The sequence below is a fragment of the Aeromonas sp. EU05-FHT14A05 genome, assembly GCF_058791175.1.
The window spans coordinates 1-54,724 of the sequence record NZ_JBYTDH010000006.1 but is presented as its reverse complement, the minus strand read 5'-3'; the positions used below and the strand labels follow the sequence as shown (position 1 = coordinate 54,724).

The window sequence follows — 54,724 nt, the reverse complement described above, 5'->3', positions numbered from 1 at the left end:
ACGGCATCCGCCCCGGCGGTTTGCAGGGTCTTGAGGGACGCTTGCAAGGAAGCCTCCCTGGTGCCGGGACAGGGGGTGAAGACAAGGCGGGCGCCGTTGTCCAGGTTCAGGATGTCAAAGGGGTGCATGATAAGCAGTGGCTCCATGTCTCGTCAGGATGGGAGGGGGAATGTGGGGCTCGGCATGCGGCGATGCCGGGCGGGCGTCAGCACGACTCGTCGCAACAGGGCGAACGCGGCTGACCATTGGCGCCCTGGGGATGGATCTCCGCCAGACCGCAGGCCTCCGGATGACCGGCGCAGCACTCCTCGGTGAGGTAGCCGATAAGGCTCAGCATCAGGGGAATGTTGGCGCGATAGCGCAAGAAACGTCCCTCCTGCTCCACCGAGAGCAGGCCCGCGTGCAGCATGGCCTTGAGGTGAAACGACAGGGTGTTGGGAGCTATGTCGAGCTCGCTGGCCAGCTGGCCGGCAACCTGCCCCTCCAGCCCGGCCTTGACCAGCAGGCGCCACACATCGAGGCGAATGCCGGATGCGAGAGACTCGAATACCTTGGTGGCTATCTCTTTGTTCATGGGACTTTCCCTTAATTCATTTCATAGATTCAACTATACAAGACACATTGAAATGATCAATGCAACCAGTCCCTTCAACGTCCCCCATGATCTGCCGCTCGCAGGGGACGGACGAGTGCGATACCAACCTTCCATCCAGATTGAGCACGCGCTCTTACGGCTCTGCCGCCCATCGATGCCTATCGGCAGTAGGGTGCTAGCCCGGCCCAGGCGATCCGCTCGGGTCATGTGCAATACACCGACACAATGGTGCTTCTGACGGGGAACTTGATAGGTGGCCTGAGATCGGCCGCGCCGACGCGGTGAAATGTAAGAAGAGAATGGCGTGGACGAAGGGATGGGAAATGAAAACTCGCAGATACAAAAAAGCCCATCTCATTCAATGAGATGGGCCGTATAGATGGCGGAGGAGGTGGGATTTGAACCCACGGATGGTCGCCCATCGCCGGTTTTCAAGACCGGTGCATTCAGCCGCTCTGCCACCCCTCCGCAGCAGTGCGACGCATATTACCCATGACGATCCCCCTTGTAAATCCCCGCCCCGTTCGTTTGCCGATTTATTGGGCTAAATGGCCAACAAACCCCGCAAATGCCACCCCAACCGTGCTTTATTCCACCGGATGGCTTGACTTGAAAACAGACTCACCCACTATAGTGACCACTACGGTATTCCCAGCAAGATGGACTTATGAGAATCACACATGCCCTGTTCGCCGCCCTGACCGGCGCGACCCTGCTTGCGGCGCCTGTGCAAGCGAGCGAGCTGACCAAGAGCGATGTCGAGCAGATAGTGCGCGACTATCTGGTCAAGAATCCGGAATTATTGGTCGAGATGTCCAATGCCCTGCGTGCCAAACAGGAGAGCCAGCAGGCCGAGAATGACAAGACGCTGATCGAGGCCCATGCCAAGCAACTCTTCGCCAACCAGGATCCCGAGAGTGGCAACCCCAAGGGCAGCCTGACTGTGGTCGAGTTCTTCGACTACAACTGCGGCTACTGCAAGCGGGCCCATCCCCTCGTCCAACAGTTGCTCGATGAAGACAAGGACATCCGCTACATCTACAAGCAGTTCCCCATCCTGAGCGAGACCTCCTACTACGCCGCCCGCGCGGCGTTGGCGGTGCAGCTCGGCCAGCCCGACAAGTTCCAGGCCTTCCACGACAAGCTGTACGCCCATCAAGGGTCGCTGGCCGACGAGGCCCAGGTGCAAGCCATCGCCAAGTCCGCCGGGGTGGACTGGAGCAAGGTCGAGGCGAAGATCAAGGATGGCAGCATAGATCAGAACCTGGGTACCAACCGGGCGCTGGCCGAAGCCATGAGCATCTCCGGCACCCCGGGGTTCATCATCGGCGACCAGATCCTGCGCGGTGCGCCACGGGATCTGGCGAGCCTCAAGGCCATCGTCAAGGACGTGCGAGCCGGCAAGAGCATTCAGTAACCCGCTCTTCTCTCGTAAAAAAACGCCCCGGCATCGCGATGCCGGGGCGTTTTGCCATTCAGGTTCCAGCCCCTCAGGCCTGATAGCCGTTCGGGTTGTTGCTTTGCCAGCGCCAGGTGTCGACCATCATCTGCGCCAGACCCCGCTCGGCCTGCCAGCCCAGCTCGTCCCGTGCCAGGGTAGGCTCGGCCCAGCACTCGGCGATGTCGCCGGGGCGACGGGGCTTGATCTGGTAGGGAATGGGGCGACCGCTGGCGGTTTCGAATGCCTTGACCATCTCCAGCACGGAATAGCCCTGACCCGTTCCCAGGTTGTAGGTGAAGACCCCGGTGTCGCCCTCGATGCGGGCCAGCGCCTTGAGGTGGCCGATGGCGAGATCCACCACGTGGATGTAGTCACGCACGCCGGTGCCGTCCGGCGTCGGGTAGTCGTTGCCAAAGACCCCCAGCTCCTTGAGCTTGCCGACGCCGACCTGGCTGATGTAGGGCAGCAGGTTGTTGGGAATGCCGTTGGGATCTTCCCCGATGAGGCCGCTCTCGTGGGCACCGACCGGGTTGAAGTAGCGCAGCAGCACTATGGCCCAGCGGGGATCGGATTTGGAGAGATCCCGCAATATCTCTTCCACCATCAGCTTGGAGCGGCCATAGGGGTTGGTGGCGCTGGTGGGGAAGTCTTCCCTCAGGGGCACCGAAGCGGGATCGCCGTAGACGGTGGCCGAGGAGCTGAACACCAGCCGGAACACGCCGGCCCTGGCCATCTCCTCGCACAGCACCAGGGTGCCGGTCACGTTGTTCTGGTAGTAGGTGAGCGGGATCTGGCTGGACTCCCCGACCGCCTTGAGGCCGGCGAAGTGGATCACAGACTCGATCTTGTGGGCGGCGAACAGCCGTTGCAGGCAGCTCCTGTCCAGAATGTCCCCCTCGACGAAGGTGACCGGCTTGCCGGTGATCCGCTCGACCCGCCTGAGGGACTCGGGGGAGGAGTTGGAGAGGTTGTCCAGTACCACCACCTGCTGGCCGGCGCCCAGCAGCTCAACCAGTGTATGGGAGCCGATGTAGCCGGCGCCGCCCGTGACCAATATTGTCATTTTTTATCCCGTGCTTTGCTGAAACTGGGTCAGAGTCTACTCGCCCTGCCCGCGCGGGAAAAGCTCGGGATACCTATGACCCCCTCAGTAGTCGAGGCCGACATCCCCCCTGGCGGTGCAGGAGCAGGCGAGCGCCACCCCGCTCTCCAGATCCTGCGCACTCAATGTCATCACGCTCTGCCGCTCTATCTCCCCCGTGGTGGTACAGCGACAGGCCCCGCACACCCCGGCGCGGCAGGCGGCCACCATGGTCTCACCCGCCCCCTCCAGCGCCGCCAGCAGGGTCTGGCCCGGCAGTATCTTCACCTTCTTGCCGCTCTTTTTCAGGGTCAGCCAGAAGTGGTCGCTGTCGGCCGCAACTGGCGCCGCACTCGATGCCGCAGCAGGCAGACCGAAGGACTCCTGATGCAGCTGCGCTGCTGGCAGTCCCAGCTCTGCCAGCATGGCGCAGACTGCCGCCATGTAGGGGGCGGGTCCGCACAGGTAGACGTGGCGGCTCAAGAGATCCGGCGCCAGTTCCCTCAGCATCTCCGGACTGAGTCGGCCCACCCAGGGATGAGCCGTCGGCGCCTGTTCCAGTATCAGTGCGTGGCGCACGCCGGCATGGGCCTCGGCCAGCGCGGCCAGCTCATCTGCGAAGATCACATCCTCTGGGGAGCGGGCGCTGTGAATAAAGCGGATATCCGCGTCCGGCCTCTTGGCCAGCTCGCCGCGCAGCATGGCCCACATGGGGGTGATGCCGGAGCCCGCGCTCAGCAGCAGCGGCCGCTCGCAGGGCAGTGCCGTCAGGTTGAAGTCACCGAAGGGGCCGTCGGCCCGGATCTGGTCCCCCAGCTGCAAGGTTTGGTGCAGGTGATGAGAGACCAGCCCCACATCCTTGATGGTGACCTGCCAGCTAGGATCCTGCGGGCTGGAGGAGAGGGTGTAGGCGCGGCACTGGGGCTCGCCGCCTATCTCGGTGTGCAGGGTCACGCACTGACCGGCCAGCACGGGGGGCAGCGTGCCCTCGGCGGCGACAAACTGCCAGCTGGTCACGTCGTGGGTCTCCGCACGACGGCCGATGCAGCGCAGGGTGAGAGAGGTGGAGGTCATCGCAAGGCTCCTCTTGTCTTGAAGCGATCGTCTTGAAAAAAAGGCGAGCCATCAGGCTCGCCAAAGGCTTACAACATGCTGAATGCATCAGGCCGCCAGGATCTCGGCAATATCCGCCTCTGCGGTCGTGGTGCCCTTGAGGCCGGACTATGTCTCCAGCACCTTGATCAGGCCGCCAGTATCTCGGCCAAGTCGGCCTCGGCCGTGGTGGTCCCTTTCAGGCCGAACTGCTCCTCCAGCACCTTGAGCAGGGCCGGGGTGAGGAAGGCCGGAGCGGTCGGGCCGGTGCGGATGTCCTTCACCCCGAGCGCCAGCAGGGTGAGCAGGATGACGATGGCTTTTTGCTCGAACCAGGAGAGCACCAGGGTCAGCGGCAGATCGTTGACGCCGCACTCGAATGCCTCGGAGAGCGCCAGGGCGAGCTGGATGGCGGAGTAGGCGTCGTTGCACTGGCCCACGTCCAGCAGGCGCGGAATGCCGCCGATGTCGCCAAAGTCGAGCTTGTTGAACTTGTACTTGCCGCAGCCCAGGGTGAGCAGCAGGCTGTCCTGCGGTATCCCCTTGGCGAACTCGGTGTAGTAGGCGCGCTCGGCACGGTCGCCATCACAGCCCCCCACCAGGAAGAAGTGGCTGATCTCGCCGGCCTTGACCTTCTCGATCACCGCGGGGGCCGCCTGCATCAGGGCGTTGCGGGCGAAGCCTATGGTGATGAAGTGCTCCAGCTCAACGTGCTTGAACCCTTCCAGCGCCTGCGCCTTGGCGATCACGGCGGAGAAATCTTCTCCTTCCAGGTGGGTCACGCCCGGCCAGCCGACGATGGAGCGGGTGAAGATGCGGTCGCTGTAGTTGCCGACGTTAGGGTCGATGATGCAGTTGGAGGTCATCACCACGACGCCGGGGAAGTTCGCAAACTCCTTCTGCTGGTTCTGCCAGGCGGAGCCGTAGTTGCCCACCAGGTGCGGGTACTGCTTGAAGAAGGGGTAGGCCAGGGCCGGCAGCATCTCGCCATGGGTGTAGACCTTGATGCCGGTGCCTTTGGTCTGCTCCAGGATGAGCTTGAGATCCACCATGTCGTGGCCGGAGACCAGGATGCACTTGCCCGGCACCGGAGTGACGCGCACCTGGGTCGGCTCGGGGTGGCCAAACGCCGTGGTTTCGCCGAGATCCAGCATCTCCATGATGCGGAAGTTGAGCAGGCCTATCTCCATGGCGCACTTGAACAGGGGATCCAGATCGCTGGGATCCGTACCGAGCCAACTCATGATGCGGTGGAATTCGGCGGCTACCCCGGCATCCTGCTGATCCAGCACCCGGGCGTGCTCCATATAGGCGGCGGCACCCTTGAGGCCGTAGAGGCAGAGCAGACGCAGCCCCATGATGTCTTCGTTGACCTCGCTCTTGCCGCGATTGACCGCGGTCTGGGGCGCATGGGCCAGCTGTTCCAGCAGCTCGCTGCCCGGCTCGAAGCGGGCGGCGGCGGGCAGATCGCTTACCTGCACCGCCAGCGGTGCCAGCTTGGCGACCAGCTGCTTGCGATAGGCCATCGCCTGATTCACATAGCCGACGATCCGCGCCGAGTCGAAGTTGACGTTGGTGAGGGTGGCGAAGAAGGCCTTGGGCACGAAGGCGTCGATCTCGTCATCGATCATGCCGTGCTCGCGGGCGGCCAGCGCCCAGGCGCTGAGACCCTGCAACGCATAGATCAGCACATCCTGCAGATCCGAGGTTTCCGCCGTCTTGCCGCACATACCTTGTGCGTAAGCGCAGCCATTGCCTGCGGGGGTACGAATTGTCTGTTCACATTGCACACAAAACATCATGCCTCTCCTAATTGGACATTTCAGTTGTTTGTTTTGTGGCGATTCTATTCCCCTCGGGAAAAACTTAATAGGCATTCAATTTACCAATTAAGTTTTCATTGATGCAGATCAAAAACAAAAAAGCCGCCCAGAGAGGGCGGCAAGCGGGTGGATAACATCAAAGACAATTCAGGATTGCAGCAACAGGGGATGGCGGAACGATCGGGCCGGCACCACTCGTGGCATCCGGCCCTGACTTCATCAGGCCAGATAGGCCCGCAGCATCCAGACCAGTTTCTCCTGCTGCTGCACATAGTCGGAGAGGATGGAGGCGGTACCCTCGTCACCGGCCTCGGCGGCCTGCCCCAGGATGCGGCGCTGGGCCACCAGCAACTCGCGGAAGCTCTCCAGCAGGGATTCGACGCAGGCACGGCCGTCGTGCAGCCCCTTCTGCTCGGGGATGGCGGAGATCTTGATGTAGTCGCTGAAGCTGTGCAGGGGCACCCCATCCAGGGTGAGGATGCGCTCGGCCAGAGCATCTACTTTCAACAGCAGATCGTTGTAGATCTCTTCGAATTTCAGGTGCAGCTCGAAGAACTGGTTGCCGCGGATGTTCCAGTGGAAACCACGGACGTTCATGTAGAGGATCTGGTAGCTGGCCAGCAACTTGTTCAGCTCGGCGGCCAGGGCTTGTGATTGAACGGTATCAAGACCAATGGGGCTCTTCATCATTCACCTCCAGGTGGTAAACATTATTGGGAACGGAGTCAGCATATCCCCGCACAGACTCAAAGGACAATTGCTTGTACCTTGCCCATTGATAGCGACTGGCTATCGTCAGAAGGAAAAACACCCGATCTCATCGCTCAAGCCGCTCGATATAGAGGATCACCTCCCCCAGATGAATGCCGAACTTGCTGATCTTCGCGCGATTGATCAGGCGATCTTCATCTAGCAGATACATCCAGTCATCGAAGCTCACCCGCACCACCTCCCCCTCCGGCAGGGCCAGATCGAGTTGATAGCGCCAGTTGAGGGCAAACCCTTGGGTTTTACCCACCGCCTCCCCCACCACGTCCGAGGCGGTGCCGCGCCAGTGACCATCCACCCCCTTGCTCAGAAACCAGGTGCGGGTCTGCTGGCGGCCATCATCGAAATAGAACTGCTCGAACAGCTCCCCCTTGCCTTCTCGCCAGCGCCCCTGCATCTCGACCCGAAAGCGACTGGTCACTTCGCCGCTACGGTCTGTCACCAGGCCATGGGCCACCAGCTTGCCATTGAAGAAACGGGCGAGATCCCAGTTCGGGCCCTGCCCTCTATAGTCATCGAGGCTGGCGCCACAAGCTGCCAGCAGCAGAAGTGGCCACAGCAGCAGCAGGCGCCATGTGCGGTAGAGAGGCATGCGGGACTCCAGTATCAGGGTTGGCCGCGCAGGCGGCGGGTAAGGGCGGGATCGCGACTGTTGTCGGCGAGCCAGATGGCCAGAAAGGCGGCAGAAAACTGGGGATCGGCAAGGGAACCCAGGGGCTTGTCCTGCCACCAGAAGTGACCGGCTCCCGCACTGTCCACATAGAAGGTGAGTCTGTCCCCCGCCCCGACATCGGGCCAGAGGGCGGCGAGCCGGCCGAGCCAGCGCTCGCGATCCGTCTCGCTGCCAAGGCCAAGCCGCTGCCACTCGGCGGCGGTGGCGCTCAGCAGATCTTCCCGCTCTATGGCTCTGGCATAGGTGAGGGTCAGGGCCTGCGGATAGCGACCCGGCTCGTAGCGTCCACTCGCGCTGTAGAGGGTGGCGTCATAGAGCTTGAACCAGAGCCAGCTCATCTCCCCCTGCCCGACCGGGCGCAGTTGTTGCCAGGGGGCGGCAGAGGCCTGCACGGCAGTGGCAAACAGCAGCGTCAGCGCCGCCAGCAAGGTGCTAGCTCCACCCCATGTGCCAGTGGGCGGGATCTTCCAGTTCATGCCAGTCCATCTCCTGTTCCTGCAGGGTATTGATATCCTGCATCACCACGCTCGCCAGTTGACCTCGCGCATCCCGCTGGCAGGCCACCACCAGGTAGAAGCGGTCGGCCAGCTCGTACTGGCTCTCCTTGGTCCATTTGGAAAATAACAAGGCGTCGGTCGAAAAGGTGTTCATCTCGGCTCACCCTCCAGCGTCACCGTTACCCACAGCAGTACGGGTAACCACCCCATCCAGATCACCGCCAGCAGCGCCGTGCTGATCCAGATGCCCCAGGGTAAGTGTACGGCCCCCATGGCAGCCCCCGCCACATAGGAGCTCGCCCCTCCCACCATGCCAAACAGCGCCTGCTGCCAGCGCGGCAAGGGCCTAAGCCAGCGCAGACCGTGGGAGAGGGTCAGGGCAAAACCGCACCAGAGCAGCAACAGCCAGAGCGGGAAACCGGCCGGAAACTGGAACAGGCCGAGCCGCCAGAGCAGGATGTCGAGCAGACAGCCTGCCAGGGCGACGGGTATGAGCCGCCAGTCATACCGACGGCGGGGGGAGAAGAGAAAATGGAGCAACAACATCAGCAGCAGCGGGCCAGGTTGCTGCCATTTCACCGCCAGCAACCAGTAGAGGTTGAATCCCAGCAGGTGGGCCCACTGCCACATGGTCAGTGACCGCTCACTGGCAGATCACCGGACCAGCCAAGCGGGCCCGGCTTGGCCGCCTCCAGCTGCACCAGGCTGATGGCCCGCTCCCAGAAGCCCCCCTCGCAATAGGCAAAATAGAAGTGCCACAGCCGGATGAAGTCCTGGCTGTAGCCGAGCCTCGGCAGCTCGGGGGCCAGCGCCAGGAAGCGCTCGCACCAGTGGGCCAGGGTGCGGGCGTAGTGGTGGCCGTGATCGTGCAGCCGCACCAGCTGCATGTCGGTCTCCCGGGCGAGCAGCCCCGCCATCTGGGAGACGCTCGGCAGGCAGCCGCCGGGGAAGATGTAGCGCTGGATGAAGTCGACCCCGCGCAGATACTGGGCATGGCGCTGATCGGCTATGGTGATGGCCTGGATCAGCAGGCGGCCGCCGGGTCTGAGCAGGCGCGACAGCTGACGGAAGTAGTCCGGCAGGAAGGCGTGCCCCACCGCCTCTATCATCTCGATGGAGACCAGCTTGTCGAAGCGACCCTCCAGCTTGCGGTAATCCTCCAGCAGCAAGGTGATGCGATCCCCCAGCCCCTCCCGGGCAATCCACTCTTTTGCGTAATCATGCTGGGCCTGGGAGATAGTCGTAGTGGTCACCCGGCAGCCGTAATGGCGGGCGGCATAGACAGCCAGGCCGCCCCAGCCGGTGCCTATCTCCAGCAGGTGATCCTCCGGTCCCAGCTCGAGCCGCTCGCAGATGGTGCGCAGCTTGGCCTGCTGCCCCTGCTCCAGGGTGGCCTCGGCGCTCGGGTAGATGGCGCTCGAATACTGCATGTGGCTGTCGAGGAAGCCCTGATAGAGGGCGTTGCCGAGATCATAGTGGGCGGCAATATTGGATCTCGACCCGGTCAGGGTGTTGCGGCTGCGCCAATGACGCACCTTGTTGAAGGGGAAGCTGAGCCAGCCGAGTCGCCGCTCCAGGGTGTCGAGCAGCGGTAGGTTGCGCGCCAGCAGCCGCACCAGGGCCACCGGATCCGGGCTGGTCCAGAGCCCCTCCACCCAGGTTTCACCGGCGGCTATGCTGCCCCCCAGCAGCAGGCGGCGATAGAAGGCGGGATCCTGCACCACCACCTCGGCGTGCAGGTCAGTGCCCGCCACCCCGAAGCTGTGGCGCTCGTTGCCGTCCCGCAGCAGCAGTTGCCCCTGTTCGAGGCGTCCCAGCAGAGTGAGCAGCAGTTGCCTGGCCCCCTTGTCGATGAAAGAGGCAGAGAGGGTTGATTGAGCAAGTTCCATTAGCGGCTCTCCGGATGGCTAAAAATGGGAGTTCGTTTGATAAAAAGACGCAGGGCCTGCCAGTAGATCCCGAGCAGCACCTTGAGGGTCATCCAGGGCCAGCGGACGAGCAGGGCCGCGAGCCCAGGGCGCGACAGCGGCTCGCGGCGCAGCGCCAGGGTGGCGTCGAACAGCTTGGCCTCGCCGGATCTGGGATGACTCTCGATATGGATCAGCGTCTCCTCTTCGGGCGGGCGGATGCGCCAGTGATAGCGCATGGCCAGCCCCATGAAGGGGGAGACGTGAAAGTCCTTGTCGTGGGGCGCCAGGGCCGCCAGATCCAGCAGATAGTAGTGGCGCTCGTTCCAGGGGGTGTTCGACACCTCCGCCAGCAGATAGCGCGCCTCCCCCTCCCGGTAGCAGAAGTAGAAGTTGACCGGGCTGAAGTAGAAACCCAGGCAGCGCACGTTGCCGAGCAGCAGCACCCGGCCGTCCGGCTCGGCGTCGCCGCCAAGGTCGCTCACCTTGTCCCACACCGCCTGCTTGAGGCTGCCCTCGCCGCCACCCAGATAGTCGCTGCGGCGAAAGGAGAGCAGCCCCGCCCGCTCCACGCCGAACCAGCGTCCCTGGCTGAGCTCCGGCAGCTCGTCCAGATCCAGCCCCAACATGAAGAGGCCATAAGAGAAGGCGTGGCTGCGCGGCGCGAAGCGACGGTGGCGCACCGAGCCCTGCCAGATGGCGCTGATGGTGTCCATGGTGTCGCCGGCGGCCTTCACAGGCTGGCTCCGAAGCGACTGGCCACGTCCAGGGCGCTGCGCACCCCGTCCTCGTGAAAGCCGTTGTACCAGTAGGCGCCGCAGAAGTGGGTGTGCTGCCGGCCGCAGATCTCGGCCCGCCGCTGCTGGGCGGCGATGGAGGCCTGATTGAAGACCGGATGATGATAGACGAATCGGCGCAGCACCTTGCTCTCGTCCACCCGGCCCTGGGGATTGAGGCTGACGCAGAAGGGGTGCGGCGAGCTTATCCCCTGCAGGATGTTCATGTTGTAGCTCACCAGGGGGCGCGCCTCGTCGTCGTCCCCGAGCTGATAGTTCCAGCTGGCCCAGGCCTTTGGTCGGAGCGGCAGGCAGCTCGCATCGGTGTGAAGCCAGACGTCGTTGGCCTGATAGGCCATGGCACCGAGAATGGCCTGCTCCCCTTCGCTCGCATCCGTCAGCAGGGCCAGGGCCTGATCGCTGTGACAGGCGAGGATCACCTCGTCAAAGTGCTCCTCCCCGTAGCCGCTTCGGACCAGCACCCCCTCGGCCGTGCGCCTTATCCCCTGCACCGGGCAGGCCAGCCGGATCCGCGGCAGCCAGCCTGCGGTGAGCGGGCCTATGTATTCCCGCGAGCCGCCCGGAATGACGTACCACTGGGGACGATTGGCCACATCCAGCAGGCCGTGGTTGGCAAAGAAACGCAGGAAGAAGCCCAGCGGAAAGGCGCGCATGTCCGCCAGGGTGGAGGACCAGATGGCCGCCCCCATGGGCAGTATGTAGTGGCGGGCGAAGTAGTCGCTGAACTCCCCCAGTTGCAGGAAGTCCCCCAGGGTAGGTTCGCTGCCACCGCCGTGGCGCCCAAGCTCCGCCAGCCAGGCGCGGGCCTCCCGGTTGAAGCGCAGTATCTCGGCGACGAAGCGGTAGAAGCGCGGGCTCAGCAGGTTGCTGCGCTGGGCAAACAGGGTATCCAGATTGTGGCCGTTGTACTCCAGCCCCTGGGGGCTCTTGACCGAGAAGCTCATCTCGGTGGGCTGGCGCGCCACCCCGATCCGCTCCAGCAGTTTCAGGAAATTCGGGTAGGTGCGATCGTTGAAGACGATAAAGCCGGTGTCGATGGCATAGCTGCGACCGGCCAGGCTGACATCCACGGTGGCGGTATGTCCGCCGAGCAGGGGGGCCGCCTCGAACAAGGTGATGTCGTGCCGCTTGTGGAGCAGAAAACCGGCGCTGAGACCCGAGATCCCGGAACCTATGATGGCGATCTTTTTCTTCATGAAGGGGATCCTTTCGAGATGAGGGTGCGCCCCAGCCGCAGCCAGAGCCCCGTCGGCAGAGCCCCCAGCAGGCGCAGCAGCCAGATGAAGCGACGGGGGAAGTGGATCTGGTGGCGACCGGCAGCCAGCCCGCCCATGATGGCGCGGGATGCCTCCTCCACCGTCACCAGACAGGGCATGGGAAAATCATTCTTCGCGGTGAGCGGCGTTTGCACGAAGCCCGGGCGGATCAGGGTGACCCCTATCCCCTTGCTGGCGAGATCGAGGCGCAGGGTATGGGCCAGATAATCGAGGGCCGCCTTGGAGGCGCCATAGGCCTCGGCCCTTGGCAGGGGCAGCCAGCTCACCGAGGAGCTGACGATGGCGAGCCGCGACCCGGACGCCAGCCGTGGCAGAAAGGCGGCCAGGGCGTGGCCGGTGGCGATGAGGTTGGTCTCGATCACCCGAGCAAACAGCGCGCTGTCAAATCCCTCGGCGACATCCATGTACTCGCAGTTGCCGGCGTTGAGGATCACCAGATCCAGCGTGGGCAGGCCGGCGGCGACCTCTGCCAGGGCGGCGCTGTCCGGTGCATCGAACTGCAGGGGAGTGATGCCGTGAAGCCCCAGCTCCTGCAGTCGCTCGCCGTCGCGGCCACAGCCCCACACCTGCCAGCCAGCGCGCCGATAATCGAGCGCCAACTGGCGACCTATGCCGGAGGTGGCCCCGGTGATCAGCACGCGTCCGCTCATGCTCCCAGCCTCCCCTTGATGGCGCGCACCACGGGCCCGAGCAGCGGCAACTGCTCGTAGAGCATGGCGCCGAGATCGAAGTAGTCCCGGTGCAGGCAGATCTTGCCCCAGGCATCGAACTGCAGCCGGGTGGCGCCCTCGACCCGCACGGGCCGACCACCGGCGATCCTGGGGTGGGCGAAGATCATGACCCAGCTGAGCCAGGCTTCATTGCCCTGCTGCTGCTGGCTGGTGATCTCGAAGCGGCACTCCTTGAGCCGCCCGTAGAGGGAGGAGAAATAGCGGGTGAGCGCGGCCAGCCCCTCGATGCGGTGGGCCGGATCGATGAACACCACCTGCTCGGCATAGATCTCCGGCAGGCGGTGCAGCTGGTGCTTGTCCAGTTGCAGATAGAGGACGATGAAATGAGCCAGCGCGTCGTTCATGTTATTGCTTCTCCAGGTCACGGAACATCTCGATGGCCCTCACCCGTGCAACGGCATGATCCACCATGGGCGCCGGGTAGTCCTGCCGCCCCTTGAGCCGCAACCAGTCGTGAGGCTGGTGCACATGGGTGGCAGGCAGATCGGCAAGCTCAGATACCCAGGTACGGATAAACTCCCCTTGTGGATCAAATCGTTGCCCCTGAGTCGTCGGGTTGAACACCCGAAAGTAGGGGGCCGCATCGGCGCCTGTGCCCGCCGCCCACTGCCAGCCGCCATTGTTGGCCGCCAGATCCCCGTCGATGAGCCTGCTCATGAAGTAATCCTCCCCGAGCCGCCAGTGGATATGCAGATCCTTGGTCAGGAAACTCGCCACTATCATCCGCAGCCGGTTGTGCATCCAGCCGGTGGCGTTGAGACAGCGCATGGCGGCGTCGACTATGGGGTAGCCGGTGCGCCCCTCGCACCAGGCGGTAAACGCATCCGGGTCCCAGCTCCAGGGCAGGGCCGCCGTCTCCGGCTTGAAAGGGCGATTCATCGAGAGGGTCGGGATCAGTACCAGCAGGTGGCGATAGAACTCGCGCCAGATGAGTTCATTGAGCCAGACGAAACCGGGCTGCGCCTTGGACTGGGGCCGGCCGCCGAGCCGCTGCTGCAAGGCCGCCACGCACTGACGGGGGCTGACGATGCCCGCAGCCAGATAGGGGGAGAGGATGGAGGTACCCGCCAGCGCCGGAAAATCCCGGGTCTCGCCGTAGTCCAGCACCCCCTGCTCCAGGAAGGCGTGCAGCCGCCGCAGGGCCTCGGCCTCCCCCACCGGCCAGCGGGGATCCGGGGTCAGCTCCCCGAGTCCCTCATCGACAAAGGCCTGCTCGGCGAGCGGCTGCCAGGGCAGGGAGTCGCCCCGGGGCGACGGGGCTCTGTGGATGACGAAGCCATCCTCATCCAGCGCCTTGAGCCAGGCGCGGCTGAAGGGGGTGAAGACCTTGAACATCTCCCTCCCGCCGGTCAGCACCCGCCCGGGGGGCAGCACGCAGCAGCCGTTGAGCCAGTGGCAACCCACCTCCTGCTCTGCCAGCGCGGCGGTGACGCCATGGTCCCTGCGCTGTTCGTCCAGCTCGATGGCCTGATTGGCGTAGAGCTGGCTCACCCCGAGCTCGCGGCAGAGGTCAGCCAGCGCCGCAGGCACCTCGGCAAAAGTCTCGACCCGCAGCAGATGAAGTTCTATGCCGAGGGCCGCCAGCTCACGGCCCAGCGCATCCACCTGGGCCAGGATGAAGCGCTGGCGGATGGGGGCCATCTTGTGCTGCCGCCACTGGGTGGGGGAGATGATGAAGAGTGCGGCGACCGGCTCATCGCTGGCGCAGCCATGACGCAAGGCCGGGTTGTCGGAAAGGCGCAAGTCATTGCGAAACCAGACCAGCCTCATGATCTCTTGCTCCCGCGCCCGCTCAAGCCACGGGCGGCAGGCTTGTCCGCCATCACCTCGGCCAGGGTCGCCCGCCAGCCGTGAGCGGCCAGCCAGTCAGCGTCATAGAGTCGCCCCAGCTCGCCAAAGAGCCGGGTACCGGCAGGCCAGTCGGCGGCCAGCGCAGGCTTGCCAAGGCCGGCCCCCAGCAGCACCCGCCAGGGGGTGAGGGCTCGCCCCTCCAGCAGGGCGACGTGGCGCGGCTCCACCGCCCCCAGCAACTGCACCTCATAGCCCTGACCTATCAGCTCGTAGGCCGCCCAGACCAGATCGAGAGGGCCCACCTGACCCCAGCTCGCCAGGGTGACCGGCAGCCCCTTCTCCTGCTCGATGAGGTGGCGGGCGAAGCGGGTATGGAGCCAGCCCAGCCACACCTGTTGCAGCAGCTCGCCATCCGGCCGCTCGCGCCACAGCCCCAGCAGCCGCTCCACCAGCGGTTGCAGCACCCGGCTGCGCACCAGCTCGAAGGGGTAGCTCGCCAGCAGGTCGTTAAGCTCGGCCTCCGCCTTGCGCTGATTGAAGGCGAGCAGCGCCTGGCTGAACTTCTCCAGGGTCTGCTGCCAGTGATCGCTCACCGGCTGGGACTGGGGCTCGCTCAGCAATCCCTTGACCTGGCCTATGCTCACCCCCCGCTCAAGCCAGCTCAGGATCTCGCCTATCTGGCGGATATCCTGCTCGCTGTAGAGGCGGTGCCCCTTGTCGGTGCGGGCGGGCTGCACCAGGCCGTAGCGGCGCTGCCAGGCGCGCAGGGTGACGGCATTGACGCCGGTGAGGCGGGAGACCTCGCGAATGGGGTAGATCCCCTCGTCCGGCTTGGCGGCATCATCTTGTGGTACATCAGACATGGTGACTTCCATTCAACAGGGTATGGGCGCCCCGAGCCCAGAGGCTGCGTCGGGGCACAAGCGAATTCAGAGCCCGTCACGCAGCTTGCGCGTATCGGGGTGCGGCTCTGGATAAGGCTGATCTCGCCATTCTCAAAGCCCGTAACGCAATTTCAGCGTATCGGGATGCGGGTTGAGATAGACCTGATCGGACAAGTAGGCATTGGGGTATTCCCGCAGGTAGTGGCGGATCAGGGTGAGGGGCACCAGCAGCGGGAAGATGCCGGTGCGGTACTTGTCTATGGTGTCGCAGAGCTCCTGCTTCTGGGCCGGGGTCAGCACCCGCTTGAAATAGCCCTGCAGGTGCATCAGCACATTGGTGTGGCTGCGACGGTTGGCACGCAGGGTCAGGGCCGCCATCAGGCCCTTGATGTAGCTCTGGGCCACCTCCTGCAGATTGGCCTTGCCGAGGTTGCCGAGCAACTTGCCGAGGGTGCGGTAGTGGGTGGTGGCGTGGGAGAGCACCAGGTACTTGTAGCGCGAATGAAAGCGGATGAGGGCGGCGGCGGTGATCCCGCTGGCGCAGAGCTGCTGCCAGTCGTGATAGGCGAAGACCCGCAGCACGAAGTTCTCCCGCAGTATGGGATCGCACAGGCGGCCGTCTTCCTCCACCGGCAGCAGGGGGTTGGCCTCCATCAAGGCCTTGGCAAAGAGACCAATTCCCTCCTTGGCGCTCCCCTCGTTGTTGGCGCCATAGATGCGCACCCGCTCCATGCCGCAGCTGGGTGACTTGGCACAGAGGATGTAGCCGGAGATGAAGTCGAGCTGGCGCGCCTTCTGCTCGCTGAAGGCGATGAGCCGCTCGGTGACGTCGAAGCTGCCGTTGCTCGCCTCGGCCCGCACCTCCCCATGGCGCTTGACCAGGCGGATGGCGGCGCGGGGAGCGCCGAGGCCGATGGCCATCTCGGGACAGACCGGGTGATAGTCGAAGTGGGCGCCAAGATCCCGTTCGCAGAAACTGGAGCGCTTGTGGCCCCCGTCGAACCGCACTTCCTGCCCCAGCAGACAGGCACTGATACCGACCTTGATCTTGTACATGATTGCGCCCCTTGTATAAGCATTGAACCAGTTATAGCAGTTATACAAAGAAATGAAAGTTGTATAACTATTACGGACCGATACGACACAAGGGGGAAAACAGGATCACCGGAAAATGAAAAAGCCCATGACCGGGGTCATGGGCAAAATGGACGTCACGACAGACAGGGAAATCAGAAGCTGTATTTCACACCCAGGCTGGTGATGGATCCTTTCTGCAGATCCCAGTTGCGGTAGGTGTAATCGGCGGTGAGGGCCAGGTTCTGGCTCACCTTGTAGGCGGCACCCGCCTTGAAGTCGTGCATGTCGTCGGTCATGTTGGCGTAGCGATAGCCGGTGGAGAGCTCGACGGCGCCGATGTCGTAGCGCAGGCCCACTTCACCGTAGAGGCTGCCGCTCTGCTTGCGGGTGATGTCGTCCCAGCCGCTGTCGTTGACGTTGGAGGCGAGCTCGCGCTCCATGCTGTAGCCCATCAGACCCGCTTCACCGTACAGGTTCAGGCCGGTGCTGAGGGGAGTGAACACCCCCATACCCAGATTGGAGATGGCCATGCTGTCATTGCCGCTGTTGCGGGAGCTGTATTCGGAGCCGAAACGGCCGTAGAAGTTGGAGCCGAAGCTCTTGGAGAGATCCAGGCTCAGACCACCGAAATCGCGGTTGTTGCTGTCCTTGCCACCGACGTAGTCGGACTTGGTGTGTGCCCAGGTGGCAGATCCCTTGGCGTAGCTGAACGCATCTTGCGCCAGGACGGAGGTGGAAGAGAGGCCGGCCAGAACCAGAACAGACAGTGCGAGTTTTTGCATTTTGTTGACTCCGATTGTTGAGTTAGGCGGAACCTAACTGGAATGGAGCCATTGTGACGGGCAAGGGGGGAGGTGCCGAGCGGCAAGCTGTTGCCAAACCATGTCAGATGTAAGCAGATATTGCTGGCGGTTACCGGAGCAACACTCCATGGGGGGACGGGCCTGCCCGTCCCCGCCGCTATCCTAGCGGAATTCCACTTCGTCGATCTGCACCCGCACCAGCGGCTTGCCGGTCAGATTGGCCGGACGGGCCAGCTCGATGGCCCGCGACGGACGCTGCTCGCCCTTGCGCAGATAGGATTCAGGTAGACGATTCTCCCCGACCCAGAAGCGCACCGGCTGGGTCGCCAGCTGCACCCCCTCGGCACTGAACAGGGTCAGGCTGCCATTGACCCGTACCACGTTGCGGCTGCCGGTGTTGCTCACCATGAATTGCAGGCGCAGCGGATCCTCTCCCTCCACCTGGTTCAGGGTCACCGTGATCCCGTCCCGGGTCGCCTGGGCGAGCAGGTCGGGATTGGCCAGGGCCTGTTCGGTCAGCACCGGCGCCGCCACGCTCGTCGTCACCGTCTTGCCGGCCACCGTCTCGGCGGGCTTCACCAGCAGGTATTCCCAGGTGAAGTCGTCGTTGAGCTGCACCTGACGGCCATCGGCCAGGGTGACCTGGGTCAGGGGCGCGGCCTGGGCCAGCATGGGAGAGAGGCAGAGGGCAAGCAGCAGTCTGGACAAGGGTTTCATGGGCAGATGACTCGATAGGGATGCAGAAGGAGCAGTATAAAGAGTCGGGCTGCCCTTGCCTATGACCCGACTCACGTTACGGCCCAGGGCCGGGATCAGATGACCAGCTGCTGGGGATCTTCCCCCGATATCATGTCCAGGGTCACCAGATCGAACTGGGCGCTCTTGAGTGCCTTCTGGATGCTCGGCTGCATGTCGAACACCAGGGCCCGCATGCGCTGGGGCACCCTGATCCTGGCCAGGGTGGTGACCCTGTCCGCTAGGGTATGGAAGAAGACCTGGGCCCCGTCCAGCCCCATGTCGAACAGCATCTGCTCGGCCATGTCCACCATGCGTAGGTGGCGCCGGTCCAGGGACTCGACGTCGGAGAAGCGCTGGCTCAGGCAAGCCTCTCCCCCCGCCCCCCACAGGGCCAGTTGGCGCTTGTGGAAGCCATAGCGAAAGTCTCGGTGGGTCATGCCCTGCTCGGCAAAGATCCAGAGGGTATTGGCCGGCACGCTGTCAAAACGCCGCAGATACTCCCGCATCTCCTCCACCGAGGCCGACATCAGGATAGGGGGGCCGTCATCGTGCTCGAGCTGCTGGCAGAGGTAGCGCACCGGATCCGTCACCTCCGCGAGGTGGCCGAGGTGCACGCTGAAGATCATCTCGTCGGTCCTGATCACCTGGTGGGCGATGCCGTAGTGCTTGCAGTAGCGCTTGGCCCGGGCCACCGCCTTGCGGCTCAGGGTCGGGTTGTCCAGGGTGATGGCCCGAAAGCGGACCCCGCTGGCCCGGCACAGATCCATGCTGTAGCAGGACTCCAGCCGGCCGGAGAAGGAGACAAGCAGTTCGCCGTAACCGGCCAGGGTATTGATGAGCCTCTGTTCCCTGGCCTGAAATAGCTGATCGTATCCCCGATTCAGCGCGACGACATTGGCATCCATAACAACGGCTCCGGATGATGAATAGGATGTTATTTTGCGATGACAAAGCTGAATAGACACTTAAAGAATGGGGACAAAGTTGTTCTTTATTCGCTCAAGAGGCAAATCAGCCCCCCTTTTCTCCGGGCCCGGCGAAGTGCCCCTCAGGCGGGCAACCATCCCTGCTCGACCAGCTGCCGACGGCATGCGGGGGCGTCGGTGAACACCATGCCCTGCAGGCCGAGCGCCCGGGCCGCCGCCACGTTGGCCGGGCTGTCGTCGATAAAGAGGCACTCCCCGGCCTTGAGGTCGAACGACACCAGCAGATAGCGGTAGATGTCGGGCTCGGGCTTGAGCATCCGCACCCGGGCCGACACCACCTTGCCGCTGAAGAAGCGCCAGAACTCCTGATGCTGCTCCAGCCAGTCGATACTGGCATGACCCATGTTGGAGAGGGCGTAGAGCCGGTGACCGGCACTGTGCAGCGCCTCGATAAGCGCCACCATGGCGGGGTCCGGCAGCAGGGAGGCGGGCACCGCCTGCAGGATGGCGAGGTTCTGTGCCATAGGCAGGCCGGTGCGTGCCTCGGCCTGGCGCGCCATGGCGTGCAGGGAGAGGGTGCCCCTGTCCACCTCCAGCCAGTCGGGGTGGTTGAACAGCAGCTCCGCCAGGGCCTCGGCGCCATCCGGTCCACGCACCGAGCGCACTATGCCGACCGGATCCCAGCTCACCACCACCCGTCCCAGATCGAAGATAATCGCCATCCTCTCGCCTCCCTCTCATTGACCAGCAACAACGGGACCAGTGTGACACTCATTCGTCCAGGGATCCCGACCATCTACCCTGCCCCGTTCAACGCACCGGGGCAAGTTTTACTTGCATCGGCGTGCCAAATCCCTTAATGGTTATGACGTTACATTCAGGACAACATCATGCACACACCATTCTTCTTTGCTTTCTCGTTTATCCGGCCCTCATGAGGGAAGGCCCTGTCGTCGCATCAACAGAAAGCAAAGACGAATCGAGCCTCCCCCAGCGGAGGCTTTTTTTTGCAGCAACCACCACAGAAGATTTGGATAGGGAACCACCATGGCAACGCTCGACGAGATCAGACAAGACATCACCCAGTTGGATCAGGAGCTGCTCGCCCTGCTGGCCAAACGCAAGACCCTCAGCATCGAGGTTGCCCGCGCCAAGCAGGCCAATCCCCGTCCCATCCGCGACACCCAGCGGGAGCAGGACCTGCTGGTTGCCCTGATCCAGAAAGGGCGTGCCCTCGGACTGGATGCCCAGTACATCACCCGCATCTACCACACCATCATCGAAGACTCCGTGCTCTCCCAGCAGGCCTACCTGCAGAGCCTGCTCAACCCCCAGCAGCAGGAGCCCATGACCAGCGTCGCCTACCTGGGCCCGCGCGGCTCTTACTCCAGCCTGGCCGCCCGCAAGTACCTGGCGCGCTACAAGGATCAGGTCATCGAGGTGAACTGCCAGAACTTCCGCGAGGTGCTGGACACGGTGGAGTCGGGCCGCGCCGCCTTCGGGGTGCTGCCCATCGAGAACACCAGCTCGGGCTCCATCAACGAGGTGTACGACGTGATGCAGCACACCACCCTCTCCATCGTGGGTGAGCTGACCTACCCCATAGAGCACTGCATCCTCACCGCCGTGCCCACCGAGCTGTCACGCATCAAGACCTTCTACGCCCACCCCCAGGTGTTCCAGCAGTGCTCCCATTACCTGAGCAAGCTGGAAGGGGCGCGCCACGAGATCTGCGACTCCTCCTCCAGCGCCATGATGAAGGTGAAGGAGCTGGGGAGCCCGGAGGCGGCGGCCATCGGCAGCGCCGCCGGTGGCGAGCTGTATGGCCTCGACGTGCTGGCCGAGCAGCTCGCGAACCAGAAGGAGAACTACAGCCGCTTCATCGTGGTGGCGCGCAAGCCCATCGACGTGGCGCCCCAGATCCCGGCCAAGACCACCCTCATCATGTCCACCTCCCAGAAGCCGGGCTCCCTGGTGGAGGCGCTGCTGGTGCTGCGCAGCCACGAGATCAACATGACCAAGCTGGAATCCCGTCCGGTGCAGGGCAACCCCTGGGAGGAGATGTTCTACCTGGATGTCTCCGCCAACCTGCAGACCCCCCAGATGCAGGCCGCCCTGCTGGAGCTGACCAAGATCACCCGCTACGTCAAGGTGCTGGGCTGCTACCCGAGCGAAGACGTCAAGCCGACCGCAGTGCCGCCGGTGCTGATGGGCAGCTAAGCCCCCGAACGGCAAGAGGCGAGCATCAGGCTCGCCTCTCTCTTTGCTGTCTCCCCACCCCCGCGGGCGGCGCCACAGCCCCCAGTCCCCCGATTTGGCGTTCGGAAAAACTGAACGACATATCCCCATCATTCACTCCAGGTATACGACCTGGGCCGCCAACCGGGCCCCAGACTCACGCCGGCGGGGCGCCAACCCCGCTCCTGCCCCCTGCCGACCCGACCCACCCCCGGACAACAAAAAGGCGAGCCTGCGCTCGCCTTTGTCTGTGTTGTGATGAGCGCCGGGCTCATGCCGGCGTCCGCTCGGACCCGCCCTAGAGCCCTAGAACTGGCCCGCCATCAGCTGATTGAGGTGATAGAGGTTGCGGGTGTCGAGCTCCAGCTCGGTGGCATAGGTGTTGCCGCGGGGATAGGTCGCCACCACACGGGCACCGCGCACCATGCCGGCCACAGACACATCCAGGGAGTTGGAGGTCTGGGTCAGGTCCTTGTAGCTGCTCTGGCCACGCACCTGCTGGCCGTTGAGCTGCTCCGCCAGCTCCCGGTAGGCATCCATCTTGGACGCCCGGATCGCCTGCAGCATCTTCTCCGACTGGGAGGGGCCGGGCTGGATGTCGATCACCGCGTAGCCCACCGCCTTGAGCACCGGGAAGTCATCCGGCTTCTCGGCCACGTCGTAGTTTACGACCCGGTTGCCACTGCACGCCGTCAGCAACATGGCCATCAGGCAACCCAACAAGATTTTCATCGCTTTCTACTCCTCAGAAATCAAGGGGTCAGGTTGACCAGATGGCCGGACGCGCTCTGGCCGCCCCGCATCAGGTAACCCCGGTTGACCGATGCCCGGCCAAACGAGTTGCTGGCGCCGGACAGATATTGTTGCGGGATCAGGCTCTGGGCCGTGGTCTCCACCATCTTGGTACGCAGATCGATGATCCTGGCATTGACCAGGATCCCCTGCGAATTGCGGCTGAAGGTGCCGGTCAGGATCCGGGAGATGGGCAGCCGGGCGGAGAGATCCTTGTAGTTGCGGCTCATCACGAAGTCGCCACTGGGGGTCACTTGAATGCTGCCCGTGGTCTTGAAGTCCACCACTACCTCACCGCGCCGGTTCAGCTCGTAGATGAAGCTCTCCTCGATCTGCAACCCCATCCAGTTGGTGTCTTTCAGGGTGTCGAGATCGACGAAGGAGGCGACGGCGATGGGCTCGCTCAGGGTGGTGAGGGACTTGCGCTCCATCAGCTGATCCGTCATGCGGGCCACCAGCCAGTTGAGCTCCATCCCCTTGGCCGCCTGCCGGGGATCCCCTTGATCCCGGTTGATGGGGTCGGCCGACCCGCAGCCGGCCAGCGCCAGCGCAATGGCCAGCGCCGTGATAATTCTGTTCATGGATACCTGTTCCTGTATCTACACCTGACTTGTTATCGGTCACAGCGGCCAACACTTGAGACGGGAATGCGCCAAGGATCGCCCGATGATCCGCCAGAGGGCCTTGGGCGGCGCCAATAAAGAGGCTGGAGCCGGGAAATGCGGCGAGCTGTACACCCTTTCGCCGGAACAAGGCATGGATCTTGCTTTTATTTGCGCACCCGGTGCAAACCAGGCCAGTGTCCATGAAGCCGCTCATCCGCCCCCCGGGGCGCAAGAGGGGTTCGTCTATTCAAGGTGTACGTTATGAAAGTTGTGCTGCTGTCAACCCTGTTGCTGGCCAGTCTGTCGGCCAACGCCGAGCTCATAGAGGCGCAAGGCAGTGCCGCCATCCTGGGGGGCGATGAGGTCTATGCCCGCGAGCAGGCGACCCGGGATGCGCTGCGTCAGGCCCTGCTGGCCAGCGGCGCGTCCGTCTCCAGCATCCAGCGCCTGGAGAACGGCAGCCTGCGCTCCGAGCAGATCCAGATCCGCTCCGGCGGCGACATCCGCCAGTACCGCCTCAAGCGCGAGGAGGTGCGCAACGGCCGCATGTACATCACCCTGGTGGCCGACATCCAGGCCGAGCGGCAGATCTGCCAGACCCAGCACTACGCCAAGGATTTGACGCTGGTACGCCTGCGCATGCGCTACCCGGACCAGGCGAGCACCGGCGCCCTCGACGACATGCCGGCGGATCTCTCCCGCCGCCTGTTCGAGACCCTGGCGGCGGCGCCCCAGGGGGTGGTCGCCCGCCAGTGGCTGGACGAGAACCTGCGCATCGATCCCCTCCACCTGCAGCAGGGGGATCGCAGCGCCCTCGAGGAGATCAAGGCCCTGAGCCTGCGCACCGACAGCCAGTATCTGGTGCTCGGCAGCATCGACGATCTCTCCCTCGAGCCCCAGGGCAACCAGCTGACCAGCTGGTATGAAGACCCGATCCGCAACTTCCGCATGCAGCTCTACCTGTTCGACGGCATCAACGGCAGCCTGCTCGGGCGCAAGGAGTATCAGGGCCGGGCCAACTGGACCTTCTCCAAGCGGGAGCAGGTGGGCAGCCACAGCGGCCAGTTCTGGCAGTCCAGCTACGGCCAGGAGGTGAGCTACCAGCTGAAGGAGGCGGCCCAGGACATCATCGCCGAGCTCGCCTGCGCCCCCGTCACCGCCCGCATCGTGGCCCAGCACGAACGGGGCCCCCACATCAGCCTGGGCCGTCGCAACGGGGTCAAGCTCGGGGATCAGTTCCGCGTCCAGCACAGCGCCGACTTCATCGACCCCTATGGCAAGTCCAGGGTGATGCGCAACCCCGCCGACGGCCTGTTCGAGGTGGTGCAGGTGTTCGAGGATGGCGCCATCATCAGCAGTCAGAACAAATATTCGCCGTTTAATGTCCAAATCGGTGATTTGGCCGTATTGGAATAGGAATCAAGGGTTTAAAAGCACAATGCTTCTTGTATAATGCCCGCCACAAGGTTCCCGTAGCTCAGCAGGATAGAGCGGTCCCCTCCTAAGGGACAGGCCACTGGTTCGACTCCAGTCGGGAACGCCATACAAAACAAGGGGTTGGCATCGCAAGATGCCAACCCCTTGTGCCTTTCTAGCCCAGGCCGCCAGCCCCGGCCCTCCCAGGCAAAGCCTCCCGGCGCCAAGCGACGCGCCAGATACGGATCCCCGCTCGCCTGATCCCTTCCTGACCGAAAGAACTGTCATCTACGCTTGAAGTGCGCCGTCCGGGATGACGGCCACTCCTCATTCGTTCGAGAAAAAAGAAGGACATCATGGCTAGCAAGAAAAAATCCAAAGCAGAACAGCCGGTACCGGTCACCGAGCCCAAGCCCCTTGGCAACAAGGCATACGAGAAGGAGCTGCGTCGCCTGCACGTGGAGCTGGTGAAGCTGCAGCAGTGGGTAGTGCACAAGGGGCTCAAGGTCTGCATCGTCTTCGAGGGGCGCGACGGCGCCGGCAAGGGGGGCACCATCAAGGCGATCACCGAGCGGGTCAGCCCCCGGATATTCAGGGTCATAGCGCTGCCGGCCCCCACTGAGCGGGAGAAGAGCCAGCTCTATTTCCAGCGCTATATTCCGCATCTGCCGGCGGCGGGCGAGATCGTCATCTTCGATCGCAGCTGGTACAACAGGGCCGGGGTGGAGCGCATCATGGGCTTTTGCAGCCAGGAGGCGAGCGACAAATTCCTGGCTGGCACCCCCATGGTGGAAAAAGCGCTGGTGGACTCTGGCATCATTTTGCTGAAGTACTGGCTGGAGGTGACGCCAGAGGAGCAGGAGCGACGGCTGCGGGATCGCATCGACGATGGGCGCAAGATCTGGAAGCTCTCCCCCATGGACATCAAGTCCTTCGATCGCTGGGATGACTACACCCGGGCGCGGGACGCCATGTTCATCGCCACCGACACCGCCTGGGCCCCCTGGTTCGTGGCCCGCTCCGAGGACAAGAAACGGGTGCGGCTCAACATCATCTCCCACCTGCTGAGCCACATTCCCTACGAGGAGCTGCCAGCCGAGCCGGTCAAGCTGCCAAAACGCAAGATTGGCAAGGTCAAGGCCTCTGAGCACCCGCTCCGGGTGATCCCGGAACTCTTCTGATCACCCTCAAGGGGCAGCCTCCGGCTCGCCCCTTGCTCTCTCACCCCCTGCTCTGCTGATACTGGCGGATGGCTGCCCTGGTATTGAACAGCATGCGGTCCTCCCCCAGCTGGTCGGCCAGCCCGCTGCGGCGCACGTTCTCGAGCACCCCGGGATTGAGCCCGGCCAGCCAGAGGGTGACCCCCCTGGCGCGGGCCTGCTGCTCACCCTCCATCAGCATCATCAGCGCCGAGTACTCCACGTCCTGCACCCGGCTCATGTCCAGCACCACCACCTCGGGCTGGTGAGTCTCGGTCAGCTCGCGGATCCGGGCCGCCACATGCTGCACATTGATGAAGAAGAGGCGCCCCTCAGGCCGCAGAATCAGCAGGCCAGGGATCGTCTCGTCATCGGGGTGCTGCTCACTGAGCGGACGCAGCACATCCTCCCCGGGCTTGCGGCCAATCACATAGACCCTGGGCTGCGCCGTCTGGCTGGCCAGCCCCAGCAGGGAGGCCAGGATGGCGACCACTATCCCCTCCAGGGTGCCGAACAGCAGCACCCCCAGGCAGGCGATGGCGGCCCAGCGAAACTCCATCATGCGAATCTGCCCTATCTTGCGAAACTCCCCCGGCTGGATGAGCCCCACCGAATAGACGATGACCACCACCGCCAGGGTGGCGCTCGGCAGCCAGGAGAGCAGCGGGGCGAGGAAGATCATGGTGGCCAGCGCCATGGCGGCGGTGACGGCGGAGGCCCACTGGCTCAGGCCCCCGACGGAGCGCACCACGGCAGTCTGGGAGGTGCCGCCCCCCGCCGGCATGCTGCCGCAGAAGGCGCCCCCCAGGTTGGCCAGCCCGGTGGCCACCAGCTCGCGGTTCGGGTTGATCTCGGGCTCTTCCTTGCCCACGAAGGCCCGCCCTGCGGCTATGGTCTCGGTGAAGCTCATCAGCGCTATGCCCGCCGCCCCCGGCAGCAGCTGCAACACCAGGGTCAGGTCCGGCATCGTTAGGGCGGGCAAGCCGGTGGGGATGGTCCCGACTATGGCCACCCCCGCCTCGTTCAGGCCAAAGCCCCACACCAGGGCGATGCCGATGCCCACCCCCAGCAAGGGGGCGGGGGAATGGGGGAAGCGCCACTCCATGAACACCAGCACCACCAGGGTGACCAGGGCGACGCCCAGGGTCAGCCAGGAGATCTGGGGCAGGGCCAGCCCCAGGTGGTAGAGATCCAGGAAGAAGTTCTCCTTCTGCAGGTGCACCCCGAACAGCTTGGGCAGCTGATCGAGGATGATCACCAGCCCTATGCCGCTCTTGAACCCCACCAGCACCGGCAGGGAGATGAAGTTGGCCACGAAGCCGAGCCGCAGCACCGCCGCCAGCATCAGCATGGCCCCCACCAGCAGGGTCAGGGTGGCGGTCACTATGAGCAGCCGACCGGGATCCCCGTCCGGCACCACCAGCCCGAGCTGGGTCGCGGTCAGGATAGCCAGGGTGCTGGTGGAGCTGACGCTGAGCACCCGGGAGGAGCCCAGCAGGGCGTAGAGCAGCATGGGCACGAAGGCGGTGTAGAGACCGACGGCCACCGGCAGACCGGCCACGCTGGCATAGGCCATGGCCTTGGGCAGCACGACGGCCGCCGCTGTGACGCCGGCCAGCAGATCGGACAGGGAGCGCCTTGGCGCCGACGCGGGTGATGACATCTTATCCTCCATGAACTCATGGCCCTAGGGCCCCGATGCTGCACCGGCGCTCGAGTGACCGCTGCCAGCCTATGACCATGGCCGCTCGCCCAGGCGTGCGAGCCATGTCTCATCGCACCATCAAGTGTACGCCTCCCGCCTTGCGTCGGGCTGAATGCCTTGAGCGTCGTGGTGGGGAAAGCCCGCAGACCGGGCCATCTGTTGGCAACCCCCTATACTTCAGCGACGTTGCGCCGCCGGCCAGCCCCCTTCCAAGAGGAGATCCCCCTTGCTGCGACTGCTTGCACTGCTGCTGATCTGCCTGGTGAGCCCGCTCCGGGCGCTGACACTTACTCCCCTGGTGGAGGGGCTCAACCATCCCTGGGGGCTGGTCCTGCTGCCGGAAGGCGGCTATCTGATTGGCGAGCGCCCGGGCCGCCTGCTGCGCATCGACGCCGGCGGCGAGCGCCATGTCATCTCGGGCCTGCCTCCCCTCGCCGCCACGGGTCAGGGGGGCCTGCTCGATCTCGCCCTGGACGACGAGGGCTGGCTCTATCTCAGCTACAGCGAGCCGGGGGACGGCGGAGCCGGCACCGCCGTGGCCCGGGCCCGGTTGCAAAAGGACGCCCTAGTCGACTGGCAACTGCTGTTTCGCCAGCAGCCCAAGGTGGCTGGCGGCGCCCACTTCGGCTCCCGCCTGGTGCTGACCGAGGATGGCTATCTCTTCATCACCCTAGGCGATCGCTACAGCGAGCGGGAGCGGGCCCAGACGCTGGACAACCACCTCGGCAAGACGGTGCGCCTGCACAAGGATGGCCGGGTGCCCGCCGACAATCCCTTCGTCAAGACGGCGGGGGCCCTGCCGGAGATCTGGAGCCTGGGTCATCGCAACATGCAGGGGGCGGCGCTGCGCCCAGGCAGCCAGCAGTTCTGGGCCCACGAGCACGGCCCCCAGGGCGGGGACGAGGTGAACCTCATCCTGCCGGGCCACAACTACGGCTGGCCCAGAGTGACCTTCGGCGAGGAGTACGGGGGCGGCAAGATTGGCCTGGGCCAGAGCGCGCCGGGTCTGACGCCGCCGCGCTGGATCTGGGTGCCCTCCATCGCCCCCTCGGGCATGGGCTTCTACCAAGGCGATCTGTTCAAGGAGTGGCGGGGGGATCTGCTGGTCGGTGCCCTGCGCGGTCAGGCCCTGCTGCGTCTTCGCCTCGCGGGGGACAAGATTGTCTCGGAGGAGCGGCTGCTGACCGATCTCGGGGAGCGGATCCGTACCCTGCAGGAGGGAACGGACGGCGCCCTCTATCTGCTGACGGACTCAGGCAAGGGGCGCCTGCTCAAACTGACCCCATGACATGGAGGCCGGCCCCGGAGCGGGCGCCGGCGAGGAGGAAGCATGAACAAGAATCGAACCCTGCTGCTGCTCTGCGCCAGCCTCTGGTTGCTGGGCTGCAACACCATCCACGGAGTGGGACGGGACATAGAGAAGGCGGGCGAGGTGATCCAGGGCTCCGCCAACCTGACAAGCGAGCCTCAGGCCGGCGAAGAGTGACAGGCTGACACAGTCACTCGACGCCGGAGGCCAGGCTGGCGAGCGGCGCCATGGTCACCCTGACCCCGTGCTGTGCCAGCGCCTCCCGGGCGCTCTGGGGCAGTTGCTCGTCGGTGATCACCTGATCGATCGCATCCCAGCCCACCACGTTGAAGGTGCCCACCTTGCCATATTTGGACGAGTCGCAGATGAGGATCCGGGTCGCCGCCGACTCCACCACGGCTCGCTTCACCGGCACCTTCTGCTCGCTCGGGGTGGAGATCCCCTGCCCGTCCCAGGAGGAGGAGGAGAGGAAGGCGACGTCCAGATGGAGGTTGCGCAGGAAGTGGGCGGTCGCCTCACCGGCGCAGGACTGGTTCTCGCGAATGACCAGGCCCCCGGTGTGATAGAGGCGGCAGCGACCGTGCTCGATGAGGTAGGCGCACACCATGAAGTCGTTGGTCACTATCATCAGATCTTCCCGCAGCGCCAGCTCCCGGGCCAGCTCCAGGGAGGTGGTGCCGGCATCCAGATAGACGGTGCTCCCCTCGCTCACCTGGGCGGCGGCGAGCCGGGCTATGGCCAGCTTGGCCCCCTGCATCAGACTGCGCTTGGTGGCGTGGGAGGGCTCGCTCTTGATCCGCTGGGAGAGGCTGACCCCGCCCGAGACGGAGAGCACCCGCCCCTGCTCCTCCAGCTTCTGGATGTCGCGCCTGATGGTCATGTGTGAGACCTGCAACCAGTCGGTCAGCTCCACTATGCTGACCACGCCGCGCTCTGCCAGCAGCTGCAGGATACGTTGCTGTCGCTCTACGGGAATCATCTTGCTTCGCACCTCGGGGAAGGGAAGGCGCCATTCTACCCCAGCGACTTGGGAAAAAATGATAAATAACCTGACATGGGCTCACAAATCACATTTTCTCACAAAAATGGCACCATTTATTGACTCGAAAGAATCTCAACCCTCATCAATAACAAAAATTAACACTTGCTAAGTTATTTTTTGTGACAGCTGCCTGATATTTCATCGCCGCAAGCCTCTACTATCGGCTCATCAGTCGTAATCGAGGAATCACGAGATGAGCACTCCCTATCATGTTGCGGTCATCGGCCTGGGCGCCATGGGCATGGGCGCCGCCCGCTCCTGCCTGCGGGCCGGGCTCACCACCTATGGCATCGACCTCAGCGAGCAGGCCCGCAGCCAGTTGCAGCAGGCCGGTGCCGCCGCCGTCATGGCCGATGCCAGACCCCTGGCCGAGACGCTCGATGCCGTGCTGTTGCTGGTGGTCAACGCCACCCAGGTGCGCCGCATCCTGCTAGGCGAAGAGGGGCTGGCCCGCCACCTCAAACCGGGCACCGCCATCATGGTCTCTTCCACCATAGCGGCCGAGGAGGCGAGCGCCCTGGCCGCCGAGCTGGCACAGCTGGGACTGCCGATGCTGGACGCCCCTGTCTCCGGTGGCGCCATCAAGGCCGATGCCGGCGAGATGACGGTGATGGCCGCAGGCTCAGAGGCCGCCTTCGACAAGCTGGCCCCGGTGCTGGATGCGGTGGCCGGCAAGCTCTACCGGGTCGGCAGCGAGCCGGGCCAGGGCAGCACGGTCAAGATCATCCACCAGCTGCTGGCCGGGGTGCACATCGCCGTTGCCGCCGAGGCCATGGCCCTGGCCAGCCGGGCCGGCGTCTCCCTGGATCTCATGTATGACGTGGTCACCCACGCCGCCGGCAACTCCTGGATGTTTGAAAACCGCATGCCCCGGGTGCTGGCCGGCGACTACCAGGCCCGCTCCGCGGTGGACATCTTCGTCAAGGATCTCACCCTGGTGGCGGACACCGCCAAGGCGCTGCGCTTCCCGCTGCCGCTCGCGAGCACTGCCCTCAACATGTTCCTCGACGCCAGCAACGCAGGGCACGGCCAGGAAGATGACAGCGCCGTCATCAAGACGTTCTCCGGCATCCAGCTGCCGGGTCAGGAGGAGCAAGCATGAAACTCGGTGTCATCGCAGACGACTTCACCGGCGCCACCGACATCGCCGGTTTCCTGGTGGAGAACGGCCTCTCCACCCTGCAACTCGCCGGCGTGCCGGAGCATGACGGGGATCTGCCCCAGGTCGATGCCGTGGTGATCAGCCTCAAGAGCCGCTCCTGCCCGGCGGGCGAAGCGGTGCGCGACTCCCTGGCGGCCCTCGACTGGCTCAAGGCCCGCGGCTGCCCGCGCATCTACCAGAAATACTGCTCCACCTTCGACAGCACGGCGGCGGGCAATATAGGCCCCGTCACCGACGCCCTGCTGGCGGCGCTTGGCCAGGACTTCACCCTGATCTGCCCGGCCCTGCCGGTGAACGGTCGCACCGTCTATCAGGGCAACCTCTTCGTCGGCGCCCAGCCGCTGGCCGAGTCCGGCATGCGCCACCACCCCATCACTCCCATGATCGACAGCAACCTGCTGCGGCTGATGGAGGGGCAGGCCCAGGGCCGCGCCGGTCTGGTGCCGTTCGCCACCATAGCTCAAGGCCCCGATGCCATTGCCAACGCCTTTGAGCAGCTGGCAGAGTGGGGCGTGCGCTACGCTGTGGTCGACACCCTGACCGAGCAGCACCTGCTGGACATCGCCACCGCCGCCCTCCACATGCCCCTGGTGACCGGCGGCTCCGGCCTCGCCATCGGCCTGGCCCGCCAGCTTGGCAGCGGCGATCTGCAGGGTGCCCGCGAGGCGGGCTGGCCCAGAGGCACCCGCGCCGCTGTGCTGTCGGGCTCCTGCTCCGAGATGACCAACCGCCAGGTGGCCCGCTATCGCCAGCACGCCCCTGCCCTGGCGCTGGACGTGGTGCGCTGCCTCGAAGAGGCCGACTACCCGGCCGAGCTGGCGCGCTGGGTGCTGGCCCAGCCCCTGTCCCCGGCGCCGCTGGTCTACGCCACCACCAGCCCGGTTGAGCTGGCCCGCATTCAGGAGACCCACGGCCAGCAGGCGGCCAGCGATGCGGTGGAGCACTGCTTTGCCCGCCTCGCCCAACTGCTGCAAGGCGCCGGTGTGGACCGCTTCATCATCGCCGGTGGCGAGACCTCGAGCCGGGTCACCCAGGCCCTCGGCGTCAAGGCGTTCCACATTGGCCCGCAGATCGCCCCCGGTGTGCCCTGGGTGCGGGCCATCGACGCCCCCCTGTCGCTGGCCCTCAAGTCCGGCAACTTTGGGAGCGACGACTTCTTCGACAAGGCTCAGGAGTACTTCCATGACTGAACAGGCACTGCGCGACACCATGGTGATGCTGGGGGCCTCCCTCTTCCAGCGCGGTTATGCCACCGGGGGCGCCGGCAACCTCTCCGCCCTGCTGCCGGACGGCACCCTGATTGCCACCCCCACCGGCTCCTGCCTGGGACGTCTGAGCGCCGACAGGCTCTCTCACGTCAACCTGCAGGGGGAGCACCTGGGGGGAGATCGCCCCTCCAAGGAGGTGGCCTTCCACCTCGCCATCTACCACAACAATCCGGACTGCCGGGCCGTGGTGCACCTGCACTGCACCCACCTGACCGCCCTCTCCTGCCTGGAGGGGCTGGATCCGGCCAACGTCATCCGCCCCTTCACCCCCTACTACGTGATGCGGGTCGGCCAGTTGCCGCTCATCCCCTACTACAAGCCGGGGGATGCCCGCATCGCCGAGGAGCTGGGGCGCCGCGCCCCCGAGGGCAACGCCTTCCTGCTGGCCAACCACGGCCCCGTGGTGACGGGCAAGGATCTGGTGGATGCGGTCAACAACATGGAGGAGCTGGAGGAGACGGCGCGCCTGGCACTGATGCTCCATGGCCACTCCATCCGCTACCTGAGCGAACCCGAAATCGATGAATTGAGGAGGATGAAACCATGAGCAAGTTTGCAGCCAATCTCACCATGCTGTTTACCGAGGTGCCGTTCCTGGAGCGCTTCGCCGCCGCCCGGGACGCAGGCTTCGCCGCGGTGGAGTTCCTCTTCCCCTACGAGTGGCCGGCCGCAGAGCTGGGTCGCCAACTGCAGCTGCACGGTCTCTCCCAGGCCCTGTTCAACATGCCGCCGGGCAACTGGGGCGCGGGGGAGCGCGGCATGGCCGCCATCCCGGGGCGGGAGGCGGAGTTTCGCGGCCACCTGCCAACCGTCCGTGACTACGCCCTGGCGCTGGGCTGCACCAAGGTGCACGCCATGAGCGGCATAGTCGACCCGGCACACAGCCTGGCGGCCCACCGCCAGACCCTGATCGACAACATCCGCTTCGCCGCCGACTTCCTGGCCGCAGACGGCATCAGGGTGCTGCTCGAGCCTCTCAACGATCGGGACGTGCCCGGCTACTTCCTGGCCCACCAGCTCGACGCCCTGGCCCTGGTGCAGGAGATAGACAGACCCAACGTGGGGGTGCAGCTCGACCTCTACCACGCCCAGATCATGGACGGGGATCTCACCCGTCTCATCGGCAAGCTGGGCCCGGCCATCGGCCACGTCCAGATCGCCTCGGTACCGGATCGCCACGAGCCGGACGAGGGGGAGATCGCCTACCCCCACCTGTTCAAGGTGCTGGCGCAGGCGGGCTACCACGACTGGATAGGCTGCGAGTACAACCCCAGAGCCGGCACCCGGGAGGGGCTGGGCTGGCTGACACAACAATAACGACCCTGAACATGAACGAGTCTGAGGATAACAAGATGCAGATCATCATCACCGGCGGCGGTGGCTTCCTGGGCCAGAAACTGGCCCGGGCCCTGCTGCAAGGCCCCCACCCCTTCACCGAGCTGCTGCTGGTGGACATCCAGCAACCACAATCCCCCCTGCCGGACCCCAGGGTTCGCTGTCTGCGGGCCGACCTCACCGAACCCGGTGTCGCCGACTCCCTCATCAGCGAGCGGACCGCCGTGGTCTACCACCTGGCGGCCATCGTCAGCAGCCACGCGGAGCAGGACTTCGATCTGGGCTGGCAGGTCAACCTGGACACCACCCGCACCCTGCTGGAGGCGTGCCGCCATGCCCGCCCCGGCATCCGCTTCGTCTTCACCAGTTCGCTCGCCGTCTATGGCGGCCCGCTGCCGGCGCTGGTGAATGACGGCACGGCGCTCACCCCCACCTCCTCCTACGGCGCCCAGAAGGCCATGGGGGAGCTGCTGGTCAACGACTACAGCCGCAAGGGCTTCGTGGATGGCCTGGTACTGCGCCTGCCCACCATCTGCGTGCGGCCGGGCAAGCCGAACCGCGCCGCCTCCTCCTTCGTCAGCAGCATCATCCGCGAGCCGCTGCAAGGGGAGAGCGCCCTCTGCCCGGTGAGCCCGGATCTGCGCCTCTGGCTCTCCAGCCCCGCCACCGTGGTCGCGAACTTCCTGCTGGCGGCCAGGCTCCCCGCCACAGGTGACGCCCGCAGCATCAACCTGCCCGGCATCAGCGTGACCGTCGGCGAGATGCTGGAGGCCCTCGCACAGGCCGGTGGCCAGGCGGCCCGGGATCGGGTGCAGTTTGCCGCCGATCCGGCCATCGAGCGCATAGTCGCGAGCTGGCCGGGACGCATCGACAACCAGCGGGCCAGCGCCCTCGGCTTCGCGGCAGACAGGACGTTTGCCGACATCATCGACAGTTTCATCACCCATGACATGCAGGAGGCATCATGAGCGACATCCCAACCCCCATCATAGGTCTCATCATCGCGGTCTTCGTGCTGGTGTTCCTGGTCATCCGTACCCGGGTGCACGCCCTGATCGCCATGCTGGCGGCGGCCTGCATCGCCGGGATCACCGGCGGCATGAGCATCGACAAGACCCTCACCGTCATCACCCAGGGCTTTGGCTCCACCCTCGGCAGCATCGGCATCGTCATTGGCCTCGGGGTCATGATGGGTCGCCTGCTTGAGGTCTCCGGCGCCGCCGAGCAGATCGCCTACAGCTTCATCAAGTGGCTCGGCAAGCGCCGCGAGGAGTGGGCCCTGGCCATCACCGGCTACATCGTCAGTATCCCCATCTTCGTGGATTCCGCCTTCGTCATCCTCTATCCGGTGGCCAAGGCGCTGGCGAAAAGCGGCAAGCGCTCCATCCTGACCCTGGGGGTCGCCCTGGCGGGCGGCCTGGTGGTGACCCACCATACGGTGCCACCGACCCCGGGCCCGCTCGGTGTCGCCGGCCTGTTTGGCGTGGACATCGGCGCCATGCTGCTGACCGGCATGGCCCTGGCCATCCCCTGCGTGCTCGGCATCGTCTTCTATGCCCAGTGGCTCGACAAGAAGTACCCCGAGTTCGGCGCCCAGGCAGCCCAGGCCCCGGACGAGCTGCAAGCCACCTACGAGCAGTACCTCAAGGAGAAGGAGGGCAAGACCCTGCCGAGCCTGACCCTGTCGCTGCTGCCGATCCTGGTGCCCATAGTGCTCATCTTCGTCAAGGCCATCTTCACCACCCTGGCCACCCTGGAGGGCATGGACGGCCTGATGGCGAATCCCCTGGTGCAGGGCATCAACTTCATCGGCACCCCCATCATAGCGCTCGCCATCAGCGTGCTGCTGGCGGTCTATACGCTAGTCCCGCACATGGACAGACATGCCACCGCCGCCCGTCTCGAAGAGGGGTTGCAATCGGCCGGCATCATACTGCTGGTGACCGGTGCCGGCGGAGCCCTGGGGGCCGTGCTGCGCGACAGCGGCGCGGGTCAGCAGCTCGCCGAGCAGATAGCCCAGCTGCCCATCTCCCCCATACTGATCCCCTTCATAGTGGCAACCCTGGTGCGCCTCATCCAGGGGTCCGGCACAGTGGCCATGGTGACGGCGGCCTCCATCTCCGCCCCCATACTGGCGCAGATCCCCGGGGTCAACATGCTGCTGGCCGCCCAGGCCGCCACCATGGGGTCGCTCTTCTTCGGCTACTTCAACGACAGCCTGTTCTGGGTGGTCAACCGCATGATGGGGATCTCCGACGTGAAGCAGCAGATGATCGTCTGGTCCATCCCGACCACCATCGCCTGGGCCATCGGCGGCACCGGCGTCGCCCTGCTGAACCTGATGTTCGGCTCCGGCGGCACCTGGTTCGACCCCGTGCTGCCGCTGCTGGTGCTGGCGCTCATCGTCTGGTACGTCAAGGGGCAGTCCCTGACCCCGGCGGCCGGCGCCGTCCCGAGCCGGGAGTCCTGACCCGCGCCGTCAAGGCAACGCTGTGTGACGAGGGCCAGTCTGCTAGACTGGCCCTCTTTTTTCTTCATCTTGCAAAGGAGTGTTGGATGTCTGCTTCTTCCTGGTGGGACAAGTCCACCGGTTTTGCGCTGCTCACCATCTTGCTGTGGGCCTCCCTCGCGGCGCTCACCTCCCGGATCACCAGCGTGTCTCCCCTGGTGCTGGTGGGGCTGGTGCTCTTCTTCTGCGGCGCGGGCACCCTGCCGTTCTGGCGCCAGTGGCGCGCCAGCCGTCTCACCTGGCTGGTGACCATCACGGCCCTGCTGCTCTATCACCTGCTGCTGTTCATGAGCTTTCGCCACGCCCCCGTGCTGGAGGCGAACCTCATCAACTACCTCTGGCCGCTTTGCATCATCTTGTTCACCCCATTGCTGCTGCCGGGCCACCCCCTGAGCCTGCACCATCTGCTGGCCGGGGCCCTGGGCCTGGCGGGCTCGGTGCTGGTGATGGTCGATGGCAAGCTGCAACTGCAACAGGCTCATCTGCCGGGCTACCTGCTGGCCCTCGGCGCCGCCATCGTCTGGGGCGCCTATTCGGTGCTCTCCCGCCGCCTGCCCCCCGCCCCCGCAGTGGTCACGGCGGCCGCCTGCCTGCCCGCGGGGCTCTTGGCCCTGCTGCTCGCCTGGGGGCTGGAGGGGCCGCTGCCCCTCGCCCGCATCCCCCAGGGGGACTGGCTGCTCATCGCCGGGCTGGCCCTCGGTCCCATGGGGGCGGCCTTCGTCACCTGGTATCTGGCGCTGCGAGACGGGGATCCCCGCCGCATCGGGGCGCTCGCCTACCTCACCCCCTTGCTGAGTACCCTGCTGCTGGTCTGGCTCAACGGCGAGCAGCTCACCCCGCGCCACCTGCTGGCGGGGACCCTCATCATGGGCGGTGCCCTGCTCGGCTTGCTGGTAAAGGCCCCCGGGAGCCGCAAAGCGGCACAACCGCTGTCATAAAAACGCCATCTCCCCTGCTTAAGCTCACGCCCATTGCGTGCTTCTAGCAGGACTCAGATGTGAAAATTGCCCATTATGCCTCCCTCTCTTCCCTCGTACTGCTGCTGGTGGCCGGCGTTCAGGCCACCGCCCTCTATCACGGCTGGCAGCAGTTCAATCGGGCCGAACAGGCCCAGCGCCAGCAGGAGCGCCTGCAACAACAACTGAGCGGTCCCCTGCAGGGGGCCCTTCGCGACTACCTCGGCAGCGGCGATCCCCTGCGCCTGGCCGAGGCCCAGGGGGTGCGCCAGCAGGCGCTCGCGCTGCTGGCGCAGCTGGACGGGCAGCAAGCCGACCCGCTGCGCGCCCGGCTCGAGCAGATGGGGGCACGCATCGAGGGGGACTATCTGGCGGCGGGCAAGCTCTCCGGCAACAGCCAGTGGCTGCTGCAAAATGCCGAGAACGAGCTGAGCACCCAGGCCCGGGCGCTGCTGCGTTACGGCCAGCAGGGGGCAAACCGGGATCCGGCCAGCGCCGAGGCCTATCGCCAGGGGGCCGCCGACATACTGGCGACCCTGCCCGCCCTCGCCCACCAGCGCCAGAACTACATGGAGCAGGCGAGCGCCAAGCGCCTCGAAGGATTGCAGTTCGAACTCGCCGCCCTGCAAAAGCAGGCGGATTCCCTGGCGGCCCTGCCGAGCCTGAACCTCTTCGAGGAGACCGCCGCCGACGAGTTCACCCTGGGAGAGCCGGTGCGCAAGGAGCTCGGGGAGCTGCCCAAAGCCGAGCTGGTCTCCCTGCTCAAGCGCTACCCCATGGAGCTCGAGAACAGCAGCAAGGCGCTGCAACAGCAGCAACTGGCGCGCCAGATGGTGCAGCAGGACATCACCCATCTGCTGCAGGCCGGTGAGCAACTGGGTGAGCGGCTCGCCGCCGCCCGCCAGACCATGAACCGGGAGCTCGCCACCGTGCTCGGCTCCCTGGCGCTCTGCCTGGTAGTGGTCGCCCTGCTGTTCGCCCTGGTGCAGCGCCGCTGGCTGGTCAGGCCCCTGCTGCGACTGCGGGCGGCCTTCCTGCAGCTCGATGCCACGGGTCAGGCGCAGTTGCTGGCAACGGGGCGCGAGCGCAACGAGCTGGCCGACATAGTCGCGAGCTACAACCGCCTGATCCAGCGCCTGCAACAGGATCAGCAACAGAAGGCGGGCCAGCTCTCCAGCGTCTCCTCCAGCCTGCAGGAGATGGTGGAGCAGGTGCAGGAGATCCATCACAGCACCCGCACCACGGAGCAGGCAGTGGATGAGAGCGATACCATGATGCAGGAGCTCAATCAGCTCGCCAGCGAGGTGCACCAGGTCGCCGCCGAGATAGCGGAGCACGCCCAGCACAACGAGCACTCCATGAGCCAGAGCGAGCAACTGGTGGGGGGCATGCTGGCGGCCACCGCCCAGACCGGGCTTGCCATCGACGAGAGCAGCAGCGCCCTGGCCCAGCTGACCCGCTCGGTGGAGGATGTGACCGCCATCGTCGACGTCATCGGCCACATCTCCCAGCAGACCAACCTGCTGGCCCTCAACGCCGCCATCGAGGCGGCCCGCGCCGGCGAGCAGGGGCGCGGCTTCGCGGTGGTGGCCGACGAGGTGCGCCACCTCTCCGCCGACACCCAGCGCTCCCTCGGCCAGATCACCGAGATCCTGGCGAGCCTCACCCAGGCGGGGGATCAGCTCGCCACCGTGCTGACCCGCATCACGACGGAGGCGGCCGGGCAGCGCCAGCAGGCCGAACAGTTGCGCCAGACCACCCAGACGGTGCGGGAGATGGCGCGCAGCACCGCCGTCATCGCCCTGCAGGGGGCCGACAACGCCAGAAGCCAGGAGCACAGGCTGGCCAGCTTCGCCGCCCTCATCGGCCGCATCAGCCAGCACGCCCGCCAGGGCAGCCGTCTCTCGGTGCAGGTCTCGGAGCACATCCACCACCAGGCCCAGCAGATCCCCCGGATCCTGAGCCAGGCCTGAGTCAGCCGCCCCTCGGCTGGCCCGGCGTCCCTATGTGCGCCGGGCCTGCCCCCTCATCTGCCCTCATTCAAGTCCGCCCCCGCGCGGCCCTGCCGGATGCAGTGACCCCTGCCGGGGAGTCGGCTCGACGCCACCCGGCCAGGGGCGCCGACCCGGCAGGGCGGACATCTTTTTTTGTGACACAAAATTATATGTTGCCGTCAGGTTAACAAAGAAAGTTCTGCTTCCACGTCAAGATCCCCCCAGGTAAACGGAAAAAACCACCTGAAAGCGTTCTCATTGCCGACATGAGTGGGCTGGGAGTGCCCACACCAAGAATCATGATTATTTGCACTCGGTCATATTTTTGAAACTTCAAGGGAACTTCCGGTTGATATTTCGCACCGCGAACGTACTCTTGGTGGTGTCCGATCGCCAAGGGTCGGTACATAAAAAACAATGACTGTAAATATACAGATGACCCCTAGCCGATGCGCCAAGGCATTCGGGAACCAGGGGACGACACAGACAAGAATTTTTTGCCCTACGGGGTGTTGATTGCAATGCCAATGCCGAGCGGCGGGCCTCTGCCCGACTGCCGGAAAAAAAAGCTAAGTCCATAAAATCAGGAGCAATAACAAATGGAAAAAGTGATCTTCAAGCGCGCCTCTTTGAGTGCCGCCGTGGTTGCGGCGCTGCTCGCCCCCGGCATGGCATCCGCGGCTCAAGACATGATGAGCCCGGAATACGGCAAGTCCTATGAAGCCTTCATCGACGAAGGCAAGCTGACAGGCGGCCTGTTCTACTTCCAGCGCGAGCGTGATCGCGTCCAGGCCGGTCCGGGTCAGGATGGCAAATACCACTCCAACCTGAGCCATGCCACCACCCAGGCAGCCCTGAACTACAACTCCGGTTATGCCTGGGGCATGGTCGGGCTGGATGTCGGCGGCTTTGGTGCCTATGACCTGGCCGTTGACGAGAGCAACGGGGTCAACGAAGAGAACGAATTCTCCTTCTGGGGCGACCAGTGGGGTTCAGGTGGTGACGGTGTTCCCGAGAATGGCTTCAGCCTCTCCACCGCCGCCCTGAAACTCAAGTTCGGTGACGCTGTCACCGCCAAGGGTGGTTACACCCAGCTCTATGTACCCGGCATCCTCGGCGTCAACTGGTCCTATCAACCCGGTACCTACCGCGGTGGCCAGATCGAAGGCAACTTCGGCGGCCTCTACCTGACCTACGCCATCGCCGATGAGTACAAGGCGCCCTGGTTCAAGAACACCGCCGGCTTCTCCAAGAGCAGCCCCTATGCCAGCGATCCCTTCACCGATGCGAACAAGATCGACTACATCCACGGTCTGGCAGCCCGTTACACCTTTGAAGACGGCACCGCCATCACAGGCGGCTTCGGTCAGTCCGAAGGCTACATGGACAGCTACCACTTCAAGCTGGCTCACAAGTTTGACGTGCTGGGTGGTCTGAACACCAGCTACCAGTTCTACGGTTCCGACACCGAGAACGAAGACTATGACGGTCTGGCATGGCAACAAGCCCTGACCGCAAGCTGGGCAGCCGGTCCCTACTCCTTCCGCCTGGAAGGTCTGTACACCAAGGCCGAAGGGGATCTGGGCAACTACCTGCCCCGTCTGACCCGTGGCTACGGCAACTCCCAGGGTGCGAACGAGATCTGGTGGGATTCCCGCTCAGACTGGAACCACAACGAAGAGAAGGCCGTCTTCTTCGGTACCACTCGTACCCTGGATGATCTGGTCGGTGCTCCGGGTTGGGCCGCGGGTGTCTCCGGTGCCTACGGTTGGGATGCCAACAATGGCGACGGCACCCTGGAGCCGGGCAAAGAGTGGGCCGTCAACTTCGACGTCATGTACACGGTGCAGGATGGCAAGCTGAAGGGCACTCTGTTCAAGCTGCACTACACCGATTACAACAACGAGCAGGACGACAAGGGCAGCTGGTACTACCCGAACATGTTCAGCTCCGAGCATGACGTCAAGTTCCACATCATCATGCCGTTCACCATCATGTAATCAGGCATCTGTTCTGATCGAAAACCGGGCCACGTGGCCCGGTTTTGTTTTTGGTGGCGCTCGGGCTACCATGCCATCTTCGGCCCTGTGCTGGCCGCCAATCAGGATGATCTTCATGCCCCACCCCTTCGTGCTTATCACCGGCTGCTCCAGCGGCATCGGCCTCGCCGCCGCCAACGCGCTCGGCGCCCACGGCTTCACCGTGATCGCCTCCGCCCGCAAGGCCGAGGATGTCGCCCAGCTGCAACAACAGGGTCTGCTGGCGGTGCAACTGGATCTGGCGGACACCGCCAGCATAGAGCGGGGGGCGGCAGAGGCGCTGGCCCTGGCCGGGGGACGCCTGTACGGGCTGTTCAACAACGGCGCCTACGGCCAGCCCGGCGCGCTGGAAGACTTGCCGACGGAGGCGCTCAAGGCGCAGTTCAACACCAATCTGTTTGGCTGGCATCATCTCATTCGTCAGGTGCTGCCGGCCATGCTGGCCGTGGGCGAGGGACGCATCGTGCAGAACAGCTCTGTGCTTGGCCTGGTGGCCATGAAGTATCGCGGCGCCTACAACGCCAGCAAGTTCGCGCTGGAAGGCTACACCGATACCCTGCGCCTGGAGCTCGAGGGCAGCGGCGTGCACATCAGCCTGATCGAGCCCGGCCCCATCGACACCCGGTTTCGTGCCAATGCCCGCGACGCCTTCGTGCGCCACATAGATCCGGCCCAGAGCCGCCATCAGGGCGCCTATCGCCAGACCCTGACCCGGCTGGAGAAAGAGGGCTCTACCAGCGGCTTCACGCTGCCGAGCGAGGCCTGCATACCGCCGCTGCTGCACGCGCTGCAGAGCAAGCGCCCCAGGCACCGCTACCCGGTCACCCTGCCCACCAGGCTGTTCAGCATACTGCGTCGCCTGTTGCCGAGCCGCTGGCTTGACCGGATCCTCGGCAAGTCGGCCTGATCCCCGGCGGGGGCGGATCCCCGCCCAAGCACCCGCATCTGTTCAGTAGTGCTGGCCGTTGCTGTCGTACCGGGACTTGACCGTCTGGACAGCACCTGTATCCACAATGACATCCGTTCAATAGTGCTGGCCGTTGCTGTCGTACCGGGACTTGACCGTCCGAACAGCAGCTCTATCCGCCGTGACATGCGCTCAGTAGTGCTGGCCGTTGCTGTCCACCGGGACTTGACCGTCCGAACAGCATCTCTTATCCGCCGTGACATGCGTTCAATAATGCTGGCCGTTGCTGTCGCACCGGGACTTGACCGTCCGAACAGCAGCTCTATCCGCCGTGACATGCGCTCAGTAGTGCTGGCCGTTGCTGTAGTAGGCGCTCTTGACGATGGGCAGCACCTGCACCACCACATAGGTCTGCTCCCCCAGCACCGCCTTGAGATGGCGGGTGATGAGGGCGGCGGCGGCATCCTGCATCTCCTGCGGGCGCTCGAACCAGACCAGCTCCACGAAGGGGAAACCGGCCTCGGGCTGGCCGTCTCGCACCCACTGGCTCGGCACGCACTCCAGAGTGACGAACTCCGGCTTGCCGCCGGTCAGGGCGCAGAGATCCGCCAGCAGGGGCGTGCTTATCTGCTGCAGGGTGTCGACAGAAACTGCCCGAAAACGAAGGTGGGGCATGGGAAACCTCTTGGCTGTGACAAATGAGGACTTATCATAGAGCACTGATCCCGCTCACATAAGGTGCCTCATGAGATTCCATCGCACGCTGCTCTCCTTACTGCTTTGGCTGCTGCTGCCGCTGAACGCCTATGCCGATCCGGCCTTCTATCGCATCAGCAAGGGCAACGAACAGCACTGGTTGCTGGGGTCCATCCACGCGGGCAAACCCTCCCTCTATCCCCTGCCGGATCCCGTGGAGCGCGCCTGGCAGCAGAGTCGCGCCCTGGTGATGGAGGTGGACATGACCCACATCAGCCAGGCCCAGTGGCAGGAGATGGGGGCCATCACCCGGTTGGTGGATGGCAAGACCCTCAAGGATCACCTGCCCATCGACCTCTACCGGCGCACCCTGATCGCCGCCGGCCAGAACGGCCTGACCGAGAGCATGCTGGCGCCGCTGCGCCCCTGGTTTGCGGCCATCACCCTGACCCAGGCGGCCCTGGAGCGCACCGGCTATCGCGGTGAATTCGGAGTGGATCAGCACTTCGCCAGGCGGGCGAACGACGGCGGCAAACCCATAGTCGGGCTGGAGACTCTGCTGGAGCAGCTCGGCTATCTCGCGAGCGTCGGTGACAACCAGACCCTGATGCTGGAGAGCACCCTGGATGAGTTGCCCGAGCTCAAGACCGGTTTCGATGCGGTGATGAAGGCATGGCAGGAGGGCGATCAGGCCACCCTGATCAACCTGCTCAAGGAGGAGATGGCGCCGCCCAAGCTGCAAGCCTGGCTGGAGCAGACCCTGCTGGCGGAGCGCAACCGCAACTGGGTCAAGAAGTGGCCCGACCTGCCAGACGAGAGCTTTATCGTGGTAGGGGCCCTGCACCTTTACGGCGAGCAGGGCCTGCTCGCGCTGCTGGAGCAGCAGGGCTGGCGCATCACGCCGCTCACCGAACCCGCAGCGGCAGACTGAGTCCGCCAGACCGGCCCCCTGCCGCCAGGCAGGGCGCCGGGTGCGAGGCCGCTCACAGAATGGGTTGCCGATTAAATAACCACAGAGGGACTTGATCGAGATCATCTCACCCCACCCAAAGAGGTATCTATCATGCCTGTCATCGCGCAATGACAGGAGTGGACGAGATGGAATTCTGGATGAACCTGATGTTCGGCAACAGCGTGGGGCTGATGTCCATGCTGGTGATTATCGGCACCTTCCTGCTGATCAGCGCCTACGCGGTCTATTTCATCTACAAGGTGATGCACGCCGAGCCGCCGAAAGAGGGTCAATAACCCGGCGCGGCACCGGGTGCGGGCCCCTGAGCCCGCCCCGCCCGCCATTCTAAGCACGGGTCAGGCCCGCTATAATGCCCCCTCATTCTCATGCGGGGAGCCTGCCGTGTCTCATAACGACGAACTCTCACTGTTCCTGCAGGAAGTGGCCGACGTGCGGCCGCTGCGCAGCGATCACATAGCCCCCAGCACGGGCAACAGCCTGCCGACCGAGGCGCAACTCGCGCGCCGGGAAGCCGCCACCGCCGAACAGCTCAATCTGGATCAGCTCGACATGGAGGCGGTCGAGATGCTGGATCCCCACGACATCGTTGGCTTCAAGCGCGACGGCGTGCAGGAGGGGGTCTACAAGAAGCTGCGGCTCGGCAAGTACGAGCTGCAAGGCTCCCTCGACCTGCACCACAAGACCATCAAGGAGGCGCGAACCGCCCTGGTGCAGTTCATCCAGGAGTGCGAGGTGCGGGACATCCGCTGCCTGCTGATCCTGCACGGCAAGGGGGAGCGCAGCACGCCGCGCGCCCTGCTCAAGAGCCATGTCAGCGCCTGGCTGCCGCAACTCCCTGCGGTGATGGCCATGCACAGCGCCGAGCGTCGCCACGGCGGCAGCGGCGCGCTCTATGTGCTGCTGCGAAAGAGCGAGCGCAAGAAGGCCGAGAACCGCGAACGTCACCAGAAGCGCCTCAGCTGACCGCCTGAGGGTGGCCCCCGCCCGTGGCTCAGTGCTAGCATCGGGCAGCCCCGATCATGCCAGGTACGGGGTGCATACCATCAGGGACGATAACAAGGACAATCCCATGTCATACCAGAAACTCGAACAACATCAGCAACAACTGCACCGCCTCTCCCACCTGTCCGCCATCTGCGGCTGGGATCAGGCCGCCATGATGCCGGAGGGGGGCAACGAGGCCCGCGCCGAGGCGATGGCGGAGCTCGGTGTGCTGATCCACCACAAGCGCACCGCCCCCGAACTCGGCGACTGGATTGCCAGGGCCGAGAGCGAGCCGCTGGACGCGACCCAGCGGGCGAACCTCGCGGAGATCAAGCGCCACTGGCAGGATGCGAGCCTGCTGCCAAGCGAGCTGGTGGAGGCGCTCTCCTTGGCCGGCAGCAAGTGCGAGCACGCCTGGCGCCGCCAGCGCAAGGAGAACGACTGGGCGGGCTTTGCCCCTAATCTCGAGGAGGTGGTGCGCCTGTCGCGGGAGGTGGCGACCTTGCGCGCCGAGGCGCTCGGGGTGCGCCCCTATGACGCCATGCTGGCGCTGTACGAGCCCGGCATGACGAGCGCGCGGCTGGATCAGATCTTCGGCGATCTGACGAGCTGGCTGCCCGGCCTCATCCAGACCGTGAGCGAGCGGCAGAAGCGCGACGCCATCCTCACCCCGAACGGGCCCTTCCCGGTTGCGACGCAGCAGGCGCTCGGTCAGGAGGTGATGGGGCTGCTCGGCTTTGATTTTGCGCACGGCCGGCTCGACGTGAGCAGCCACCCGTTCTGCGGCGGCGTGCCGACGGATGTGCGCATCACCACGCGCTACAACGAGGACGAATTCGTCTCCAGCCTGATGGGCATAGTGCACGAGACGGGCCACGCGCGCTACGAGCAGGGCTTGCCGCGCCATCTGCTCGGCCAGGCGGTCGCCGAGGCGCGTTCCATGGGCATTCACGAGAGCCAGAGCCTGTTCTGCGAGATGCAGCTCGGCCATCACCCCGCGTTCCTCGCACTGCTGGCGCCGCGCATCCGCGCGCACTTCGGCGAGCAGGCTGCGCTCGCACCGGCGAACCTCGAGAAGCTGTACAACAGGGTCGAGCCCGGCTTCATCCGCGTCGATGCAGACGAGGTGACATATCCGGCGCACGTGATACTGCGCTACGAGCTGGAGCGCGATCTCATCGAGGGGCGTATCGAGGTCGCGGACATCCCGGCGCTGTGGGATGCGAAGATGCAGCAGTGGCTCGGGCTGTCCACCAAGGGCAACTACCAGAATGGCTGCATGCAGGACATCCACTGGACGGACGGGTCGTTTGGCTACTTCCCGAGCTACACGCTTGGCGCCATGTATGCGGCGCAGCTGCGCTTCGCGCTGGAGCGTGAACTCGGCGACATGGGCACGCTCGTGGCGTCTGGCCGCCTGCCGGAGATCTTTGGCTGGCTCGGCCGCCACATCTGGTCCCAGGGCAGCCTGCACGGCACGGACGAGCTCATTCGTCGCGCGACCGGCGAGGCACTGAATCCGCAGTGGCTGCGCAAGCACCTCGAACAGCGCTATCTGAAATAACCGCTCCCGGGCGCGACCCTCGTCGCGCCCGCTTTCCCCCTGCCCCACTATTTTTGCTATCCCTGTCCGTTTTTGGCTAGTCACCCCTCTTGCCCCCGCTTAGTCTCTGGGACATACCCACAGAAATCCGAGTCATGCCATGAACACAGCGCCCCCAGTCCCAACGCCCCAGGACGAGATCATCCCCGGCCTCACGCGCGAGCAGTGCCACGCCGCGCGGCTCGCGCGAGACGCACGTTTCGACGGCCGCTTCTTCACCGGCGTGCTGTCCACCGGCATCTATTGCCGCCCCATCTGCCCTGCGCGGGCGCCGCACGAGCACAACGTGCGCTATTTTCGCTTCGCGGCGGCGGCGGAGCAGCACGGGCTGCGCCCCTGCCTGCGCTGTCGCCCGGAGCTCGCACCGGCGCAGAGCGGGGATCTGCCGACCCTGGTCGCCCAGGTGCTGGCGCGCATCGAGCGCGGCGAGCTCGCGGAGCACAGCCTGGGCGCGCTCGCGGCGCAGGCCGGGATCACTGAGCGCACGCTGCGGCGCCAGTTCGAGCAACACCTCGGCGCGTCGCCAAAGCAGGTGGAGCAGACGCGCCGCCTGCTGCTCGCGAAGCGACTGCTGACGGAGACGCAACTGCCCATCACGGACGTCGCGTTCGCGTCTGGCTTTGCGAGTATTCGCCGCTTCAACGACGCCTGGCAACAGGCGTACGGGCTGACGCCGGGCGCCCTGCGCAAGCGGGAGGGCGGTGCGTCGGCGCAGACGCCGCAGGCGAGCCTGCAGTTGCAACTGATGTACCGCCCGCCGTTCGATGCCCAGGCCATGCTCGCGTTCTACCGGCTGCGCGCCATTCCGGGGCTGGAGCGGGTGGATGAGCACGGCTACGAGCGCCGCCACCGGGTCGGCGAGCAGGAGGGGCTAGTTCGCATCGAGCCCCTCGAGCGGGAGAGGCTCAGGCTGACGGTGCAGGATCTGCCGCCGAGTGCGCTGCCGGACATACTGTATCGCGTGCGCCGCATGTGGGATCTCGACGCGGACATGGTGCGCATCGGCGAGCAGCTCGGGCAGGATCCGCTGCTGGCGCGGATACAGGGGCGCTGGCCCGGGGTGCGGCTGCCGGGGGGCTGGGACGAATACGAGGTGATGCTGCGCGCCATCGTCGGCCAGCAGGTGTCGGTCAAGGGCGCCATCACCATCATGGGGCGCCTGGTGGCACGCACCCTGGCGCAGTTCGGGGTGGCGCAGCTGCCCACCCCGGCCCAGCTGTGCGAGCTGGATCTGGACGGCATCGGCATGCCGGGCAGCCGTATCCGCACGCTGCAGGGATTGGCCTCGGCACTCGCGAGCGGCGCGCTCACCCTGGGCAGAGCGAGCGACGCGCAACTGCTCGCGCTGCCGGGCATAGGCCCCTGGACTGTCGCCTACTGGCGGCTGCGCTGCGGGCTGGACACAAACGCCTTCCCCACCTCGGATCTCGTGCTGCAAAAGGCGCTGGGAGGCGGCACCAAGCTGCCGGTGAAGGAAGTGGAGGCGCGCAGCGCCCCCTGGCAGCCGTGGCGCGCCTATGCCGCGAGCTGGCTGTGGCACGCCATGAGCGAGCAGCCCTCGCTGCTGGCAGACCCGGCACGGGCGCACCCGGACAACGAACCCAAGGAGACAACCCCATGATCCGCTACGACATTATGCCCACCCGCTGCGGCGATCTGCTGGTCGCCATCGATGAGCAGGGGCTGGTACACGTGGACTTCGTGGCAGGGCTGCGGCCGCTGCCCGACATGAGCGACTGGCGGCAGGACGGCGAGGCGCTCGCCCCCTTCCTCGCCGAGTTTCGAGACTACTTCGCGGGCCGGTTGCAGCGCTTCACGCTGTCGCTCGCGGCGCGGGGCACGGCGTTTCAGCAAGCGGTGTGGCAGGCGTTGTGCGACATCCCCTACGGGGAGACCCGCAGCTACGGCGACATCGCCCGCGCCATCGGCAAGCCGAGCGCGAGCCGCGCCGTCGGGGCCGCGAACGGTCGCAATCCGCTGTCGATCATAGTGCCCTGCCATCGCGTCATCGGCCAAAGCGGCAGCCTGACCGGCTATGCGGGCGGCCTGCCCATCAAGCAGGCGCTGCTGCGCCTCGAGGGGATCCAGCGCTGACCCACGGCTCTGTGTCTCCACAACCAGGGGCCGTCCGGCCCCTGGCCATTCATCTCACCAGCCTGCACAGCCAGACAGCACCTCGCCTGGCACCAACCAGGCAAGAGATTGAAAAAAAACGGTTATACCGATGACTCCGAGAAGGTGAAAGCGGGGACGCCGCCCCCGGGTTGAATACTTGCCGGTCATGGGCCTCAAAGCACGGCGCCGACGGGAGTTTGGGCGAATACTTCGAATACCGGGATGACGCTGCGCGTTGGCAGCTTGCTGACTATCGAGATCACGGCGTGTTTCCTGGCGATCCGATCGCGGCCATTGCCGCGATCCGTTTGAAACGAGGAGGAAACATGTCCACTCCAGTCACCGTCACTGAATTCCAGGTGAAGTCCCACGGCGCCCCAGACGAGGTGCGCACCCCCGACAAGACCCGGGTCGAGGTCGTCAAACTCGATGGCTACACCATAGGGCGGTTCAACTTCGCCCCCGGCTGGCGCTGGTCTGACTGCATCAAACCGGTCGTCAAGACGGAGCAATGCCAGCTCTCGCACCTGGGTTACGCCGTCTCGGGGTCGCTCACGGTCCGTCTCGCAGACGGCACCCTCAAGACCATCAACGCCGGGGAGTCCTACACCATACCGCCGGGGCACGATGCCTGGGTCGAGGGCGATCAGCCGTTCGTTGGCATAGAGGTGCTCAGCGCCGATCAGTTCGCCAAACCATAGTGTGTCGTCGGCAACCCGCCAGGGTTGCGACCGAACCCACCGGTGGGCGCTCGCCCACCGGAACAGACCTCCCAGCAGCCTCGTCTTGTCCACCCGTCATGGTTCCACAGCCATACCGTTTCCCCCTGACGGCTGGCGGCGTGGGCAAGAATTCACATGGTGCCGCTTGCCCGCATGCGTGCCCGGCAGCCCTAGCGCCCCTTGCTCAGGGTCTCCTTGAGACTCGGATTGAAGACGCGCTTGAGGGAGGCGGGGTTGTTCGCCAGCTTGGCCGCCGGGCGGCGCGGACGCCTCACCAGCTCGCCGCCGCAGTTGGGGCAGACAAGGTACAGATACTGATCGTTGCACTCGGCGCAGAAGGTGCACTCGAAGGAGCAGATATAGGCGACCGCTGTGTCGGCGGGCAGATCCCGGTCACAGCATTCACAGTTCGGTCTGAGTTCAAGCATGGGCAAGCTCCGGAAGCACAAGGGGAAACGGGAGAGCGCGCGGCTCAGTCGACGATAAAGAGGCGGGCGCCCAGTTCGGTGTAAGAGCGATGGGGCTCGGCGTTGTCCGCCACCTGATAGCTCATGCCCGGCGTCAGAGTGAAGACCCGGCCATCCTGCAACTCGGTGTGCAGCTCCCCCTCGAGGCAGAGCAGCACGTGCCCCTTGCTGCACCAGTGATCAGCCAGATAGCCGGGGGAGTACTCCACCATCCGCACCCGCAGCGCCCCGAACTGCTGGGTGTGCCAGCGGGCGACGCCGCGCTCCCCCTGGTGTTCGGTCGGCGGGATGTCGGCCCAGCGGGTCGTGCAAAACGGCAGTGCATTGATGTTCATGACAGCTCCTTTGTCAGCAGAGGAAGGCTTGGGGAAGGCTTGGGGAAGGCGCTCACCACGGGACATCCGTGACAAGGCAGCCCCCTCATACTGCCATCAAATCCGCCCCCGCCCTATGCCCACACGGGCAGCCATCACTCCTTGAGGCTGCCCATCACCTGCATCTCGCAGCGGTGGCAGTCAAAGCGCAAGCGGAAGGTATCCTTGCCCATCTTGAGCTCCAGCGGCTCGGCCTTGAGACCGGGCACCTCCTTCGGGCAGAGGTGCTGGCTGTAGCGGATGCAGTGTTTGGTGATCATCAGCACCACCTCCCCCTGCTCCTTGTTCGCCTCAAAAGCGGGGGCGATGCGCCCCACCCCGTGTTCGCGAAAGAACTGCTCGGCCGCGCTGTTCAGCACGTTGCCAAGGTAGGAGAGGCGGTGCTGGGGATAGGTGACGTCGCTCAGGGGGATGCGCCGCTCGGGTCGCCGGTAGGCGGCCAGACGGGCCGCCTCCAGGGCGGCTATGCCGTCCCGGCGCAGGCCGTTGAGCAGGGATGCGGCAATAAATAGCGGCCTCGTGACCACCAACTCAATCCGGCGCGCCACAAACAGGGTGTTGCCGAGCTTGCCGAGCTGGTCCCGGGCCTGTTGCAGTGCCCGCGCCGGGTTGTCGGCCGGCTGCTTGTCGCAGGGGAGCGTGACGGCGGCGCCGATACCCTGCTCGTCCACCAGTTCGAGTCGCAATCCCTCGTCGCACTCGACGAGCTGCATGTCCACCCGGATGCGGCGATCCGCGCTCGCCTTTTCGAGCTGCTTGCTGAATGCCTGATCGTGGTTGCGGAAGATCTCGGTGCCCACCTTCAGCCCCGGCATGCGCTCCGACAGCAGTAACTGCTTGCCCTCCACCTTGTTCAGACGCATCCCCACCAGCTCGTCCCCCGGCTTGAAGAAGCCGAGGCCGTCGCCGTTGTTGAGGGTCACTGGCTTGCCGTCGATCTCGATGCCATCACGGGTCACCCTGCTGACGCGGCCCAGGGGTTCACCCGCGTATTTCGGGCTCCTGGTGGCGTCTATCCCCGGCTGGCGGCCATGGAGGAAGTAGTCGGTACTGCCCCGGTTGAAGCTCTTTTTGGGATCCGGTGTGAAACCGTAGCTGCAGCGACCGGCCGAGGAGGCCACCAGATCGGGGCGGCGTTCGAGAATGGCGTCCAGCTTCTGGCGATACCAGGCGGTGACGTTCTTGACGTAGTCCAGCCCCTTGAGGCGCCCCTCAATCTTGAAGGAGCGGATGCCAGCTGCGATCAGCGCCTCCAGGTTCGCGCTCTGATCCATGTCCTTGAGGGACAACAGGTGGCTGTTCTCCACCAGCACCTCACCCCCTGGGGTTTGCAGGGAGCAGGGCAGCCGGCAGAGCTGGGCGCACTCGCCACGGTTCGCGCTGCGCCCGGTGCGGGCATGGCTGATATTGCACTGGCCGCTGTAGGAGACGCACAGGGCCCCGTGGATAAAGAACTCCAGCTGCACCTGGGTCTGGTCGCTGATGACACGGATCTGCTCAAGGGAGAGTTCTCGGGCCAGCACCACCTGGGAGAAGCCCACGTCCTGCAGAAACTTCACCTTCTCCGGCGTGCGGTTGTCGGTCTGGGTGCTGGCGTGCAGCGCTATGGGAGGGAGGTCGAGCGCCAGCAGCCCCATGTCCTGCACGATCAGCGCATCGGCCCCGGCTTCGTAGATCTGATGGGTCAGGCGCCGGGCCTGCTCCAGCTCGTGGTCGTGCAGCAGGGTGTTGAAGGCGACGAACACCTGGGCGCCGAAGCGGTGGGCGTGACGGGCCAGCGCTTCGATGTCCTCGATGCTGTTGCCCGCCGCGCTGCGGGCACCGAAGGCGGGGCCGCCCATGTAGACGGCATCGGCGCCATGGTTGATGGCTTCGATGCCATAGGCAAGGTTCCTGGCCGGGGCCAGCAGCTCGAGGCGGTTAGTCTGGGTGTGATCCTGCATGGGTCTGATCTGAAGGCGGACGAGAAATGCCCGTCACTCTAGCGAGACCGGGCGCCCTTCGCCTTGATCCCGCTTAAGATCACCGCAGAATGCAGGATTGACCCGGTACAAGGACAAGCACATATGGGCCCTTCTCCCGCCAGGGGAGAAGGGAGCAGAGAGAGTGCCGACTACGCTGGCACCCGACGCGGGTCTAGATCACCACCTTGAGCGCCAGTCCCAGTAGCACCAGGCCGCTCACCTTGTCGATCACGAAGGATTTGGCCTTGAGCCAGGCCAGCACAGGCCCGCGGGAGAGCACCAGGGCCACCAGCACGTACCAGAGCGCGTCTATGCCGCCGGCGGTCAGCATCATGATGCTCCCCTCGCGCCAACCGGTATCGGCGTGCACGAACTGGCTGAACAGGGCGATGAAGAAGATAGCGAGCTGGGGGTTCAAGAAGGCCACCATAAAGCCTTCGAACGCCCCCTGACGGCCACGGGCACCGTGCACCGCCTCGTCGGCAGCGTCGCCACTGGCGGGCTTGGCCAGCAACGCCTTGATCCCGAGCCAAGCGAGGAAGGCGGCGCCGCCGTAGCGGATCAGATCAAACAGCAGCGGGGTCTGGGTGATCAGCAGCGAGAGACCCAGCGCCGTGATCAGGGCATAGATCCCCACCCCCAGGCCGTGGCCGAGCGCCGTGGCCACCCCGTGGCCCTGCCCTCCCTGCACCGTATTGCGGATGATCAGCGCCAGGCTGGGCCCCGGACTGATGGCCCCCATCACGCAAATGGCGGCGAGCGCCAGCCAACTCGTCATTTCCATACCCTTTCCTTCTCTCTAGTCGAATGTCTCTACCTGGGATCAGGGTAGGAGGCGGCCAGCTATGCCAGAAGTGAAAGTTATGAATAGAGTCCATAGCCAACGGCTATAGGCTGGCATAACAAACTGTCCTAGCGGAGGTGATCCGCCTTCAGATCCAGCTGCTTGCGGCTCTCCCCCAGGGTGCGCTGCAGGTGATCCCGCAGGAAGGGGTAGGCCAGCTCGCGAAACCAGCGGTGGGCCGGATCCAGGTGGTGGCGCTGGTGCCACAGCAGATGATACTGCTGGACCCGGGTGGCGAAGGGCAGATCGCAAAAACTCAGGGCATGCTCCCGGGAGAGCTGCCAGGCGATGTGGGCCGGGGTGGTCATCAGGCAGTCGGTGCGCAGCAGCACCTCCACCGCAGCCTGGAAGAAGGGCACCCGGGCGAACCAGCGGCGGGAGAGCCCCAGAGGCGCCAGCACCTGCTCCACCGGGCTGTCCTTGTCGCCGCCGCCGCTCACCTGCAGATGAGGCCAGGCGAGGTAGTCATCCAGGCTGGGCGCCGTGCCCGAGAGCGGGTGGTGACGCCCCATCAGCATCACCAGCCTGTCCTCTCCCTGGTGCAGGCCGCGGATCTGATCCGGCACCAGCTCGGTGATGGTGGAGACCAGATCCAGCTCGGACTGCCACAGCTGCGGCAGCTGGCGTTTGTCCCACAGGCTGTACTCCAGCGCCGCCAGGGGGGCGGCCCTGGCCAGGGCCGCGCAGATGTAGGGCAGGATATGCTGGGCCACGTAGTCGGAGGAGGCGAGCCGGAACACCCGCTCGCAGCGCTCGGGGGCAAACTCGGGTGCCGCATAGAGCCGCTCCAGGGCACCGAGGGAATCGGCAAGCGCCGCCGCCAGGCTCTCGGCCCGCGGCGTCAGCAGCCAGCGCTGTCCCTCCCGCACCAGCAGCTCGTCACCAAACTCGCTGCGAAGCTGGCCGAGCTGCTTGCTGATGGAGGGCTGGCTCAGATGCAGCAGCTCCGCCGCCCGGCTGATGTTGCGGGTCTCCAGCAGCACCTTGAGGGTGGGCAAGAGGTTGAGATTCGCTTTGTGCACTGACAACACCTCGGGAAGGGAGAGCCTGGGTCGGCTCTCATCTTAAGACAAGGAGAAGCGGGAATTTAAGCAAAATCACCACCTTGTTCCCCCTGCCCCCCCTTGCGCTCCCCTCCCCGCGGGATGACACTGGAAAGCCTGTACGACATAATTGCGCACTTTTCCGCCCGCGGGCGATCCACAACAAGAAGCGATAACAAGATGAAATACGCCAATATCACCGGCTGGGGCAAATGCCTCCCCCCCGCAGTGCTGACCAACGATGATCTCAGCACCATCATGGATACCTCGGATGAGTGGATCTATCCGCGTACCGGCATCAAGGCCCGCCGGGTCTCCCACGTCAGCACCCAGGCACTCGCCACCCTGGCCGCCCGCCGCGCCCTGGCCTGCGCCGGTCTGGACGCCGGTGAACTCGATGGCATCATACTGGCCACCGCCACCCCGGGCACGCTGGTCCCGAACTGTGCCTCTGCCGTGCAGCAGGCCCTGGGCGCCCACAAGGCGGCGGTGTTCGACCTCAATGCCGCCTGTACCGGCTTCGTCTACGCGCTCTCGGTCGCCACCTCCCTGGTGCAGACCGGCATGATGCAGAAGGTGCTGGTGATAGGCGCCGAGCGTCTCATCCAGTTGCTGGACTGGGCCAAGCGCGACACAGCAGTGCTGTTTGGCGACGGCGCCGGCGCCGTGGTGATAGAGGCGAGCGAGCAGAAGAGCGGCCTGATTGCCAGCAAGCTCGGCTGTGACAGCGAGGCGCGGGAGATACTGCACGTGCCGAACTTCGGGACGGATCGGGTGCGTTTCGCCGACATCGACGGTCTGTTCACCTTCAACTTCGAGGGACAGGAGATCTTCAAGCGCGCCGTGCGCGGCATGGGCGAGGCCACAGGTGCCGTGCTGGCCCAGGCCGGCATAGCCCCCGAGCAGGTCGACCTCATAGTCCCGCACCAGGCCAACGTGCGCATCATAGAGACCCTGGCCAAGCGGATGAACGCCCCCATGGAGAAGGTGATGGTCAATATCGAGCAGTACGGCAACACCTCCGCCGCCACCGTGCCCATCGCCCTGTGCGAGGCGCTGGAGCAGGGCCGGGTCAAGCCAGGCAGCCACCTGCTGACCGCCGCCTTCGGGGCCGGCCTGACCTGGGGCGCCGCCCTCATCAAATGGGGCCCTCGTGTCACCCCGCTCGGCCAATGTGACGAGGAGCTGCCCCCCTGCGAGCAGAGCGCCCTCGAGCTCATCGCCCACGCGGTTCAGGGCTGCCAGCAGGCGCGCACCTCAGACGCCTGAGCCTCGCCACAGCCACCCTCTCCCGCATAAAAAAGAGGAGCCCATCGTGGCTCCTCTGTGCATGCACTCCCTGCCGGCCCCCTCGGACATCGGCATAAAAGTCATTGAAAAGCGTGAATTTTGAGCGAAACATATCAAAAAATAACCACTTGACACTTTTTTGTCGTCAGAATGCGGCCAAGGGGTTCACAACCTTGCCGGATCTGGTAGTATGCGGCCTCGCACTTGGGGAGGGGTTCCCGAGCGGCCAAAGGGATCAGACTGTAAATCTGACGGCTCTGCCTTCGAAGGTT

At 64.9% G+C, this 54,724-nt stretch carries 56 protein-coding genes, 2 tRNA genes and 1 other annotated feature (1 of these 59 cut by a window edge); of the genes, 25 read left to right on the top strand and 33 right to left on the bottom strand.

Features of this window, described 5'->3' with window-relative positions; translation table 11 throughout:
• The 3 genes from AC3WR3_RS10650 to AC3WR3_RS10640 all read right to left on the bottom strand — a co-directional run.
• Nucleotides 1-128 carry the beginning of a phosphatase domain-containing protein gene (locus AC3WR3_RS10650; protein ID WP_492291837.1) on the bottom strand. It extends 370 nt beyond the left edge of the window, so only the first 128 of its 498 coding nucleotides appear in the window; it begins with the start codon at nucleotides 126-128; the stop codon falls past the left edge of the window.
• A 77-nt stretch (nucleotides 129-205) separates the two neighbouring features.
• Nucleotides 206-574: an ArsR/SmtB family transcription factor gene (locus AC3WR3_RS10645; protein WP_404836998.1), complete on the bottom strand. Its 369-nt coding sequence runs from the start codon at nucleotides 572-574 to the stop codon at nucleotides 206-208.
• A gap of 401 nt (nucleotides 575-975) precedes the next feature.
• A tRNA-Ser gene (locus AC3WR3_RS10640) sits at nucleotides 976-1,063 on the bottom strand.
• A 199-nt stretch (nucleotides 1,064-1,262) separates the two neighbouring features.
• Between AC3WR3_RS10640 and AC3WR3_RS10635 the strand changes: the two genes are divergently transcribed.
• Nucleotides 1,263-2,012 carry a DsbA family protein gene (locus tag AC3WR3_RS10635; protein WP_492291836.1) on the top strand — a complete coding sequence of 250 codons (750 nt, stop codon included), beginning with the start codon at nucleotides 1,263-1,265 and terminating at the stop codon, nucleotides 2,010-2,012.
• 73 nt (nucleotides 2,013-2,085) lie between these two features.
• On the opposite strand, the gene galE is transcribed toward AC3WR3_RS10635, so the two are convergent.
• From galE to AC3WR3_RS10535, 20 genes are all read right to left on the bottom strand, one after another.
• A complete protein-coding gene (galE, locus tag AC3WR3_RS10630; RefSeq protein WP_492291835.1) occupies nucleotides 2,086-3,099 on the bottom strand; it encodes a UDP-glucose 4-epimerase GalE in 1,014 nt (337 codons plus the stop codon).
• Between the two features lie 84 nt (nucleotides 3,100-3,183).
• Nucleotides 3,184-4,191: an FAD-binding oxidoreductase gene (locus AC3WR3_RS10625; RefSeq protein WP_492291834.1), complete on the bottom strand. Its 1,008-nt coding sequence runs from the start codon at nucleotides 4,189-4,191 to the stop codon at nucleotides 3,184-3,186.
• 167 nt (nucleotides 4,192-4,358) lie between these two features.
• Nucleotides 4,359-6,008, bottom strand: coding sequence for a hydroxylamine reductase (gene hcp / locus AC3WR3_RS10620; RefSeq protein WP_492291833.1), 1,650 nt, complete (start codon nucleotides 6,006-6,008; stop codon nucleotides 4,359-4,361).
• A 243-nt stretch (nucleotides 6,009-6,251) separates the two neighbouring features.
• Nucleotides 6,252-6,719, bottom strand: a complete 468-nt coding sequence (locus AC3WR3_RS10615) for a Dps family protein (RefSeq protein WP_319913127.1) — start codon at nucleotides 6,717-6,719, stop codon at nucleotides 6,252-6,254.
• A gap of 130 nt (nucleotides 6,720-6,849) precedes the next feature.
• Nucleotides 6,850-7,392: a DUF3833 domain-containing protein gene (locus tag AC3WR3_RS10610; protein ID WP_492291832.1), complete on the bottom strand. Its 543-nt coding sequence runs from the start codon at nucleotides 7,390-7,392 to the stop codon at nucleotides 6,850-6,852.
• Between the two features lie 14 nt (nucleotides 7,393-7,406).
• Nucleotides 7,407-7,949 (bottom strand): chalcone isomerase family protein, encoded by a 543-nt coding sequence (locus AC3WR3_RS10605; RefSeq protein ID WP_202046973.1) that lies wholly within the window; start codon nucleotides 7,947-7,949, stop codon nucleotides 7,407-7,409.
• On the bottom strand, nucleotides 7,906-8,124 hold the full coding sequence (locus tag AC3WR3_RS10600; RefSeq protein ID WP_247627103.1) for a TIGR02450 family Trp-rich protein: 219 nt from the start codon (nucleotides 8,122-8,124) through the stop codon (nucleotides 7,906-7,908). The genes AC3WR3_RS10605 and AC3WR3_RS10600 overlap by 44 nt, the downstream gene beginning before the upstream one ends.
• A complete protein-coding gene (locus AC3WR3_RS10595) occupies nucleotides 8,121-8,600 on the bottom strand; it encodes a DUF2878 domain-containing protein (protein WP_268433568.1) in 480 nt (159 codons plus the stop codon). The genes AC3WR3_RS10600 and AC3WR3_RS10595 overlap by 4 nt, the downstream gene beginning before the upstream one ends.
• A 2-nt stretch (nucleotides 8,601-8,602) precedes the next feature.
• The gene (locus tag AC3WR3_RS10590) at nucleotides 8,603-9,859 is read right to left on the bottom strand and encodes a class I SAM-dependent methyltransferase (RefSeq protein WP_492291831.1); all 1,257 of its coding nucleotides are present in this window, start codon (nucleotides 9,857-9,859) and stop codon (nucleotides 8,603-8,605) included.
• Nucleotides 9,859-10,593: a DUF1365 domain-containing protein gene (locus AC3WR3_RS10585; RefSeq protein WP_492291905.1), complete on the bottom strand. Its 735-nt coding sequence runs from the start codon at nucleotides 10,591-10,593 to the stop codon at nucleotides 9,859-9,861. Before AC3WR3_RS10585 ends, AC3WR3_RS10590 begins: the two co-directional genes overlap by 1 nt.
• 17 nt (nucleotides 10,594-10,610) lie before the next feature.
• A complete protein-coding gene (locus AC3WR3_RS10580; protein WP_492291830.1) occupies nucleotides 10,611-11,870 on the bottom strand; it encodes an NAD(P)/FAD-dependent oxidoreductase in 1,260 nt (419 codons plus the stop codon).
• Entirely contained in the window at nucleotides 11,867-12,601 is a 735-nt protein-coding gene (locus AC3WR3_RS10575; protein ID WP_492291829.1) for an SDR family NAD(P)-dependent oxidoreductase, read from the bottom strand. Before AC3WR3_RS10575 ends, AC3WR3_RS10580 begins: the two co-directional genes overlap by 4 nt.
• Nucleotides 12,598-13,026 (bottom strand): nuclear transport factor 2 family protein, encoded by a 429-nt coding sequence (locus AC3WR3_RS10570; protein WP_265435759.1) that lies wholly within the window; start codon nucleotides 13,024-13,026, stop codon nucleotides 12,598-12,600. The genes AC3WR3_RS10575 and AC3WR3_RS10570 overlap by 4 nt, the downstream gene beginning before the upstream one ends.
• A 1-nt stretch (nucleotide 13,027) precedes the next feature.
• Nucleotides 13,028-14,452, bottom strand: a complete 1,425-nt coding sequence (gene phrB / locus AC3WR3_RS10565) for a deoxyribodipyrimidine photo-lyase (RefSeq protein WP_492291828.1) — start codon at nucleotides 14,450-14,452, stop codon at nucleotides 13,028-13,030.
• Nucleotides 14,449-15,336 carry a MerR family transcriptional regulator gene (locus tag AC3WR3_RS10560; RefSeq protein WP_492291827.1) on the bottom strand — a complete coding sequence of 296 codons (888 nt, stop codon included), beginning with the start codon at nucleotides 15,334-15,336 and terminating at the stop codon, nucleotides 14,449-14,451. Before AC3WR3_RS10560 ends, phrB begins: the two co-directional genes overlap by 4 nt.
• Before the next feature lie 132 nt (nucleotides 15,337-15,468).
• A complete protein-coding gene (locus AC3WR3_RS10555) occupies nucleotides 15,469-16,413 on the bottom strand; it encodes a YbgA family protein (RefSeq protein WP_492291826.1) in 945 nt (314 codons plus the stop codon).
• Nucleotides 16,414-16,586: 173 nt separating this feature from the next.
• A complete protein-coding gene (locus AC3WR3_RS10550; protein WP_247627113.1) occupies nucleotides 16,587-17,216 on the bottom strand; it encodes an outer membrane beta-barrel protein in 630 nt (209 codons plus the stop codon).
• Between the two features lie 183 nt (nucleotides 17,217-17,399).
• Nucleotides 17,400-17,954, bottom strand: coding sequence for a DUF3157 family protein (locus tag AC3WR3_RS10545; protein ID WP_139434195.1), 555 nt, complete (start codon nucleotides 17,952-17,954; stop codon nucleotides 17,400-17,402).
• Nucleotides 17,955-18,049: 95 nt separating this feature from the next.
• A complete protein-coding gene (locus AC3WR3_RS10540; protein ID WP_492291825.1) occupies nucleotides 18,050-18,880 on the bottom strand; it encodes an adenine nucleotide alpha hydrolase family protein in 831 nt (276 codons plus the stop codon).
• A 143-nt stretch (nucleotides 18,881-19,023) separates the two neighbouring features.
• Entirely contained in the window at nucleotides 19,024-19,623 is a 600-nt protein-coding gene (locus AC3WR3_RS10535) for an HAD family hydrolase (protein ID WP_319917123.1), read from the bottom strand.
• 164 nt (nucleotides 19,624-19,787) lie between these two features.
• Nucleotides 19,788-19,910: a sequence feature (Phe leader region), on the top strand.
• Between the two features lie 38 nt (nucleotides 19,911-19,948).
• Between AC3WR3_RS10535 and pheA the strand changes: the two genes are divergently transcribed.
• Entirely contained in the window at nucleotides 19,949-21,121 is a 1,173-nt protein-coding gene (gene pheA, locus AC3WR3_RS10530) for a prephenate dehydratase (RefSeq protein WP_319917122.1), read from the top strand.
• A 324-nt stretch (nucleotides 21,122-21,445) separates the two neighbouring features.
• Here the strand turns inward: pheA and AC3WR3_RS10525 are convergent, their stop codons facing one another.
• Nucleotides 21,446-21,871 (bottom strand): LPP20 family lipoprotein, encoded by a 426-nt coding sequence (locus AC3WR3_RS10525; protein ID WP_139434191.1) that lies wholly within the window; start codon nucleotides 21,869-21,871, stop codon nucleotides 21,446-21,448.
• Nucleotides 21,872-21,891: 20 nt separating this feature from the next.
• The gene (locus tag AC3WR3_RS10520; RefSeq protein ID WP_042650349.1) at nucleotides 21,892-22,512 is read right to left on the bottom strand and encodes a FlgO family outer membrane protein; all 621 of its coding nucleotides are present in this window, start codon (nucleotides 22,510-22,512) and stop codon (nucleotides 21,892-21,894) included.
• A gap of 285 nt (nucleotides 22,513-22,797) precedes the next feature.
• On the opposite strand from AC3WR3_RS10520, the gene AC3WR3_RS10515 reads away from it, so the two are divergent.
• The 3 genes from AC3WR3_RS10515 (at nucleotide 22,798) to ppk2 (ending at nucleotide 25,133) form a co-directional block, all read left to right on the top strand.
• Nucleotides 22,798-23,952 (top strand): flagellar assembly protein FlgT, encoded by a 1,155-nt coding sequence (locus AC3WR3_RS10515; RefSeq protein ID WP_429107225.1) that lies wholly within the window; start codon nucleotides 22,798-22,800, stop codon nucleotides 23,950-23,952.
• A 50-nt stretch (nucleotides 23,953-24,002) separates the two neighbouring features.
• Nucleotides 24,003-24,079 (top strand) — tRNA-Arg (locus tag AC3WR3_RS10510).
• Between the two features lie 229 nt (nucleotides 24,080-24,308).
• Nucleotides 24,309-25,133, top strand: coding sequence for a polyphosphate kinase 2 (gene ppk2 / locus AC3WR3_RS10505; protein ID WP_202047016.1), 825 nt, complete (start codon nucleotides 24,309-24,311; stop codon nucleotides 25,131-25,133).
• A gap of 40 nt (nucleotides 25,134-25,173) precedes the next feature.
• On the opposite strand, the gene AC3WR3_RS10500 is transcribed toward ppk2, so the two are convergent.
• Nucleotides 25,174-26,814 carry a SulP family inorganic anion transporter gene (locus tag AC3WR3_RS10500; RefSeq protein ID WP_492291824.1) on the bottom strand — a complete coding sequence of 547 codons (1,641 nt, stop codon included), beginning with the start codon at nucleotides 26,812-26,814 and terminating at the stop codon, nucleotides 25,174-25,176.
• A 268-nt stretch (nucleotides 26,815-27,082) separates the two neighbouring features.
• Here AC3WR3_RS10500 and AC3WR3_RS10495 point away from each other — a divergent pair, with 268 nt between their 5' ends.
• Complete coding sequence (locus tag AC3WR3_RS10495) at nucleotides 27,083-28,144, top strand: PQQ-dependent sugar dehydrogenase (protein WP_492291823.1); 1,062 nt, start codon at nucleotides 27,083-27,085, stop codon at nucleotides 28,142-28,144.
• Between the two features lie 42 nt (nucleotides 28,145-28,186).
• Entirely contained in the window at nucleotides 28,187-28,342 is a 156-nt protein-coding gene (locus AC3WR3_RS10490; protein WP_404837019.1) for an entericidin A/B family lipoprotein, read from the top strand.
• A gap of 13 nt (nucleotides 28,343-28,355) precedes the next feature.
• On the opposite strand, the gene AC3WR3_RS10485 is transcribed toward AC3WR3_RS10490, so the two are convergent.
• The gene (locus AC3WR3_RS10485) at nucleotides 28,356-29,144 is read right to left on the bottom strand and encodes a DeoR family transcriptional regulator (protein ID WP_492291822.1); all 789 of its coding nucleotides are present in this window, start codon (nucleotides 29,142-29,144) and stop codon (nucleotides 28,356-28,358) included.
• A gap of 256 nt (nucleotides 29,145-29,400) precedes the next feature.
• Between AC3WR3_RS10485 and ltnD the strand changes: the two genes are divergently transcribed.
• The 10 genes from ltnD (at nucleotide 29,401) to AC3WR3_RS10435 (ending at nucleotide 41,377) form a co-directional block, all read left to right on the top strand.
• Nucleotides 29,401-30,309: an L-threonate dehydrogenase gene (ltnD, locus tag AC3WR3_RS10480; RefSeq protein WP_404837021.1), complete on the top strand. Its 909-nt coding sequence runs from the start codon at nucleotides 29,401-29,403 to the stop codon at nucleotides 30,307-30,309.
• Complete coding sequence (gene otnK, locus AC3WR3_RS10475; protein ID WP_492291821.1) at nucleotides 30,306-31,559, top strand: 3-oxo-tetronate kinase; 1,254 nt, start codon at nucleotides 30,306-30,308, stop codon at nucleotides 31,557-31,559. The genes ltnD and otnK overlap by 4 nt, the downstream gene beginning before the upstream one ends.
• A complete protein-coding gene (gene otnC, locus AC3WR3_RS10470) occupies nucleotides 31,552-32,184 on the top strand; it encodes a 3-oxo-tetronate 4-phosphate decarboxylase (protein ID WP_041214644.1) in 633 nt (210 codons plus the stop codon). The genes otnK and otnC overlap by 8 nt, the downstream gene beginning before the upstream one ends.
• Entirely contained in the window at nucleotides 32,181-32,954 is a 774-nt protein-coding gene (otnI, locus tag AC3WR3_RS10465; RefSeq protein ID WP_492291820.1) for a 2-oxo-tetronate isomerase, read from the top strand. Before otnC ends, otnI begins: the two co-directional genes overlap by 4 nt.
• Nucleotides 32,955-32,989: 35 nt before the next feature.
• Complete coding sequence (gene denD / locus AC3WR3_RS10460) at nucleotides 32,990-33,940, top strand: D-erythronate dehydrogenase (RefSeq protein WP_492291819.1); 951 nt, start codon at nucleotides 32,990-32,992, stop codon at nucleotides 33,938-33,940.
• Entirely contained in the window at nucleotides 33,937-35,442 is a 1,506-nt protein-coding gene (locus AC3WR3_RS10455; protein WP_429107208.1) for a GntP family permease, read from the top strand. Before denD ends, AC3WR3_RS10455 begins: the two co-directional genes overlap by 4 nt.
• 86 nt (nucleotides 35,443-35,528) lie before the next feature.
• Nucleotides 35,529-36,419: a DMT family transporter gene (locus AC3WR3_RS10450; protein ID WP_492291818.1), complete on the top strand. Its 891-nt coding sequence runs from the start codon at nucleotides 35,529-35,531 to the stop codon at nucleotides 36,417-36,419.
• A 59-nt stretch (nucleotides 36,420-36,478) separates the two neighbouring features.
• Entirely contained in the window at nucleotides 36,479-38,410 is a 1,932-nt protein-coding gene (locus AC3WR3_RS10445) for a methyl-accepting chemotaxis protein (RefSeq protein ID WP_492291817.1), read from the top strand.
• Between the two features lie 620 nt (nucleotides 38,411-39,030).
• Nucleotides 39,031-40,431, top strand: coding sequence for an OprD family outer membrane porin (locus AC3WR3_RS10440; RefSeq protein WP_139439698.1), 1,401 nt, complete (start codon nucleotides 39,031-39,033; stop codon nucleotides 40,429-40,431).
• A 115-nt stretch (nucleotides 40,432-40,546) separates the two neighbouring features.
• Complete coding sequence (locus AC3WR3_RS10435; protein WP_247627128.1) at nucleotides 40,547-41,377, top strand: SDR family oxidoreductase; 831 nt, start codon at nucleotides 40,547-40,549, stop codon at nucleotides 41,375-41,377.
• 342 nt (nucleotides 41,378-41,719) lie between these two features.
• On the opposite strand, the gene AC3WR3_RS10430 is transcribed toward AC3WR3_RS10435, so the two are convergent.
• Entirely contained in the window at nucleotides 41,720-42,052 is a 333-nt protein-coding gene (locus AC3WR3_RS10430; protein WP_139439700.1) for a DUF1904 family protein, read from the bottom strand.
• A gap of 70 nt (nucleotides 42,053-42,122) precedes the next feature.
• On the opposite strand from AC3WR3_RS10430, the gene AC3WR3_RS10425 reads away from it, so the two are divergent.
• The 7 genes from AC3WR3_RS10425 (at nucleotide 42,123) to AC3WR3_RS10395 (ending at nucleotide 48,449) form a co-directional block, all read left to right on the top strand.
• Nucleotides 42,123-43,004, top strand: a complete 882-nt coding sequence (locus tag AC3WR3_RS10425; protein WP_202047030.1) for a TraB/GumN family protein — start codon at nucleotides 42,123-42,125, stop codon at nucleotides 43,002-43,004.
• Nucleotides 43,005-43,171: 167 nt separating this feature from the next.
• The gene (locus AC3WR3_RS10420; protein ID WP_081805766.1) at nucleotides 43,172-43,321 is read left to right on the top strand and encodes a DUF3149 domain-containing protein; all 150 of its coding nucleotides are present in this window, start codon (nucleotides 43,172-43,174) and stop codon (nucleotides 43,319-43,321) included.
• A 106-nt stretch (nucleotides 43,322-43,427) separates the two neighbouring features.
• A complete protein-coding gene (gene smrA / locus AC3WR3_RS10415; RefSeq protein ID WP_429107204.1) occupies nucleotides 43,428-44,009 on the top strand; it encodes a DNA endonuclease SmrA in 582 nt (193 codons plus the stop codon).
• Nucleotides 44,010-44,115: 106 nt separating this feature from the next.
• Nucleotides 44,116-45,594 carry a carboxypeptidase M32 gene (locus AC3WR3_RS10410; protein WP_202047032.1) on the top strand — a complete coding sequence of 493 codons (1,479 nt, stop codon included), beginning with the start codon at nucleotides 44,116-44,118 and terminating at the stop codon, nucleotides 45,592-45,594.
• Nucleotides 45,595-45,733: 139 nt separating this feature from the next.
• Nucleotides 45,734-47,254, top strand: a complete 1,521-nt coding sequence (locus AC3WR3_RS10405; RefSeq protein ID WP_492291816.1) for an AlkA N-terminal domain-containing protein — start codon at nucleotides 45,734-45,736, stop codon at nucleotides 47,252-47,254.
• Nucleotides 47,251-47,727, top strand: a complete 477-nt coding sequence (locus AC3WR3_RS10400) for a methylated-DNA--[protein]-cysteine S-methyltransferase (RefSeq protein WP_492291815.1) — start codon at nucleotides 47,251-47,253, stop codon at nucleotides 47,725-47,727. The genes AC3WR3_RS10405 and AC3WR3_RS10400 overlap by 4 nt, the downstream gene beginning before the upstream one ends.
• Nucleotides 47,728-48,074: 347 nt before the next feature.
• The gene (locus tag AC3WR3_RS10395) at nucleotides 48,075-48,449 is read left to right on the top strand and encodes a cupin domain-containing protein (protein WP_041206310.1); all 375 of its coding nucleotides are present in this window, start codon (nucleotides 48,075-48,077) and stop codon (nucleotides 48,447-48,449) included.
• A 191-nt stretch (nucleotides 48,450-48,640) separates the two neighbouring features.
• On the opposite strand, the gene AC3WR3_RS10390 is transcribed toward AC3WR3_RS10395, so the two are convergent.
• The 5 genes from AC3WR3_RS10390 to AC3WR3_RS10370 all read right to left on the bottom strand — a co-directional run bounded on the left by AC3WR3_RS10390 (nucleotide 48,641) and on the right by AC3WR3_RS10370 (nucleotide 53,141).
• Nucleotides 48,641-48,898: a DUF1272 domain-containing protein gene (locus AC3WR3_RS10390; RefSeq protein WP_492291814.1), complete on the bottom strand. Its 258-nt coding sequence runs from the start codon at nucleotides 48,896-48,898 to the stop codon at nucleotides 48,641-48,643.
• 44 nt (nucleotides 48,899-48,942) lie between these two features.
• A complete protein-coding gene (locus AC3WR3_RS10385) occupies nucleotides 48,943-49,272 on the bottom strand; it encodes a DHCW motif cupin fold protein (RefSeq protein WP_139439708.1) in 330 nt (109 codons plus the stop codon).
• Between the two features lie 134 nt (nucleotides 49,273-49,406).
• Nucleotides 49,407-51,254 carry a peptidase U32 family protein gene (locus AC3WR3_RS10380; protein ID WP_492291813.1) on the bottom strand — a complete coding sequence of 616 codons (1,848 nt, stop codon included), beginning with the start codon at nucleotides 51,252-51,254 and terminating at the stop codon, nucleotides 49,407-49,409.
• 193 nt (nucleotides 51,255-51,447) lie between these two features.
• Nucleotides 51,448-52,059, bottom strand: a complete 612-nt coding sequence (locus tag AC3WR3_RS10375) for a LysE family translocator (RefSeq protein WP_202047038.1) — start codon at nucleotides 52,057-52,059, stop codon at nucleotides 51,448-51,450.
• Between the two features lie 128 nt (nucleotides 52,060-52,187).
• The gene (locus AC3WR3_RS10370; protein ID WP_492291812.1) at nucleotides 52,188-53,141 is read right to left on the bottom strand and encodes a LysR family transcriptional regulator; all 954 of its coding nucleotides are present in this window, start codon (nucleotides 53,139-53,141) and stop codon (nucleotides 52,188-52,190) included.
• A 201-nt stretch (nucleotides 53,142-53,342) separates the two neighbouring features.
• Between AC3WR3_RS10370 and AC3WR3_RS10365 the strand changes: the two genes are divergently transcribed.
• Entirely contained in the window at nucleotides 53,343-54,431 is a 1,089-nt protein-coding gene (locus AC3WR3_RS10365) for a ketoacyl-ACP synthase III (RefSeq protein ID WP_265436593.1), read from the top strand.
• The last annotated feature ends 293 nt before the right edge of the window (nucleotides 54,432-54,724 follow it).

Bases quoted from the DNA above. Each gene is read 5' to 3' on its own strand.
- AC3WR3_RS10435 (WP_247627128.1), top strand. From the start codon at position 40,547: ATGCCCCACCCCTTCGTGCTTATCACCGGCTGCTCCAGCGGCATCGGC.
- AC3WR3_RS10555 (WP_492291826.1), bottom strand. From the start codon at position 16,413: ATGTACAAGATCAAGGTCGGTATCAGTGCCTGTCTGCTGGGGCAGGAA.
- AC3WR3_RS10570 (WP_265435759.1), bottom strand. From the start codon at position 13,026: ATGAACGACGCGCTGGCTCATTTCATCGTCCTCTATCTGCAACTGGAC.
- AC3WR3_RS10645 (WP_404836998.1), bottom strand. From the start codon at position 574: ATGAACAAAGAGATAGCCACCAAGGTATTCGAGTCTCTCGCATCCGGC.
- otnK (WP_492291821.1), top strand. From the start codon at position 30,306: ATGAAACTCGGTGTCATCGCAGACGACTTCACCGGCGCCACCGACATC.
- hcp (WP_492291833.1), bottom strand. From the start codon at position 6,008: ATGTTTTGTGTGCAATGTGAACAGACAATTCGTACCCCCGCAGGCAAT.
- AC3WR3_RS10585 (WP_492291905.1), bottom strand. From the start codon at position 10,593: ATGGACACCATCAGCGCCATCTGGCAGGGCTCGGTGCGCCACCGTCGC.
- AC3WR3_RS10490 (WP_404837019.1), top strand. From the start codon at position 28,187: ATGAACAAGAATCGAACCCTGCTGCTGCTCTGCGCCAGCCTCTGGTTG.
- AC3WR3_RS10590 (WP_492291831.1), bottom strand. From the start codon at position 9,859: ATGGAACTTGCTCAATCAACCCTCTCTGCCTCTTTCATCGACAAGGGG.
- AC3WR3_RS10610 (WP_492291832.1), bottom strand. From the start codon at position 7,392: ATGCCTCTCTACCGCACATGGCGCCTGCTGCTGCTGTGGCCACTTCTG.
- AC3WR3_RS10455 (WP_429107208.1), top strand. From the start codon at position 33,937: ATGAGCGACATCCCAACCCCCATCATAGGTCTCATCATCGCGGTCTTC.
- AC3WR3_RS10595 (WP_268433568.1), bottom strand. From the start codon at position 8,600: ATGTGGCAGTGGGCCCACCTGCTGGGATTCAACCTCTACTGGTTGCTG.
- AC3WR3_RS10580 (WP_492291830.1), bottom strand. From the start codon at position 11,870: ATGAAGAAAAAGATCGCCATCATAGGTTCCGGGATCTCGGGTCTCAGC.
- otnI (WP_492291820.1), top strand. From the start codon at position 32,181: ATGAGCAAGTTTGCAGCCAATCTCACCATGCTGTTTACCGAGGTGCCG.
- AC3WR3_RS10380 (WP_492291813.1), bottom strand. From the start codon at position 51,254: ATGCAGGATCACACCCAGACTAACCGCCTCGAGCTGCTGGCCCCGGCC.
- ppk2 (WP_202047016.1), top strand. From the start codon at position 24,309: ATGGCTAGCAAGAAAAAATCCAAAGCAGAACAGCCGGTACCGGTCACC.
- AC3WR3_RS10515 (WP_429107225.1), top strand. From the start codon at position 22,798: ATGAAAGTTGTGCTGCTGTCAACCCTGTTGCTGGCCAGTCTGTCGGCC.
- AC3WR3_RS10550 (WP_247627113.1), bottom strand. From the start codon at position 17,216: ATGCAAAAACTCGCACTGTCTGTTCTGGTTCTGGCCGGCCTCTCTTCC.
- AC3WR3_RS10375 (WP_202047038.1), bottom strand. From the start codon at position 52,059: ATGGAAATGACGAGTTGGCTGGCGCTCGCCGCCATTTGCGTGATGGGG.
- otnC (WP_041214644.1), top strand. From the start codon at position 31,552: ATGACTGAACAGGCACTGCGCGACACCATGGTGATGCTGGGGGCCTCC.
- AC3WR3_RS10420 (WP_081805766.1), top strand. From the start codon at position 43,172: ATGGAATTCTGGATGAACCTGATGTTCGGCAACAGCGTGGGGCTGATG.
- phrB (WP_492291828.1), bottom strand. From the start codon at position 14,452: ATGAGGCTGGTCTGGTTTCGCAATGACTTGCGCCTTTCCGACAACCCG.
- AC3WR3_RS10395 (WP_041206310.1), top strand. From the start codon at position 48,075: ATGTCCACTCCAGTCACCGTCACTGAATTCCAGGTGAAGTCCCACGGC.
- AC3WR3_RS10425 (WP_202047030.1), top strand. From the start codon at position 42,123: ATGAGATTCCATCGCACGCTGCTCTCCTTACTGCTTTGGCTGCTGCTG.
- AC3WR3_RS10520 (WP_042650349.1), bottom strand. From the start codon at position 22,512: ATGAACAGAATTATCACGGCGCTGGCCATTGCGCTGGCGCTGGCCGGC.
- AC3WR3_RS10440 (WP_139439698.1), top strand. From the start codon at position 39,031: ATGGAAAAAGTGATCTTCAAGCGCGCCTCTTTGAGTGCCGCCGTGGTT.
- ltnD (WP_404837021.1), top strand. From the start codon at position 29,401: ATGAGCACTCCCTATCATGTTGCGGTCATCGGCCTGGGCGCCATGGGC.
- AC3WR3_RS10545 (WP_139434195.1), bottom strand. From the start codon at position 17,954: ATGAAACCCTTGTCCAGACTGCTGCTTGCCCTCTGCCTCTCTCCCATG.
- AC3WR3_RS10525 (WP_139434191.1), bottom strand. From the start codon at position 21,871: ATGAAAATCTTGTTGGGTTGCCTGATGGCCATGTTGCTGACGGCGTGC.
- AC3WR3_RS10430 (WP_139439700.1), bottom strand. From the start codon at position 42,052: ATGCCCCACCTTCGTTTTCGGGCAGTTTCTGTCGACACCCTGCAGCAG.
- AC3WR3_RS10575 (WP_492291829.1), bottom strand. From the start codon at position 12,601: ATGAGCGGACGCGTGCTGATCACCGGGGCCACCTCCGGCATAGGTCGC.
- AC3WR3_RS10560 (WP_492291827.1), bottom strand. From the start codon at position 15,336: ATGTCTGATGTACCACAAGATGATGCCGCCAAGCCGGACGAGGGGATC.
- AC3WR3_RS10410 (WP_202047032.1), top strand. From the start codon at position 44,116: ATGTCATACCAGAAACTCGAACAACATCAGCAACAACTGCACCGCCTC.
- AC3WR3_RS10405 (WP_492291816.1), top strand. From the start codon at position 45,734: ATGAACACAGCGCCCCCAGTCCCAACGCCCCAGGACGAGATCATCCCC.
- AC3WR3_RS10605 (WP_202046973.1), bottom strand. From the start codon at position 7,949: ATGAACTGGAAGATCCCGCCCACTGGCACATGGGGTGGAGCTAGCACC.
- AC3WR3_RS10635 (WP_492291836.1), top strand. From the start codon at position 1,263: ATGAGAATCACACATGCCCTGTTCGCCGCCCTGACCGGCGCGACCCTG.
- AC3WR3_RS10540 (WP_492291825.1), bottom strand. From the start codon at position 18,880: ATGGATGCCAATGTCGTCGCGCTGAATCGGGGATACGATCAGCTATTT.
- pheA (WP_319917122.1), top strand. From the start codon at position 19,949: ATGGCAACGCTCGACGAGATCAGACAAGACATCACCCAGTTGGATCAG.
- AC3WR3_RS10535 (WP_319917123.1), bottom strand. From the start codon at position 19,623: ATGGCGATTATCTTCGATCTGGGACGGGTGGTGGTGAGCTGGGATCCG.
- galE (WP_492291835.1), bottom strand. From the start codon at position 3,099: ATGACAATATTGGTCACGGGCGGCGCCGGCTACATCGGCTCCCATACA.
- AC3WR3_RS10365 (WP_265436593.1), top strand. From the start codon at position 53,343: ATGAAATACGCCAATATCACCGGCTGGGGCAAATGCCTCCCCCCCGCA.
- AC3WR3_RS10385 (WP_139439708.1), bottom strand. From the start codon at position 49,272: ATGAACATCAATGCACTGCCGTTTTGCACGACCCGCTGGGCCGACATC.
- AC3WR3_RS10390 (WP_492291814.1), bottom strand. From the start codon at position 48,898: ATGCTTGAACTCAGACCGAACTGTGAATGCTGTGACCGGGATCTGCCC.
- AC3WR3_RS10485 (WP_492291822.1), bottom strand. From the start codon at position 29,144: ATGATTCCCGTAGAGCGACAGCAACGTATCCTGCAGCTGCTGGCAGAG.
- denD (WP_492291819.1), top strand. From the start codon at position 32,990: ATGCAGATCATCATCACCGGCGGCGGTGGCTTCCTGGGCCAGAAACTG.
- AC3WR3_RS10500 (WP_492291824.1), bottom strand. From the start codon at position 26,814: ATGTCATCACCCGCGTCGGCGCCAAGGCGCTCCCTGTCCGATCTGCTG.
- AC3WR3_RS10615 (WP_319913127.1), bottom strand. From the start codon at position 6,719: ATGAAGAGCCCCATTGGTCTTGATACCGTTCAATCACAAGCCCTGGCC.
- AC3WR3_RS10450 (WP_492291818.1), top strand. From the start codon at position 35,529: ATGTCTGCTTCTTCCTGGTGGGACAAGTCCACCGGTTTTGCGCTGCTC.
- AC3WR3_RS10625 (WP_492291834.1), bottom strand. From the start codon at position 4,191: ATGACCTCCACCTCTCTCACCCTGCGCTGCATCGGCCGTCGTGCGGAG.
- AC3WR3_RS10400 (WP_492291815.1), top strand. From the start codon at position 47,251: ATGATCCGCTACGACATTATGCCCACCCGCTGCGGCGATCTGCTGGTC.
- AC3WR3_RS10600 (WP_247627103.1), bottom strand. From the start codon at position 8,124: ATGAACACCTTTTCGACCGACGCCTTGTTATTTTCCAAATGGACCAAG.